This is a genomic window from Streptomyces sp. NPDC058741 (assembly GCF_042746715.1).
Taxonomy (GTDB): domain Bacteria; phylum Actinomycetota; class Actinomycetes; order Streptomycetales; family Streptomycetaceae; genus Streptomyces.
This window is the reverse complement of the sequence record NZ_JBHYQH010000023.1, coordinates 40,074-97,744: the sequence shown is the minus strand read 5'-3', so window position 1 is coordinate 97,744 and position 57,671 is coordinate 40,074. Positions and strand designations below refer to the sequence as shown.

Below are 57,671 nucleotides of genomic sequence, written 5' to 3'. Positions count from 1 at the left end.
AGGTTCACCGGCTTGCCGAGCACGGCGCGGCTGGTCACGGTCGTGAGCAGGGCCGTCGCGATGACCGTGCCGACCAGGGAGATCACGAGGATGACGGTGGAGCTGAGCAGGGCGTCGCCCATGGCGCGACTCAGCTCGGTGACGGTGGCGCTCGGGTCGTTGAGGGCCTCGGTGCTGGAGTCGTCCAGGACGAGGCCCTGGAACAGCACGACGATGATCTGCGTGAGGACCGCGACGGTCAGCGAGATGCCCAGGACCGTGCGCCAGTAGGTGCGCATGGTGGAGACCGCGCCGTCGAGGATCTCGCCCACGCCGAGGGGGCGCAGCGGGATCACCCCGGGCTTGGCGGCGGGCGGGGGGCCGCCCCAGCCGCTTCCCCAGCCGCCGTGGGGACCGGGGCCGCCGGGGTGGCCGTATCCGCCGGGGCCCGCCGGTCCGAATCCGCCGGGGCCGTGGGCACCGGGGGGCTGGTGGCCCCAGCCGGGGCCGGGCGGCGGGGGCGGGGGTGCCTGGCCCGGGGCGGCCGGGCCGCCGGGGGCGGACCACTGGGCCGGCGGTGGCTGTTCCTTGGACCACGGGGAGCCGGGGCCCTGCGGGGCCTGGCCGGGCTGGGCCGGCCCGCCCGCGGGGTGCGCCGGGCCGGGGCGGTCAGCGGGCTCGGCAGGGCCGGAGGTGCCCGGCTGCTGCCCGTCGGACGGGGCGGATCCGGGCGAGGCCCAGCCCGGAGTGTCGTTCATCGTCGCTCCTTCACGGTGCCCGTCCGCGGTCGCGGCGGCAGGTTGGCAGCCATCGTGCCATGGGGTGGTCTTGGTGTGACGGTCCGCGGTAGGGCGTGCGTACCTTCAATTGTCCGCCGGATAACGGGCAGACTGATCGCATGGCTGATCAGTACGCGTACAGCGGCGATGACAAGCGGCCGACCGAGATCCCCGCGATCCGCTGGGAGGAGCCGCCGGAAGGGCCGGTCCTGGTCCTGCTCGACCAGACCAGGCTGCCGGCAGAGGAAGTCGAACTCGTGTGCACGGATGCGCCCGCACTCGTGGAGGCGATCCGCTCGCTGGCCGTGCGCGGGGCACCGCTGCTCGGCATCGCGGGCGCGTACGGTGTCGCGCTCGCCGCCGTGCGAGGGTTCGACGTGAACGACGCCGCGGCTGCGCTCGCGGGCGCCCGGCCGACGGCGGTGAACCTGGCTGTCGGTGTGCGTCGGGCGCAGGCGGCCCATGAGGCGGTGCTCGCCGAGGGCGGTGACGTCCGGCAGGCGGCCGCGGCGGCCCTGGCCGCGGCGCGGCAGCTGCACCGGGAGGACGCCGAGGCCAGTGCGCGGATGGCCGAGCACGGGCTGGCGCTGCTGGACGAGCTGCTGCCCGGAGGCGGGCACCGGATCCTCACCCACTGCAACACCGGTTCGCTGGTGTCGGGCGGGGAGGGCACGGCGTTCGCGGTGGCGCTCGCGGCGCACCGGGTGGGCCGGCTGCGGCGGCTGTGGGTGGACGAGACGCGTCCGCTGCTGCAGGGCGCGCGCCTGACGGCGTACGAGGCGGCGCGCAGCGGGATGGGCTACACGCTGCTCACGGACAACGCGGCGGGGTCGCTGTTCGCCGCCGGTGAGGTGGACGCCGTGCTGATCGGGGCGGACCGGATCACGGCGGACGGCTCGGTGGCGAACAAGGTGGGGAGCTATCCGCTGGCGGTGCTGGCGCGGTACCACCATGTGCCGTTCATCGTGGTGGCGCCGGTGACGACGGTCGATCTGGACACGGCCGACGGCGCGTCCGTCGAGGTCGAGCAGCGGCCCGGGCACGAGGTGACCGAGCTGGTGGCTCCGCAGGCGCCGGTGGCCGGATCCGAGGCGGGGGGCGGCATCCAGGTGGCTCCGCTGGGGACGCAGGCGTACAACCCTGCGTTCGACATCACCCCGCCCGAGCTGGTCACGGCGATCGTGACGGAGGAGGGAGTCGTCTCACCGGTGACCGCCGAGGCGCTCGCGGAGGTGTGTGCGCGCTCGCGCACGGCTTCGGGCGGCTGAGCCCGGGGCGGCGGGGGCCGGGCGGCCGGTCGCCGTCCCGTCCCCGCGCCCCTGGGCGTCAGGCGTCACCAGGGGCTCGTCCACCGTCCATCAGCGGCTTCGTCCCCGCCGTCGGGATCGTCGGCGGGCGGGCGAGGGCAGACAGTAGCGCTTGCTGCGACTATGGTCACTGGCCGGTGACCTACCTCACCACTGCCTTCGCCACCGTTATGAGAATGGGATGATGTCGTTTATGAAGGGACGAGTCCTTGTCGTCGACGACGACACCGCACTGGCCGAGATGCTCGGCATCGTGCTGCGTGGTGAGGGTTTCGAGCCGTCGTTCGTGGCTGACGGCGACAAGGCGCTGGCCGTGTTCCGGGAGGCCAAGCCGGATCTGGTGCTCCTCGACCTGATGCTGCCCGGCCGGGACGGCATCGAGGTGTGCCGCCTGATCAGGGCGGAGTCCGGGGTTCCGATCGTGATGCTGACGGCGAAGAGCGACACGGTCGACGTCGTCGTGGGCCTGGAGTCGGGTGCCGACGACTACATCGTGAAGCCGTTCAAGCCGAAGGAGCTCGTGGCCCGGATCCGGGCGCGGCTGCGGAGGTCGGAGGAGCCCGCTCCGGAGCAGCTCGCCATCGGTGACCTGGTCATCGACGTGGCCGGGCACTCCGTGAAGAGGGACGGGCAGCCGATCGCCCTGACGCCGCTGGAGTTCGACCTGCTGGTGGCGCTCGCGCGCAAGCCGTGGCAGGTGTTCACGCGTGAGGTGCTGCTGGAGCAGGTCTGGGGCTACCGGCACGCGGCGGACACGCGGCTGGTCAACGTGCATGTGCAGCGGCTGCGCTCCAAGGTCGAGAAGGATCCGGAGAAGCCGGAGATCGTGGTGACCGTGCGTGGTGTCGGGTACAAGGCAGGGCCGAGCTGACATGTCCGGCGACAGTGCCGCTCCGGCGCCCGGCCGGTCCGGGGGCCGCCCGGGGCGGCCTGTCGGGCGGAAGAGGCCCGGCTCCCGGTGGGGACGGTTGCTGGAGAGCGGACTGCTCCAGGGCGGTGTCCAGGGCAGCCCGGTCATCCGCCTGTTCATGCGGTGGGTGCGCCGGCCGCTGCTGCCTGTCATGCGGCTGTGGCGGCGCAACATCCAGCTCAAGGTCGTCGTCACGACGCTGCTGATGTCGCTGGGCGTGGTCCTGCTGCTGGGCTTCGTCGTCATCGGGCAGGTGCGCAACGGCCTGCTGGACGCCAAGGTGAGGGCGTCCCAGAGCCAGGCCGCGGGCGGGTTCGCGGTGGCCAAGCAGCGCGCCGACGACGCGCCCAGCGCCACCGGCGACGACGTCGCGACGGCCGACGGCCCTCCCGCGCAGAACGTCATCCAGTGGATGAGCGCCCTGGTCTCCTCGCTGTCCAGCGGCGGCCAGGGCGCCTTCGACGTGGTCACGCTCCCGGCCTCCGACGCGGACGGCGCCGGCGGGCGCGGACCGCGGGCCTCGGGCGAGGTCGACTGGAGCAAGAGCGTGCCCACCGACCTTCGCGAGCGCATCGGCAGCAGTACGACGGCCGCCCAGAGCTACACCCGCATCACGTACAACAACGCCACCAAGGACTCCCAGCCCGGCCTGGTCATCGGCAAGCAGGTCAACGACCCCAACGGCGACCCGTACCAGCTGTACTACCTCTTTCCGCTCACGCAGGAGGAGAAGTCGCTGAGCCTGGTCAAGGGCACGCTGGCGACGGCGGGGCTGTTCGTGGTGGTGCTGCTCGGGGCCATCGCCTGGCTGGTCGTACGGCAGGTCGTCACGCCGGTGCGGATGGCCGCGGGGGTCGCCGAGCGGCTGTCGGCGGGGCGGCTGCAGGAGCGGATGAAGGTCACGGGCGAGGACGACATCGCGCGGCTCGGCGAGGCCTTCAACAAGATGGCGCAGAACCTCCAGCTGAAGATCAGCCAGCTCGAGGAGCTGTCGCGGATGCAGCGCCGGTTCGTGTCGGACGTGTCGCACGAGCTGCGCACGCCGCTGACGACCGTGCGGATGGCCGCCGACGTCATCCACGAGGCGCGCGAGGACTTCGACCCGGTGACCGCGCGGTCGGCGGAGCTGCTCGCCGACCAGCTGGACCGGTTCGAGTCGCTGCTCGCGGACCTGCTGGAGATCAGCCGCTTCGACGCGGGCGCCGCCGCGCTGGAGGCGGAGCCGATCGACCTCCGGGACGTCGTCCGGCGGGTGGTCAGCGGGGCCGAGCCGCTCGCCGAGCGCAAGGGCACGCGGATCCGCGTCCTGGGGGACCAGCAGCCCGTCGTCGCCGAGGCCGACGCCCGGCGCGTGGAGCGGGTGCTGCGCAACCTCGTCGTCAACGCCGTCGAGCACGGCGAGGGCAACGACGTCGTCGTCAAGCTCGCCGCGGCCGGCGGTGCCGTGGCCGTCGCCGTGCGGGACTACGGGGTCGGGCTCAAGCCCGGTGAGGCGACCCGGGTCTTCAGCCGCTTCTGGCGGGCCGACCCGGCACGCGCGCGTACCACCGGTGGTACGGGTCTGGGCCTGTCCATCGCCCTGGAGGACGCGCGGCTGCACGGCGGCTGGCTCCAGGCGTGGGGAGAGCCGGGCGGCGGCTCACAGTTCCGGCTGACGCTGCCGAGGACGGCGGACGAGCCGCTGCGGGGCTCCCCCATACCGCTGGAGCCCAAGGACTCGCGGCGCAACCGGGGGCTCGACGACGCCGGGCTGCCGTGCGACGGCCGGGACGCCGAGAAGCGGGCGACCGTGCCGGCGCGGTCGGCGCACGGGCCGCTGTCCTCGGCGTCGAACCGGGATCCGATACCGCCGCGGGCCTCCGCGGTGGCTCCCACGGCCGATCCGACCGCCCTGCCCGGCAACGGTGCCCGTGTGGTGCCGAGGCCCGCTTCGTCCGTGCGGCGGCCGAACGACCCGGAGGCGGTGGAGCCGGCGCGTGGCGGGGGCGCCGGTGCGCCGCGTGGCGGCGGTCCGATCGCGGGTGGCGGCTCCGGGCGAGTGGAGCGGGAGGCTGCCGCAGTGCCCGGCGGGGAGACCGGGCCGGGAGAGGCGAACAGGCAAGGGGAGGCATCTCGTGGGCGCTGACCGCGAGGGGCGCGGCCGGCGCAGGCCCGCGCGCGTGATGGCGTACGCCGCAGGCGGTGTGCTGGTGCTGGCGGGGTGCGCCTCGATGCCGGACAGCGGCGATCTGCGCGACGTGGAGTCCACGCCGCGCCAGGAGACGCAGGTACGGGTGTTCGCCGTGCCGCCGGGGGAGGACGCGGCGCCCTCGGAGATCGTGCAGGGCTTCCTGGAGGCGCTCACCAGCGACGATCCGCACTACAGGACGGCCCGCCAGTACCTGACCGGCGATGCGGCCAAGACCTGGCGGCCGGAGCTGTCCACCACGGTGCTCACGGACGGGCCGGGCGCCAAGCCGGACGGCACGAGCGGGGGTGAGGACGCCCGCCGGATCACGTTCCGGCTGACCGGCACCAAGGTGGCCACCGTGGACGCGCAGCAGGCGTACGCGCCGGCGTCCGGACCGTACGGCAGGGCCGTGCATCTGACGCAGGACGAGAAGAGCGGGCAGTGGCGGATCGACGCGCTGCCGCAGGGCGTCCTCATGGGCCAGTCGGACTTCCAGCGCAACTACATGTCCGTCAGCAAGTACTACTTCGCGTCGAACTCGGTGGCGGCCGGGACGGACTCGCAGCCCACGGCGGTCGCGGACCCCGTGTACGTGCGCCGGCGCGTGGAGCCGATGACGCAGATGGTGCGGTCCCTGCTGAACGGACCGACGCGGTGGCTCAACCCCGTCGTGCGGTCGAGTTTCCCGACGGGCACGGCGCTGGCGAAGGACGCCGGTGCCCTGACGCCGGACGACCGGAACAGGCTCACGATCCCCCTCAACGACAGGGCCGCGGGCATCGGCTCCAACCGCTGCGACGAGATGGCCGCACAGCTGCTGTTCACGCTGCGCGACCTCAGTCCCGCCGTGGACGAGGTCGAGCTGCGGGCCGACGGGACGGAACTGTGCTCCCTCACGCAGGACGCGGCCGACGCGGCGGCCTTCCACAGCTCCGCGCGCCATCCCGACTACCTGTACTTCATCGACGCCAAGGACCGGCTCGTACGGCTCCCCGCCGGCACCCGCGACAGCGAGGCCGCCCCGGCGCCGGGAGCGCTGGGCGAGGGCGAGACGGCGCTGCGCTCGGTGGCGGTGTCACGCGACGAGCGCAGCGCGGCCGGTGTCGGCCTTGACGGCCGCTCGCTGTACGTGGGGTCGCTGGTCTCGGGCGGGTCGCTCGGCGAGCCGGTGCTGCGCAGCCGGGGCGAGAGCGAGGCGGACCGGCTGACGACCCCGAGCTGGGACGCGGAGGACGGTCTGTGGGTGGCCGACCGCGACCCCGACCGTCCCCGGTTGCTGCTGCTCCAGGAGGGCAAGGGCGATCCGTTGGAGGTCCGGACGACGCAGCTGGACGGCCGGATCCAGTCCGTGCGGGTGGCCGCCGACGGGGTGCGGATCGCGCTCGTCGTGGAGAAGGGCGGCAAGAGGACCCTCTTCGTCGGGTTGATCGAGCGGGACGGGAAGCCGGGGGAGGAGCCGGCCGTCCGGGTCGTCGAACTGCGCTCGGCGACACCCGAGTTGGAGGAGGTCACGGCCATGTCGTGGGCCGGGGACAGCCGGCTCGTGGTGGTCGGGCGCGAGCACGGGGGCGTGCAGCAGATGCGCTACGTGCAGGTCGACGGCTCCACACCGGACGTACCGCCGCCCGCGGCGCTGACCGGCGTCAAGGAGGTCACCGCCGCCGACGACGATGAGCTGCCGCTGGTGGCGTACTCGGTGGACGGGATCGTCCGGCTGCCGTCGGGCGCGCAGTGGCAGAAGGTGACGAAGGGGACGGCTCCGGTCTATCCGGGGTGAGCGGAGGGCGCCCGGCGGGACCGCTCCGCCGTCCGACTCCGTCCACGGGCTGTCGTCCCCGGGCCTCCCGGGCCGGTTGTCCACAGGTGGTTGTCCACAGGGGTGGCAAGGCCGCGTCCCGGGCTGCACAGTGGTCTGCATGCGGGGGTGGTGGCAGGACCTCACCGAGCTGGTGCTGCCGGGCGAGTGCGGCGGCTGCGGGGCGCCTCGTGCGGTGCTCTGCGGGCGGTGCCGCGCGGTGCTGGACCGGGCGGAGGTGCGGCACGTGCGGCCGGTGCCGGAGCCGCCCGGACTGCCCGTGGTGCACGCGGCGGCCTCCTATGCGGACGAGGTCCGGGCGACGCTGCTGGCCCACAAGGAACGGGGAGCGCTGGCACTGGCCGGTCCGCTGGGCGCCGCCCTGGCGGGGGCCGTGCGGGCGGGGCTCCGAGGGGCGTGGCCGGCAGGCGGGCCCCGGGGGTCCGGGTGTTCCGGGGAGCCCGTGCTGCTCGTGCACGTGCCGTCCGGGCGGCGCGCCGTGCGGGCCCGGGGACATGATCCGGCGCGGCGGATCGCGCTCGCGGCGGCGGGTGAGCTGCGGCGGGGCGGGGTTCCGGCCCGGGTGCTGGGTGTGCTGCGGCAGCGGCGGGTGGTGGCCGACCAGTCGGGGCTCAACTCCCGGCAGCGGCGGGACAATCTCGCGGGCGCTCTGTCGGTGGTGCCCGGTGGCGCCGGGTTGCTGGGAGCGGGGCCGGTCGTCCTCGTGGACGACGTGATGACCACGGGGGCGTCCCTGGCGGAGGCCGCGCGGGCTGTGCGGGCGGCCGCACACGGGCGGGTGGTGCGGCACGGGCCGCGGGACGAGCCGGGGGCGGGGCTGAATTCCGACGCCGGGTGGACTGCCGCCGTGTACGGGGAGAGACGTGGGAAAGCGGAGAGGAACAGCGCGTCGGATCAAGGCGGGAGAGGACGGGCCGGTGGCCCCGCCGACAGGGAACGACGGGTGTGGACGGCGCCCGCGGAGTCGTCGATGTGGTGTGCGCGGCAGTGGTCGCGGCGTCACCCGACTCTTTCGAAATGAACCGGAACTGACTGAGATCTTGTGTCGTTGCAGGTAAGGAGAGGGCCTTTTCACCGGAACGGAGGTACGCCGCAGTAGAGGGTGACGACATCCGTCCGGGCGAGATATGTTCGGTCCAGAGGGAAAGCCGCAGGCCACACCTCTTGAATCCGAATGCCGTTCTGCGGGTTTTTCTTCATCACTCGCGACGGTGGAGTGGAGTTCTCGCCCTCGGGGGAGGAGGTGGAAGTCACCGAGTCCGAGGTTCCGGTACACACCGGAACCTGGTGCAAAAGGGAGATGCTCCGCAGCGAAGCGGAGCGATCCGGGAACGGAGTTCTGCGTGGACATCGTCGTCAAGGGCCGCAAGACCGAGGTGCCCGAGCGGTTCCGGAAGCACGTGGCCGAGAAGCTGAAGCTGGAGAAGATCCAGAAGCTCGACGGCAAGGTGATCAGCCTCGACGTCGAGGTGTCCAAGGAGCCCAACCCCCGACAGGCCGACCGTTGTGACCGAGTGGAGATCACGCTCCGCTCCCGCGGTCCGGTGATCCGGGCGGAGGCGGCGGCGAGCGATCCGTACGCGGCGCTCGACCTGGCGGCGGAAAAGCTGGAAGCCCGGCTGCGCAGGCAGCACGACAAGCGGTTCTCGCGCCGTGGAGCGCGCCGGATCTCGGCCGCCGAGGTCGCCGACCACGTCCCGGGCGTGGCCACGCTCAACCCGAACGGCGAGGCGGTCCCCGCTCACGAGGAGGAGCCGGAGGCGGCCGTCCCCACGAAGAAGATCGGCTCGCTGGAAGTGCAGGGTGACGGCCCCATTGTCGTCCGCGAGAAGACCCACGTCGCAGCAGCCATGACCCTCGACCAGGCTCTCTACGAGATGGAGCTGGTCGGGCACGACTTCTATCTGTTCGTCGACTCCGAGACCAAGGAACCGAGTGTCGTCTACCGGCGGCACGCCTACGACTACGGCGTGATCCACCTCCGGACGGACACGATGGTCACACAGGCGCACTCCCCCGAGGCGGGCGGTGCGCTCGGCGGCTGACCGTGCCGGGTGAAAAGCGGAGCAGGTGCCCCTGGAGCGCGTGTGCGTCCCCAGGGGCACCCGTGTGCGACCACGTGGCGCCCGCTCCGGCACCCCGGCGCCGCTCAGGCATGGAATCATGGCGACCGCGGCCCAACCGGTGGGCCGTTGCTCTGGGTTGGCGATGGCTCAGGACCTCAGGCCGCAGCCTTCAGGGGGAGGAACGATGGCGGACAGCTTCGGACCGATGCGTGACGGTGACGCCCACGACGGCGTCGTCGGCACCGGCCCGGACACGGGGACTCCACGCAAGGAACCGATCAGGGTCCTGGTGGTGGACGACCACGCCCTGTTCCGCCGCGGCTTGGAGATCGTGCTCGCCGCCGAGGAGGACATCCAGGTCATCGGTGAGGCGGGCGACGGCGCCGAGGCCGTCGAGAAGGCCGCCGACCTGCTGCCCGACATCGTCCTGATGGACGTGCGGATGCCCAAGCGGGGCGGGATCGAGGCGTGCACCTCCATCAAGGAGGTGGCACCCAGCGCGAAGATCATCATGCTGACGATCAGCGACGAGGAAGCCGATCTCTACGACGCCATCAAGGCGGGGGCGACCGGCTATCTCCTCAAGGAGATCTCCACGGACGAGGTGGCCACCGCCATTCGCGCGGTCGCCGACGGGCAGTCGCAGATCAGCCCGTCCATGGCGTCGAAGCTGCTCACCGAGTTCAAGTCGATGATCCAGCGCACCGACGAGCGCCGGCTGGTGCCCGTACCGCGTCTGACGGACCGCGAGCTGGAGGTCCTCAAGCTCGTGGCGACGGGGATGAACAACCGTGACATCGCCAAGGAGTTGTTCATCTCCGAGAACACCGTGAAGAACCACGTGCGCAACATCCTGGAGAAGCTCCAGCTGCACTCCAGGATGGAGGCCGTGGTGTACGCGATGCGCGAGAAGATCCTCGAGATCCGCTGAGGGCCGGGCCTGCGGCCGTCACGGCGCTCGGGTGCTCCCGCGTCAGGCGGTCGCGCGGGCCAGTTCCCGCACGAGGGGCTCGCGCAGGCCGGGGGCGTCGACCCGTTCCACGCGGACGTCCGTGCAGTCCACCCACGTCGCCGCCTCGGTGAGGGCCTGCGCGACGGCCGGGACCGCCTTGGGGCCGTCGAGCGTGACCTGCCTGGCGACCAGCGTGCGGCCCTCACGGGCCGGATCCACCCGGCCGACGAGCCGGCCGCCGGCCAGGACCGGCATCGCGAAGTAGCCGTGCACGCGCTTCTGTCTGGGGACGTAGGCCTCCAGGCGGTGCGTGAAGCCGAAGATCCGCTCCGTGCGGGCCCGTTCCCAGATGAGGGAGTCGAAGGGCGACAGGAGCGTGGTGCGGTGCCGGCCGCGCGGCGGTGTCTCCAGCGCGGCCGGGTCGGCCCAGGCGGGCTTGCCCCAGCCCTCCACCGTGACCGGCACCAGACCCGAGTCGGCGATCACCGCGTCGACCTGCTCGCCCTTGAGGCGGTGGTAGTCGGCGATGTCCGCACGGGTCCCCACACCGAGGGACCGGCCCGCCAGACGGACCAGACGGCGCAGACACTCCGTGTCGTCCAGCCCGTCGTGCAGCAGCGGGTCCGGGATCGCGCGCTCGGCGAGGTCGTAGAGGCGCTTCCAGCCGCGGCGCTCCACGCACACCACCTCGCCGTACATCAGGGCGCGTTCGACGGCGACCTTGGAGCCGGACCAGTCCCACCAGTCGCTCGTCCTCTTCGCGCCGCCCAACTCCGTCGCCGTGAGCGGGCCTTCGGTGCGGAGCTGCTTGACGACCTGCTCGTAGGCGCCGTCGGGGAGCTCTTGGTTCCAGTGCGGGCGGTTGCGGTAGGCGCGCCTGCGGAAGGCGAAGTGGGGCCACTCCTCGATGGGCAGGATGCAGGCGGCGTGGGACCAGTACTCGAAGGCGTGGGGCCGGGCCTCCGGCGCGCCGGAGACCGAGGGCTTCCAGTAGGCGTCCTCGACCGTTCTCCGGCCCACCGCGCCCAGGCGGGCGTACGGGACGAGCTCGTGGGAGCGGGCCAGGACCGAGATCGTGTCGAGCTGTATCGCGCCCAGGTGGCGCAGGACGCCGCGGACGCCGGAGCGGCGGTCGGGGGCGCCGAGGAAGCCCTGGGCGCGGAGCGCGATTCTGCGGGCCTCGTCGGCGGAGAGGTCTGCGCTGGGACGCGGGGTGGTCATGGTTCCGCACGATAGGCGGTGGGACTGACAGGCGGACGTGACCTGCGGAATCGGCTGTCCGCTACCGCGCGCGGGCGCCGCAGGTGGTGGACCGGCGGGCCGAGCGCCGGGGCCGCGCGACGAGCGGCGAGGCCGAGCAAGCGGGCCGAGTGACCGAGTGGCGAGGACGAGCAAGCAGGCCAGTGACCGAGCCGGGCGGCCGAGCCGGGCGGTCCGGCCGGGCGGTCGGCGCGACCGGTCGGGCCGCTAGGCCGGGGCCGGCAGGTACGGGGCCGTCGAGGGAAGGCCGAGGTCCGACGGGAGCAGCGAGCCCACCCACAGGTCGCGGCGCACTCCCTTGTTGTTCATCGCGGAGCGCAGCGTGCCCTCGATCCTGAAGCCCGCGTGTTCCGCCACCGCGCGCGATCCCCGGTTCCCCACCTCCGCGCGCCATTCGACGCGGTCGACCGCGGCGTGGGCGAAGGCCCAGCGGCAGGCGGCGAGGGCGGCCTCGGTGACGTAGCCGCGGCCGCGGTGCTCCCTGACGGCCCAGAAGCCGATCTCCGCCGTGCCGAGGGCGCGCTCGGTGATGCCGAGCATGCCCGCGAGTTCTCCCGATCGGAGGAAGACGCCGAAGGTGAACGCCGACCCGTCCGCCCAGCCGTCCCGGACCATCTGCTCCGTGAAACCCCGGGCGTGCTCGCGCAGGTAGGGCGACGGGATCGTGGTCCAGCGCTGGATCTCGGGGTCCTGGCAGGCGTCGTACACCGCGTCGGTGTCCTGGGGGCCGACCGTGCGCAGCAGGAGGCGGTCCGTGGTGAGGGTGACGGGGTCCATCGGCCGATTCTGCCCGGCGGGTGTGCCGGAGCGCCGTCGGTTCGGCGCGGGCGACCGGCCCCGGGTGCCCGAGAGTGAGGTCGTGGTCACGCTTTGTGCAATTCGGTGGAGGGGTGCGGCACTATCCGGGGGGCCCGGGCGTTGTCCCCCGTGAAGCAGACGTGCACCAGAATCGAAGCAGCGGACGGTGCCGTCTCGGCAGGCCCTCCCGGCTCGGCGGGGTCCTCGCATACGATGGCCGTTGCTCAGTAAGTCAAGTGGTAACCGACCCCAGGCCCGACCGGCAAGGAGACCAACCCCCGTGTCCGTCCTCTCGAAGATCATGCGTGCAGGCGAAGGCAAGATCCTGCGCAAGCTGCACCGCATCGCGGACCAGGTCAACTCCATCGAAGAGGACTTCGTCGACCTCTCCGACGCCGAGCTGCGGGCCCTCACCGATGAGTACAGGCAGCGCTACACCGACGGCGAGAGTCTCGACGACCTGCTGCCCGAGGCGTTCGCCACCGTCCGCGAGGCCGCCAAGCGCGTCCTCGGCCAGCGTCACTACGACGTGCAGATGATGGGCGGCGCGGCCCTGCACATGGGCTACGTGGCGGAGATGAAGACCGGTGAGGGCAAGACCCTGGTGGGCACGCTGCCGGCGTACCTGAACGCCCTGTCCGGTGAGGGCGTCCACATCATCACGGTGAACGACTACCTGGCCGAGCGCGACTCCGAGATGATGGGCCGCGTCCACCGCTTCCTGGGCCTGACCGTCGGCTGCATCCTGGCGAACATGACGCCGGCTCAGCGTCGCGAGCAGTACGCCTGCGACATCACGTACGGCACGAACAACGAGTTCGGCTTCGACTACCTGCGCGACAACATGGCGTGGTCCAAGGACGAGCTCGTCCAGCGCGGCCACAACTTCGCCATCGTCGACGAGGTCGACTCCATCCTCATCGACGAGGCCCGTACGCCGCTGATCATCTCCGGCCCGGCCGACCAGGCCACCAAGTGGTACGGGGACTTCGCCAAGCTGGTGAAGCGCCTCAAGCGCGGCGAGGCCGGCCAGCCGCTCAAGGGCATCGAGGAGACCGGCGACTACGACGTCGACGAGAAGAAGCGCACGGTCGCGATCCACGAGTCCGGCGTCGCCAAGGTCGAGGACTGGCTGGGCATCGACAACCTCTACGAGTCGGTGAACACCCCGCTGGTGGGCTACCTGAACAACGCCATCAAGGCGAAGGAACTCTTCAAGAAGGACAAGGACTACGTCATCATCGACGACGAGGTCATGATCGTCGACGAGCACACCGGACGTATCCTCGCGGGCCGCCGTTACAACGAAGGCATGCACCAGGCCATCGAGGCGAAGGAAGGGGTGCCGATCAAGGACGAGAACCAGACGCTCGCCACGATCACCCTCCAGAACTTCTTCCGCCTGTACAAGCGCCACGACCACGACGACAAGGAACAGCCGGGTCTGTGCGGCATGACCGGTACGGCCATGACCGAGGCCGCCGAGTTCCACCAGATCTACAAGCTCGGCGTGGTGCCGATCCCGACCAACCGGCCGATGGTCCGCAAGGACCAGTCGGACCTGATCTACCGGACCGAGGTCGCCAAGTTCGAGGCGGTCGTCGACGACATCGAGGAGAAGCACCGCAAGGGCCAGCCGATCCTCGTCGGCACGACCTCGGTCGAGAAGTCCGAGTACCTCTCGCAGCAGCTCAGCAAGCGCGGCATCCAGCACGAGGTGCTGAACGCCAAGCACCATGAGCGCGAGGCGCAGATCGTCGCCCAGGCCGGCCGCAAGGGCAGTGTGACGGTCGCCACCAACATGGCCGGCCGCGGCACGGACATCAAGCTCGGCGGCAACCCAGAGGACCTCGCCGAGGCGGAGCTGCGCCAGCGCGGCCTCGACCCGGAGGAGCACATCGAGGAGTGGGCGCACGCCCTGCCCGAGGCGCTGGAGCGAGCCGAGAAGGCCGTCCGGACGGAGAAGGAGGAGGTCGAGAAGCTCGGCGGCCTCTACGTGCTGGGCACCGAGCGGCACGAGTCGCGGCGCATCGACAACCAGCTGCGCGGTCGTTCCGGCCGTCAGGGCGACCCCGGCGAGTCCCGCTTCTACCTCTCCCTCGGCGACGACCTGATGCGGCTGTTCAAGGCGCAGATGGTCGAGCGCGTGATGTCCATGGCGAACGTGCCGGACGACGTGCCGATCGAGAACAAGATGGTCACCCGCGCGATCGCCTCCGCCCAGTCGCAGGTCGAGCAGCAGAACTTCGAGACCCGCAAGAACGTCCTGAAGTACGACGAGGTCCTCAACCGCCAGCGCGAGGTCATCTACGGCGAGCGCCGCCGCGTCCTGGAGGGCGAGGACCTGCACGAGCAGGTGCAGCACTTCATGGACGACACCATCGAGGCCTACGTCCAGGCCGAGACCGCCGAGGGCTTCCCCGAGGACTGGGACCTCGACCGGCTGTGGGGCGCGTTCAAGCAGCTCTACCCGTGCGACGTCACCATCGAGGAGCTGGAGGAGGCGGCCGGCGACCGGGCCGGTCTGACCGCCGAGTTCATCGGCGATTCCGTCAAGGACGACATCCACGAGCAGTACGAGGCGCGTGAGGCGCAGCTCGGCTCCGAGATCATGCGTGAGCTGGAGCGCCGGGTCGTGCTGTCGGTGCTCGACCGCAAGTGGCGCGAGCACCTCTACGAGATGGACTACCTCCAGGAGGGCATCGGCCTGCGCGCGATGGCCCAGAAGGACCCGCTGGTCGAGTACCAGCGCGAGGGCTTCGACATGTTCACCGCGATGATGGAGGGCATCAAGGAGGAGTCCGTCGGCTACCTGTTCAACCTGGAGGTCCAGGTCGAGCAGCAGGTCGAGGAGGTCCCCGTCGAGGAGGCCAAGCCGGTGGCCGACCTGGAGAAGCACGACGCGGTGCCGGCGCAGGCCACTGCCCGCCCGGAGATCCGCGCCAAGGGGCTCGACGTCCCGCAGCGGCGCAACCTCCACTTCTCCGCGCCGACGGTCGACGGCGAGGGCGGCACGATCGAGGGCGACTTCGCCACCGACGACGAGCCGGTGCGTTCCGAGGCCGACGGCCTCACCCGCGCGGAGCGCCGCAAGCAGGCGCGCAGCCGGGGGCGTCGCAAGAAGTGACGGTGGGCGAAGCACCGTAGCGGTGTGAGGAAGGGCCGGGCACCCTCGGGTGGCCGGCCCTTCGGCTTCGCCGTTTCCGGCCGGTCGCGGGGATCAGTCGTCGTTCGTGTGGGGCGGGCGGGGGCCGCCCAGTTCGACCGCTGTGCAGCGCCAGCGGAGGTCCTGGCCGAGTTCCAGGCGGAACGCCATGGCGCGCAGCCGGTCGCCGGCGCCGACGCGGGCGAAGGCCTCGATGGCGCCGGGCCGTGGTTCGAAGTAGCCGATGTCCCGGACGACGGGGCGGGCGCCGCGGGTGCGCAGGGGACCGCGTTCGGCGAGCCAGGCCAGCTCGTCGTAGGCACGGCCACGGGTGTGGCGGAGCATCGCATGGACGGGGCGGTGGCCGCTCAGGACGGCGACGAGCAGATCGGCGAACCGGTCGGTGGGCAGAGGGTGCCGCAGCGGACGGCGCGGTGTCTGCCGCGGGACGCGGGGGCCGGTCTCGGCGGGCGCCGGGGTGCGGGCGCCGGTGGGAGCCGGGGCGGTGCTCTGCGGCGTCCTGCGAGCCGCTGGGCGCGTGCCGGGGAGGGTCGACGGGCGTGTGTCGGTGGGACGGGTCTGAGAGCGCCTGGTCCGGGCGGCGCCCGGAGGGCGGTCGCCGGCCGCCGGTGTGCGCCGCCCGCCGCCGGGGGTGCGGGGTGGGGCGGTGCTGCCGGGGGTGCGCGAACGCGAGCGGCCCTCGGCCGCGGTGGCGGCCACCGCGGTGGCGGCCGGGGCGGGGTGGGCGGCGGCATACGGGGTGGCCGCGTCCCGAGCGGGCGGCGTGGCGCTGCCCGCTCGGGACGCGATGACGTCGCTCAGGACCGGTGGGGCGGTGCTGTCCGCGGGGCAGTGCGGGACGGACAGGTCCTGGCGGACAGCGACCGCGCGCCGGCTTGCCGTCACGTCCCGGCGGGCCGTGGCCGTGTCCCGAGCGGGTGGTGCGGTGCCGCCCCCGCGGCGTGCGGGGGCGGAGCCCCGGGCAGGCGGTGCTGGGCGGTCCGTCCGGTGTGCCGTGCCGGTGCCCGGCGCAGCCGGTGCCGCGTCGGCCGCCCCACCGGTCGCCGTGGCCGAAGCAGTACCCGCGGCCGAAGGGGTGGCCGCTGCCGTGCCGTGCGTCCCCGGTCCGGCGGGTCGGCCCGGGGCGGTGCCCGTCGGGGGGTGGGTGGTCGGGCGGTGCGTCCTGGTCATGACCTTGTACATGGGGTCCCCGTTTCGTGGGCCGGATGCGGGTCCGGTCGGTACCGATGAGTAACTTCGGGTTGGTGATCTTGTACGGGGCCGACGGGGGGCGGAGCAAGCAAGGCGGCGTCGGGTCGGAGGCGCCGGAGAGTTCACTTATCCGGGTGATGAAGTGGGTCGGAGCCCTGTGGGGGCGCGGGTGCGGAGGGTGAATCCCCGGACTGGAGTGGACGCGTCGGGTGGTACCGGGCGGGACTCGAAAGAGGACGTCCCGCACGTATCCTGAAGGCCTCTCCGGAGCCCTCCGGCCACGAGACGACCACGAAAGCGGCCAGCCCATGCGTGTCTACGTGCCCCTGACCCTCCCCGGTCTCGCCGAGGCGTACAGGACGGGGGAGCTGGGCGCCGGGCCGTTCGTCGCCTACGCCGTGACGCCCGGGCTGCGCGAGTGGTACCTCTCGGACGACATCGAGGAGCTGGAGTACGCGGCGCTGGGCCGGGCCGCCCTCGCCTCGCTGCGGCTGCTCACGGCTGATCCGGGGGCGCCGCGGCGCCGGGTCGTCGTCGCCGCGGACGTGCCCGACCGGGCCGTGAGCGCGGACCCCGACCGCGGGCTCGACCCGGCGGCGCTGGGGGAGGTGCGGGTCTCGGGCCCCGTGGCGCTGTCCAGGGCCGCGTCCGTGCACGTCGACGCGGCGGACGCCCGGAGCGATGTGACGGCGGCGGCCGACGCGCTGCCGGCGGCGGACGGCGGGGACGACGACGCGCAGTTCGTCGTGGACGGGGCCGAGGACCACGAGCTGCTGTGGTTCGCCACACAGGAGATCCCGAACCTGGTGGGACGCGAGGACTGAGCACCCGGCGGGGGCGCATCGAAGCGCCGTCCTCTTGATTGTCAGTGGGGGCGGGTACGTTTTGGTGCATGGGGACGAAGACGGGCGCGCACATTGTCTGGGACTGGAACGGGACGCTGTTCCACGACATCGACGCGATCATCGGGGCGACGAACGCGGCCTTCGCCGAGCTGGGCCTGGAGCCGCTGACGCTGCAGAAGTACCGGGAGCTGTACTGCGTGCCGGTGCCGAAGTTCTACGAGCGCCTCATGGGGCGGCTGCCCACCGAGGCCGAGTGGGAGCGCATGGACGACGTCTTCCACCGGTACTACGCGCAGCACAGGACCGCCTGCGAGCTCACGGTGGGGGCCGCCGAACTGCTCTCCGGCTGGCGGTCGGCGGGGCGCAGCCAGTCGATCCTGAGCATGTACGTGCACGAGGAGCTGGTGCCGCTGGTGCGCGGCTTCGGCATCGAGCCGCACTTCATACGGGTGGACGGGCGCACCGGCCCTTCGGGCGGCAGCAAGGCCGAGCACATGGTGCGGCACCTGGGGTCCCTGAGCGGGGTGGCGCCGGAGCGGACCGTGGTGATCGGCGACGCCGCGGACGACGCGGTGGCCGCGCTGCACGTGGGGGCGCGAGCGGTGCTGTACACCGGCGGGTCGCACAGCCGGGCGAGCCTGGAGGCGGTGGGCGTGCCGGTCGTGGACACGCTGGAGGAGGCCGTCGCCGAGGCGGAGCGGCTCGCGGCGTAGCCCTCTCGCCGGGGGCGCCGCAGGGGACGGAGGACCGTCATCCCACCGTTCCCACGTAGCGGCACTGTGCAGAACGTCAAACTTCCGGGGCTTGTTTTGTACACATACGGCTCATGACGGAGCCCCTGTGGGGAGCGATAGCCTTAGTGGCGTGATCAGCGCGATAGCTCGCGGGGACGCCGTCGTCCCTGCCCTGCGCCCGGAGAGCACGGACGACATCCGTGTCCGGGCGGCAATCGCTGGTCCTCGCGGGCGGGACGGGGCATCGAGGACGCCCGGGACGCCGAGCACCATCCGGACCCAGGCGTCGCAGAGAGCAGCGTCACACCGGTGGAACACCTCAAGAATGGCTCAGACACCCCCGCTCATCTCACCTTGCGGCATAGCGTCGGTACAGACCGGATACCCCGTGACACGACGTGAGGTCGTAAGCGCAGAGGCCGTACTTCCTTCTACGTCACGCAACGGCGCGCGACAGGAGCCAGAGGACAATGCAGACCAAGCTCGACGAAGCCAAGGCCGAGTTGCTCGAGAGGGCCGCCCGGGTTGCTGAGAACGGTCCGGTCGGGGGGCACCTACCGACCGGGTCGACGGGCGAGGAGACCCCGGACGCCCCGGAAGCACCGGACCGCGAGTCCCTGCTCTCGTTCCTCCAGCGTTACTACCTGCACACGGCCCCGGAGGACCTCGCCGACCGCGACCCGGTCGATGTCTTCGGCGCCGCCGTGTCCCACTACCGGCTGGCCGAGAACCGCCCCCAGGGCACGGCCAACGTGCGGGTGCACACCCCGACCGTGGAGGAGAACGGCTGGACCTGCAGCCACTCCGTCGTCGAGGTCGTCACGGACGACATGCCCTTCCTCGTCGACTCCGTCACCAACGAGCTCACGCGCCGGGGGCGCGGCATCCACGTCGTCATCCACCCGCAGTTCGTCGTGCGACGCGATGTCACCGGCGCGCTCATCGAGGTGCTGCCCACGCCGACGACCGGCATCGGCGACCTCCCGCACGACGCCCACGTCGAGTCCTGGATCCACGTCGAGATCGACCGCGAGACCGACCGGGCCGACCTGAAGCAGATCACCGCCGACCTGCTGCGCGTGCTCTCCGACGCCCGTGAGGCCGTCGAGGACTGGAGCAAGATGCGGGACGCGGCGCTCCGCCTCGCGGAGGGCCTGCCGGACGAGTCCGTCCCCGACGACCTGCCCGGGCCGCAGGTCGAGGAGGCCCGCGAGCTGCTGCGCTGGCTGGCCGACGACCACTTCACGTTCCTCGGCTACCGCGAGTACCAGCTGCGCGACGACGACTCGCTGGCCGCCGTGCCCGGCACCGGTCTCGGCATACTGCGCGCCGACCCGCACCACTCGGACCAGGAGAGCCACCCGGTCAGCCCCTCCTTCGAGCGGCTGCCCGCCGACGCCCGGGCCAAGGCGCGCGAGCACAAGCTGCTGGTGCTGACCAAGGCGAACAGCCGCTCGACCGTGCACCGCCCGTCGTACCTGGACTACATCGGGGTCAAGAAGTTCGACGCCGACGGCAACGTCATCGGCGAGCGGCGCTTCCTCGGACTGTTCTCCTCCGCCGCCTACACCGAGTCCGTGCGCCGCGTGCCGGTCATCCGGCGCAAGGTCGAGGAGGTCCTGGCAGAGGCCGGCTTCTCGCCCAACAGCCACGACGGGCGCGACCTGCTGCAGATCCTGGAGACGTACCCGCGCGACGAGCTGTTCCAGACCCCGGTCGGGGAACTGCGCGCCATCGTCACCTCCGTGCTCTACCTCCAGGAGCGCCGGCGGCTCAGGCTCTACCTGCGCCAGGACGAGTACGGGCGCTACTACTCCGCCCTCGTCTACCTCCCTCGCGACCGCTACACCACGGCCGTGCGCCTGCGGATCATCGAGATCCTCAAGGAGGAGCTCGGCGGCATCAGCGTCGACTTCACGGCCTGGAACACCGAGTCGATCCTGTCCCGGCTGCACTTCGTGGTCCGCGTCCCGCAGGGCACCGAGCTGCCGGAGCTGTCCGACTCCGACAAGGAGCGCATCGAGTCCCGGCTGGTCGAGGCCGCCCGCTCCTGGGAGGACGCCTTCGCCGAGGCGCTCAACGCCGAGCTGGGCGAGGAGCACGCGGCGGAGCTGATGCGCCGCTACGCGCAGGCCTTCCCCGAGGGTTACAAGGCCGACCACAACCCGCGCGCCGCGGTCGCCGACCTCGTCCACCTGGAGCAGCTCGACGCCGAGGAGGGCACGGACTTCGCCCTCAGCCTGTACGAGCCGGTGGGCGCCGCCCCCGAGGAGCGCCGCTTCAAGATCTACCGCACGGGCGACGCGATCTCCCTGTCCGCGGTGCTGCCGGTCCTCAACCGGCTCGGCGTCGAGGTCGTCGACGAGCGGCCCTACGAACTGCGCTGCACCGACCGCAGCGTGGCCTGGATCTACGACTTCGGCCTGCGCATCCCCCGCCCGCAGGGCGGCGGCACGGACCACTTCGGCGACGACGCCCGCGAGCGCTTCCAGGACGCCTTCGCGGCCACCTGGACCGGCAAGGCGGAGAACGACGGCTTCAACGCCCTCGTGCTCAGCGCCGGGCTGACCTGGCGGCAGGCGATGGTGCTGCGCGCGTACGCCAAGTACCTGCGCCAGGCCGCGTCGACGTTCAGCCAGGACTACATGGAGGACACCCTCCGCAACAACGTCCACACCACCCGGCTGCTCGTCTCCCTGTTCGAGGCGCGGATGTCGCCGGACCGGCAGCGCGCGGGCCACGAGATCGTGGACGCCCTGCTGGAGGAGGTCGACGCGGCCCTCGACCAGGTGGCCTCGCTCGACGAGGACCGCATCCTCCGGTCCTTCCTCACCGTCATCAAGGCGACCCTGCGGACCAACTTCTTCCAGGAGGCGGACGGCGGCCTGCCGCACGACTACGTCTCCATGAAGTTCGACCCGCAGGCCATCCCGGACCTGCCCGCGCCCCGCCCGGCGTTCGAGATCTGGGTGTACTCGCCGCGCGTCGAGGGCGTTCACCTGCGCTTCGGCAAGGTCGCGCGCGGTGGTCTGCGCTGGTCCGACCGGCGCGAGGACTTCCGCACCGAGATCCTCGGCCTGGTCAAGGCGCAGATGGTGAAGAACACCGTCATCGTGCCGGTCGGCGCCAAGGGCGGCTTCGTCGCCAAGCAGCTCCCGGACCCGTCCGTGGACCGCGACGCCTGGCTCGCCGAGGGCGTGGCGTCGTACAAGACGTTCATCTCGGCGCTGCTCGACATCACCGACAACATGGTCGCGGGCGAGGTCGTGCCCCCGGCGGACGTCGTGCGGCACGACGAGGACGACACCTACCTCGTCGTCGCCGCCGACAAGGGCACGGCGACCTTCTCCGACATCGCCAACGGGGTCGCCGAGCAGTACAACTTCTGGCTCGGTGACGCCTTCGCCTCCGGCGGCTCCGCCGGCTACGACCACAAGGGCATGGGCATCACCGCCCGCGGCGCCTGGGAGTCCGTCAAGCGGCACTTCCGGGAGCTGGGCGTGGACACCCAGACCGAGGACTTCACTGTCGTCGGCATCGGCGACATGTCCGGTGACGTGTTCGGCAACGGCATGCTGCTCTCCGAGCACATCCGGCTGGTGGCCGCCTTCGACCACCGGCACATCTTCATCGACCCGAACCCGGACGCGGCGACCTCCTACGCCGAGCGCCGCCGCCTGTTCGAGCTGCCCCGCTCCAGCTGGGAGGACTACGACAAGGACCTGCTGTCCGCCGGCGGCGGCGTCTTCCCGCGCACGGCCAAGGCGATCCCCGTCAACGCCCAGATCCGCGAGGCCCTCGGCATCGAGGCCAAGGTCAGCAAGCTGACCCCGGCCGACCTGATGAAGGCGATCCTGCACGCCCCGGTGGACCTGCTGTGGAACGGCGGCATCGGCACGTACGTCAAGTCCTCGGCCGAGTCCAACGCGGACGTCGGCGACAAGGCCAACGACGCCATCCGCGTCGACGGCAAGGACCTGCGCGTCAAGGTCGTCGGCGAGGGCGGCAACCTGGGCCTGACCCAGCTCGGCCGGATCGAGTTCGCGCTGCACGGCGGCCGGATCAACACCGACGCCATCGACAACAGCGCGGGCGTGGACACCTCCGACCACGAGGTGAACATCAAGATCCTGCTCAACGGTCTGGTCACCGAGGGCGACATGACCGTCAAGCAGCGCAACAAGCTGCTCGCCGAGATGACCGACGAGGTCGGCCGCCTGGTGCTGCGCAACAACTACGCGCAGAACACGGCGATCGCCAACGCCCTCGCCCAGTCCGGGGCGATGCTCCACGCCCAGCAGCGCTTCATGAAGCACCTGGTCAGGGAGCGCCACCTCGACCGGGCCCTGGAGTTCCTGCCCACCGACCGGCAGATCCGCGAGCGCCTCGCGCAGGGCCAGGGCCTGACCGGCCCCGAGACGGCCGTGCTGCTGGCGTACACGAAGATCACGGTCGCCGAGGAGCTGCTGCACACCACGCTCCCGGACGACCCGTACCTGAGCACGCTGTTGCACGCGTACTTCCCGGCCGAGCTGCGCGAGCAGTTCCCGGAGTACCTCGTCAGCCACCCGCTGCGCCGTGAGATCACCACGACGGTGCTGGTCAACGACACGGTCAACACGGGCGGTACGACGTATCTGCACCGGCTGCGCGAGGAGACCGGGGCCTCGCTGGAGGAGATCGTGCGGGCGCAGACCGCGGCCCGGGCCATCTTCCGCCAGTCGCCGGTGTGGGACGGGGTCGAGGCGCTCGACAACAAGGTCGAGGCCGAGGTCCAGACCCGGATCCGGCTGCACTCCCGCCGCCTGGTGGAGCGCGGCACCCGCTGGCTGCTCAACAACCGGCCGCAACCGCTCCAGCTCGCCGAGACGATCGACTTCTTCGCCGACCGGGTCGAGCAGGTCTGGGGCCAGCTGCCCCATCTGCTGCGCGGCGCCGACCTGGAGTGGTACCAGAAGATCTTCGACGAGCTGTCGGGCGCCGGGGTCCCGGACGACCTGGCCACGCGCGTGGCCGGGTTCTCCTCCGCCTTCCCGACGCTGGACATCGTCTCGATCGCCGACCGCATGGGCCGGGAGCCGATGGACGTCGCCGACGTGTACTACGACCTCGCCGACCGGCTGCGCATCACCCAGCTCATGGACCGCATCATCGAGCTGCCGCGTGCCGACCGCTGGCAGTCCATGGCCCGCGCGGCGATCCGCGAGGACCTGTACGCGGCGCACGCGGCGCTGACCGCCGACGTCCTGGCCGTCGGCAACGGCACCTCGACGCCGGAGCAGCGCTACAAGGCGTGGGAGCAGAAGAACGCCGCGATCCTCGGCCGCGCCCGTTCGACGCTGGAGGAGATCCAGGCCTCCGACACGTTCGACCTCGCCAACCTGTCGGTGGCGATGCGCACGATGAGGACGCTGCTGCGCACGCACTCGTAGCGCGCCCGGCGCCCTGGACGCCCCTGGCCGGCACCGCGCCGACCAGGGGCGTCCGTCATGCGCTCCCGCGGCTCACTTCAGTGCGCTCGCCACCAGGCGTGCCGCCCGTTTCACCCGCGGTCTCGCCACCCGGCGGACCATCGGCCCGATCACTTTCGCCGTGACCCCGACCGGCTCCCAGCGCACCTGCAGACGCCCAGGGCCGTGGCCTTCCGGTTCCAGGGTCAGACGGTGGCGGGGGACGCGGGTGGTCAGGGCGGGGAAGGCCAGGGGTGCCAGCAGCAGACCCGTGTTGACCAGGCCCCGGTGGTGCAGGCGGAGCATGGGGTGGCGGATGCCGGCGAAGCCCGGCAGGGGCAGGGAGGCCGCCGCGAGGTCCAGGTGGGCGAGGCCCTCGAAGAGGCCCGGGCCGACCGGGGAGAGACGGAAGGGGACGTGGAGGCGGCGGCCGCCCGGGGCGATGAGCAGGGCGGCGCGCTGGGGGCCGACCGACAACCGCAGCGCGGGGTCGTACGTGCGGATGGCGAGGCCGACGGAGGCGCCCGGGCCCCGGGTGATCTCCGTGATCTCGTGGCGGAACTGGGCGCACGGGAAGGCGCGGGTCTCCAGCTCCAGATCGGAGATGTCCAGTTCGCGGCGGGACCAGGCGCTCCCGGGCAGCCGGTCCCCCCAGTACGCGCGGCCCTCCTGGTCCGTCGTCAGCTGCCGCGGTGCCACGCCGTGGGCCAGGCCGCGTGCCGCCAGCCGTGCCTCCGGCAGACGGCGGTCGCGGATCAGCTGCAGGACGACGCGCTCGGCTCGGGGGAGGCGGGCGAAGGCGCCCGGGGCGAGTGTGTCGAGGTAGGGGGTGACCAGGTCCGCGAAGGACGTCAGCCACTCCTCGTCCCGGTAGGGCAGGTCACCGGCGTACATGCGGAAGTCGTGCTTGAGGAACTTGTGGTCCTTGTCCTCGCGCAGCGACTCGTGCCCGCTCTCGGCCAGGAACGCGTCGATGAGGTGCTGGACGTGGATCCGGTCGCGGACGTTGGCGAGCTTGTGCCGCTGGTTGGAGATCGAGGCCGCCTCGGAGGCGGCGTAGGGGGCCACGTACCAGCGGTAGACCGGCTCCGGGATGATCGTGAACGCCTTGGCCAGGCAGTACGCCTGCGCCGAGAACAGCTGGTCCTCGTAGTGGATGCCCTCGGGGAAGCGCAGGCCGTGCCGCTCCAGGAAGGACCGGGCGTACATCTTGCTCGTCGACAGGTGCTCGAAGAACAGGCGCGGGTCGGCCTCGATGCCCTCCAGGGTGCGGCGCTCGGCGACCAGGTGCGGCATCCACGTCGAGCGCCGGCCGTTGTCGACCCGGATCCGCTGCACCGCGCCCATCGCGAAGTCGATCTCGCGTGCGCGGTGTGCGGCGAGCAGCAGTTCGACGGCGTTCTCCGGGAGCTCGTCGTCGCTGTCGAGGAACATCAGCAACGGCGCCCGGGCGATCTCCAGGGCGCGGTTGCGCGGGGCGCTGCAGCCGCCGCTGTTCCGCTCCAGGCGCAGATGGCGCACCCGGGGGTCCCGGGCCGCCAGTCGCCGGGCCACCTGCGGGGTCGCGTCCGTGGAGTGGTCGTCGCTGACGATGATCTCGATGTTCGCGTGGGTCTGCCGGCACACCGAGTCGACCGCGCGGGTGAGGCGCTCGGCGTCGTTGTAGACGATGACCGTCACGGTGACGTCGGGGGTGCTCATGCGGTCGCCTCCTGCGGGGTGGGGGCCGGGGTGCGTTCCTCGACCGGCAGCACCGGCGGCAGGTCCCGTCCGTCCTGGCCGAGGAAGACACGGCGGACGACGCGCTCGGCGGCCCGTCCGTCGTCGTACTCGCAGAACCGGCGGCGGAAGACGGCCCGGGTCTTCGCCGCGTTGTCGTCGTGCCAGGCCTCGCCGCCGAGGATCTCCGTCAGTTCCTCCTGGGTGCGGCTCACCGGGCCCGGCGCCTCGGCCGTCAGGTCGAAGTAGACGCCCCGGGTGGTGCGGTAGGTCTCCCAGTCGTCGGCGTGGATCACGATCGGGCGGTCGAGGTTGGCGTAGTCGAACATGATCGAGGAGTAGTCCGTGACCAGGACGTCCGCCGCCAGGCACAGCTCCTCGACCGGGTCGTAGGAGGAGACGTCGATGATCCGGCCCGTGCGGCGCAGGTGGGTCAGGGGGGAGGCCGCGCCGCCGTAGAAGTAGTGGCCCCGCACGAGCAGGACCGTGTCCTCGCCCAGCCGGTCGGCCAGGGTCGCGAGGTCCAGGCGGGGCGTCCAGCCGGCCTCGTAGTCGCGGTGGGTCGGGGCGTAGAGGACGGCCCGGCGGCCCGGGGCGATGCCGAGGCGGTCGCGGACCGCGCGGACGTCGCGGGCGCCGGCCGTGTAGTAGACGTCGTTGCGCGGATAGCCGTAGTCCAGCGAGACGTAGCGTGAGGGGTAGGCGCGTTCCCACATGCGGGTGGTGTGGCTGTTGGCGGAGACGCTGAAGTCCCACTTGTCGACGCGCTCCAGCAGCGCCTGGAAGTCCAGGCCCTGGGCGGCCGCGGGGAACGCCATCTGGTCGAGGCCCATGCGCTTGAGCGGGGTGCCGTGGTGGGTCTGGACGTGGACCGCGTCCGGGCGCTTGACCACCGCGTTGGGGAAGTTGACGTTGTTGACGAGGTACTTGGCGGTGGCCAGCACCTCCCAGTACCGGCGCGTGCCGGGCACGACGTGGTCGGTGCCCGGGGGGAGAAGGGCCGCGTTCTGCTCGGTCACCACCCACACCGCGTGCGTCCACGGGGCGAGTTCGGCGAGCTTCGCGGCGATCGCCGCGGGGTTGCAGGCCACCCCGCGGTTCCAGTACGCCGCGAACACGGCCAGGTGGGGGTCGACCGGGCGGCCCAGCGCCCTGCGGTACTGGTGGTCGCGGAGCTTGGCGCCCGCCTGGCGCCTGCGGGTCCGCAGGGCCGACTTGGCGGTGCGGCGGGTGCGGTTGGCGGCCTGGAACGCCCGGTACCTGCCGTAGGCGCCCTCTTCGAGCAGGGAGCGGCGGACGCCTTCGAGGCCGGCGGGGCGGCGGTAGCCCTCGGGGCGGCGGCGCAGGGCGGCGAGGGAGGCACGGCGGAAGAACTCCCGTGCGACGTCCTCCTCCATGCCGCCGCGGGCGAAGGTGCGCAGGCAGTCGCGGACCATGACCTCGTACAGGACGGTGTGGGCGGCGCGGCGGTCCCGGGTGAGGTCGAGGAGGGACTCGTAGCGCTCGATCAGCCCGTAGCGCTGCTCGGCGGTGAGCGGGGGCCGACTCGCGGGGCGCAGCCTGCGGTCCTCGTAGGCGACGTGCGGCAGGCACGCGACGCGGCCGGCGAGCAGCAGGGCGGCCAGAGCCGCGGACGCCTCGTCGTCGGTGGTGAGCCGCTCCTCGTGCGCCCGCCAGAAGTCCGCCCGCAGGACGCGGGTGCCGAGCAGCGGGGTGAGGCGCAGCAGGGGCGCGCAGTCGTCGAGGGCGACGTCGGAGCGGCCCGCCCGGGCGAGCAGGGAGCCGTCCGGGGAGGGCATGCCCGAGGTGTGCCAGGTGCTGCGCACATGGTCCGTCAGCAGCACGTCCACCGCGGGCGGCAGCGCGGCCACCCGCTCGGCGACCGTGCGCGGGGTGCCCGCGGGCAGTCCGTCCCTGGCGTGGACGAAGTGCAGCCAGCGTCCCCCGGCCCGGGCCACGCCCGCCGCCCGGGCCTCCGCGTCGCCCGTGCCGTCCGGCAACGGCACCACCTGCACGTCCGGGGCGTGTCGCTCGGCCGTCTCCCGGGCCCAGTCGCCGACCGCCGCCACGATCACCTCGGCGTCGGGCAGTGGATGCGCGGCGAGGGAGTCGAGCAGTCCGGTCAGGTGGTCCTGCACGTTCGGCCCGTGGACGATGACGCTGAGCTCGGCCATCACGGGACTCCTTCTCGCCAGACTCGCCGTACGGCTTCACGCCATCGTGCCGTACGACTCGCAATTCTGCGGTCATAGTGGCACCGAAGCGGCGAAAGGACCGTCCGGGTTGCGCCTCACGAGGGAACGGCGGCCTTGGGCTTCGGCTTGGATTTCGCCGCCTTGTCGCCGGTGAACGCCTCGTACTCCTTGAGGACCTCGTCCGTCGGGCCGTCCATGAGCAGTTCGCCACGCTCCAGCCAGAGCACGCGGTCGCAGGTGTCGCGGATCGACTTGTTGTTGTGGCTGACCAGGAAGACCGTGCCCGCGTGCTTGCGCAGCTCCCGGATACGCCGCTCGGAGCGCTTCTGGAAGGAGCGGTCGCCGGTGGCCAGGGCCTCGTCGATGAGCAGGACGTCGTGGTCCTTGGCGGCGGCGATGGAGAACCGCAGCCGCGCGGCCATGCCGGAGGAGTACGTCCGCATCGGCAGGGTGATGAAGTCGCCCTTGTCGTTGATGCCCGAGAAGTCGACGATCTCCTGGTGGCGCTCCCTGATCTGCTCGCGGGACATGCCCATGGCCAGGCCGCCGAGGTGCACGTTGCGCTCACCGGTGAGGTCGTTCATCAGGGCCGCGTTGACGCCGAGCAGGGAGGGCTGGCCGTGGGTGTAGATCCGGCCGTTCTCCACGGGCAGGAGTCCCGCCACGGCCTTGAGCAGGGTCGACTTGCCGGAGCCGTTGGTGCCGATCAGGCCGATCGCCTCGCCCTTGCAGGCGACGAAGGACACGTTCTTCACGGCGTGCACCCGGCGCACGCCCGCCGCCTTCTCGGTCTGCCCGCGGCGCAGCATGCGGTTGAGGGCGGCGGTCGCGGAGCCGCGTCCGGCGCCGGTGCCGTTGACGCGGTAGACGATGTCGACGCCGTCGGCGACGACGGTGGGGGTCTTCTCGCTCGGGTGCTCAGCCACGGCCGTACGTCTCCTCAGCCTTCCAGAAGTAGATGAAGCCGCCGACTCCGGCGACCAGCGCCCATCCCGCGGCGATCGCCCACACGTGGGCCGGCAGCCGGTCCGCGTGGAAGCTGTCGATCAGGGCGAAGCGCATCAGGTCGATGTAGACCGCGGCCGGGTTGGCCTCCAGCAGCAGTGTCACCGCCCGCGGCAGCCGGTCCTTGTCGGCCAGCTGGTCGATGCTCCACATGACGCCCGAGGCGTACATCCAGGTACGCAGCACGAACGGCATCAGCTGGGCGATGTCGGGGGTCCTGGCCCCCGTCCGGGCCATGACCATCGAGACGCCCGCGTTGAACGTGAACTGCAGGAACAGCGCCGGCACCGCCAGCAGCCAGGACACCCCGACCGGCACGCCGAAGCAGAGCAGGATCACGACCAGGGCGGCCATGGAGAACAGCAGCTGCTGGAGCTGCTGGAGGCAGAACGACAGCGGCAGCGCGGCGCGCGGGAAGTGCAGGGCCCGGACGAGGCCCAGGTTGCCGGAGATGGCGCGCGTGCCCGCCATGATCGAGCTCTGCGTGAACGTCCACACGAACACGCCCGTCACCAGGAACGGGACGTAGTCCGGCACGCCGTGCTTGGTGCCGAGCAGCACCCCGAAGATGAAGTAGTAGACCGCCGCGTTGAGCAGCGGGGTCATCACCTGCCAGACCTGGCCGAGCTTCGCCTGGCTGTACTGGGCGGTGAGCTTGGCGGTGGCGAACGCCGTGATGAAGTGCCGACGGGCCCACAGCTGCCGGACGTACGCGGGCAGGGAGGGCCTCGCGCCGCTGACCGAGAGGCCGTGGCGGGCGGCGAGGGCCGCGAGGTCGCGGGCGGCCGGGACCGGGGGCGGTGGGTCGAGGACCTGGCTCACATCCGCTGCTTTCGTTCGGGAGGGGGGAGGGGGAGGGGGCAGGGGGGTGTGGGAACGGGGCCGGGGAGGAGCCGTGCGCGCGACAGGCGGTTCTCACCGGACTCTTGACGATTTCTTACGTCGGAACGGAACCGTATCGTCGTCACGGGAGCGTACGACGGAAGAACGTCGGGACGCAACCGTTTCGTCGTGGCGCCCTATGCTGTCGGCATGACGACGAAGCCCGACGAGCCCCAGCAGCCCCCGCGCCGCCGGGCCCCCGCGGGGGCGGCCGTACTGCGCGAGGACGTCACGGAAGCGATCCGGGCGGCCGTCTTCGAGGAGCTCGCGGCCGTCGGATACGCGCGGATGTCCATCGAGGGGATCGCGCGCCGGGCGGGTGTCGGCAAGACGGCGGTGTACCGCCGCTGGCGCTCCAAGCTGCACCTGGTCCTGGACCTCGTCTCGGCCCTCGCCGTGCAGGGCCTGCCCGTGCCCGACACCGGCTCCCTGGAGGGCGACCTGCGCCTGCTCTACGAGGTGACGTCCCGCGCCCTGCGCCACCCCGTCGCCTCGCAGGTCCTCCCCGACCTCCAGGCCGAGGCGGCCCGCAACCCGGACATCGCCGAGGCCCTCCAGAAGGCCCTGCGGGAGGGGCAGGACGGGGTCGCCACCGGCATCGTGACGGCGGCCGAGCGCCGCGGCGAGCTGCGCGAGGGCCTTGACCACGACCTCGCCCTGGACCTGATCTCCGGGCCGCTGTACTGGCGCTCGGTGGTGATCCGCGCCCCGAAGCTCCCGAAGGGCTACCTGGAAGCGCTGGCCCGGGCCACGGCGGCGGGGTTGCGGGAGCTGTAGGACGGGGCCCGCCGCGCGGAGCGGCGGTGTGCGCCGGTCAGGGGCGGGCCTTTGGGTGGAGCCGCACCCAGCCCTCCCAGGCCGACGTGATCATGTCCTGGACGCCGTGCCGGGCCTTCCAGCCCAGCTCGGTCGCGGCGCGGTCCGCCGAGGCGACGACCCGGGCCGGGTCGCCGGGCCGGCGGGGGGCGACCGCGGGGGGCAGGTCGTGGCCGGTGACCGCGCCGATGCGGTCGATCATCTCCCGGACCGAGACGCCCTCGCCCCGCCCGATGTTGAGCGTGAGATCCCGGCCGGGGCGCGAGCGCAGCACCCGCGCGGCCGCGACATGGGCCTCGGCCAGGTCGACGACGTGGATGTAGTCGCGTACGCAGGTGCCGTCCGGGGTCGGGTAGTCGTCGCCGAAGATCCGCGGCGGTGCCTGCTCCGTCAGCCTCTCGAAGACCATCGGGACGAGGTTGAACACACCGGCGTCCGCGAGCTCGGGGGCCGCCGCGCCCGCCACGTTGAAGTAGCGCAGGGACGCGGTCGCCAGCCCCGTCGCCCGGCCCGTCGCGCGCACCAGCCACTCGCCGGCCAGCTTCGTCTCGCCGTACGGCGACATCGGTACGCAGGGCGTCTCCTCCGTCACCAGATCCACGTCCGGCATGCCGTAGACCGCCGCCGAGGACGAGAAGACGAAGGACGGCACCCGCGCCGCCGTCACCGCGTCCAGCAGGAGCCGCAGGCCCTCGACGTTCTCCCGGTAGTACCGCAGCGGCTGCTCGACCGACTCGCCCACCTGCTTCTTCGCCGCGAGGTGGACGACGCCGGTGACCTCGTGGTCCGCGAGCGTGCGCGTGAGCCGCTCGGTGTCCAGCGTCGAGCCCACCACCAGCGCCACTCCGTCGGGCACGCGGTCGGCGGTGCCGGTGGAGAGGTCGTCGTACACCACCGTCCGTTCCCCCGCCGCGGTCATCGCCCGTACGACGTGGGCGCCGATGTAGCCGGCGCCGCCGGTGATCAACCAGGTCATTCGCGGCCGTCCCCTCGTCCGGTGGCCTGTGGTGGTGCGTGGTGCGTGGTGCGTGGTGCGTGGTGCGTGGTGCGTGGTGCGTGGTGCGCGGTGCGCACAGTGTGCGCGTCCCGTCGGATCTCAGTGAAGCAGGCGGCGCAGCCGGCCGCGTACGACCGACAGGACGCCGCGCACGCCGGGCGCGAGACGCAGCGCCAGGGCGCCGGAGTGCGTGGCGTACGGCTGTACGAGTACCACGCCGTGCCGGGCGCTCGGGACGGCGTGACGGCGCAGCAGCCCGGCGCCCGTGAGCGCGTGCGCGGTGACGTCCCGGCGCGAACCGTCACGGAAGCGGAGCCGCAGCCGCAGGTCCCAGGTGCCGGCCCCTGCCGCGGCCAGGGCCGCCAGATCGACCGCCACCTCGGCCGACCAGACGTCGTGCGGTTCGCCTTCGGTCAGCTCGGTCCTGTCGGTTCGGTTTGTCCTGTCGGTCCTGTCGGTCCCGCCAGACCGGTCGGTCCCGTCGGACCGGTCGGACCCGTCCGTCTCGCCCGCCCCCTGCGGCCCGGCGCCCGGGGTGAGCACCGCGCGCTCGCCCCCCGCCACGACACTCCCGTCGTCCCGGTGCGCCCACCGCACCTCCACCGTCTCCGGTCCGGCCTGCGCCACCCGCCCGTACAGCTCGTGCAGGCGCAGCCGGACAACGGTGGCGCCGTGTGCGCGGGGTCGCAGTGCCGCGTCGACGGCGAGGGGCAGGGCCCGCACCGGGCCGGTCAGCAGGGGCTCCAGGGAGACCTGGGGAAGGCCGGCCGACCAGACGGGCGTGCCGTCGGCGGCGCGGGCGTACGGCGGGCGCAGGCGGGCCGGCCGCGCGGCCAGTTCCCGCAGCCGGGGCAGGTCGCGGGGCTCCGGGGAAGCCAGCACGACCCGTCCGGCCAGCCGGCCCGGGGCGGCGGGGTTGCGGGCCCAGTCGTCCGCGTCGTACTCCGCGAGGTGCGCCCGGGTGAGCTCCCACCACGCCCGCCGGTACGCGCTGTCGCGCAACCCCAGCTCCCGCAGGTACATCCGCAGGTCGTGGTCGAGGAACTTGGCGCGTGCGGCCCGCGCGAGGTCCTTCTGCCCGGCGCCCAGCAGGATCTCGTACGCCTGCCGGCAGGCCTCCGTGCGGGCCTTCCAGTTGGCGACGCCGGCCCGGTCGAGCGAGATCGACAGCCGCTCGGCGGACCGCCGCACGTGCCAGACGTAGACCCGGTCCGGGATCAACGCGATCCGCGGGGCGGCGGCCAGGAGGCGCGCGGTGAAGACGACGTCCTCGTACGGGAAGCGGCCCTCGGGGAAGCGGATGCCGTGTTCGCGCAGGAAGGCGGTGCGGTACAGCTTGTTGACGCAGAGGGTGTCGTGGACGAGGCGGGGCCGCCCCGCGGGGTGCGGTACCGCGGCGTGCAGCGCGTAGAGGCGCGGCTGCCAGGGCACTTCGCGCCCCGAGGGCAGTTCCCGGCGTACGCACAGGCCGCCCGCGACCTCCGCCTGCGCGCCCCGGGCCGCGTCGAGGAGCGCGTCGGCCGCGCCCGGCGGCAGGACGTCGTCGCTGTCGAGGAACATCACGTACGGCGAGGTCACCGCGTCGAGGCCGGTGTTGCGCGGGGTGCCGCAGCCGCCGCTGTTGGCCCGGCGGCGGATCACCCTCAGCCGGGGCTCCGCAGCGGCGAGCCGGCCGAGCACGTCGGCGCTGCCGTCGGCCGAGCAGTCGTCGACGGCCACGACCTCCCGCACGGCCGGGCCCTGGTCGAGCGCGGAGCGCACGGCGTCCGCGACGTGGGCGGCGTCGTCGTAGCCGATGACCACGACGGCGATCCCGGCCAGCGGGCTCGCCCCACGCCTCACGGCGTCCCTCTCAGCGTCCGTCTCGGCATGCATCACGGCGGATCCTAAGCCGGTCGAATGACATGAAAGTGGTAACACACCATTAAACGCATCCATACGGATCCAACGGCGCAGAATCGGCCCGTGACGATCGGACAGTCGAGGGGGAGCGGCCGGTTCGGCGGGGACGTGGTGCCCGTGGCGGTCCCCATGGCGGTGATGCTCGCGGTCGGCCTGTGGGGGCTGGACCGCGGCGGCATGTGGGGCGACGAGAGCGTCACCTACCAGGTCGCGCAGCGCACGGTCCCGCAGATCTGGCGGCTGCTGCACGACGTGGACGCGGTGCACGGCCTGTACTACCTGCTCATGCACGCCGTCCTGGCGGTCCACCAGGACGAGGTCGTCCTGCGCCTGCCGTCGGTGTGCGCGGCGACGCTCACCGCCGGTCTGGTCGCGGCCCTCGGCGTCCGGCTGTCCGGACCCCGGGCCGGCCTGTGGGCCGGTCTCCTCTACGCGATCACCCCGATGACCGGCCACTACGCGCAGGAGGGACGCTCCTACGCGCTCGTCGCGGCCGGGGCGGCGGGGGCGACGCTGCTGCTCGTACGGGCCGTGGAGGGGGCGGGGACGCGGGCCTGGTGGCCGTACGGGACGGTCGTCGCGCTGACCTGTGTGCTGCACGAGCTGGCCGTGCTGGTGCTCTGCGCGCACGCGGCGACACTGGCGCTGATGCGGGTGCCCCGCCGGGTGTGGTTCCGCTGGGGCCGGGCGGCGGCGGCCGCGGTGGTGGCGCTGCTGCCGCTGGTGTGGGTGTCGCGGGGGCAGGCCGGGCAGGTGGCGTGGCTGGTGGAGCCCGGGTGGGACCGGGTCGAGGGGCTGGCGCGGAACGTCGTGCCCGTCCGGACCGGGCCGGTGTTCTGGGCGTCCCTGCTGCTGATGGCGGCCGGGCTCCGGGAACGGCGGCTGGCGGCCGTCGCGGCTCCGCTGCTGCTCGTGCCCCCGGCGCTCCTGCTGACCGTGTCGCAGGTCCGGCCGCTCTACCACGACCGGTACGTGCTGTACGCCCTGGCGGGCGGTTCCCTGCTGGTCGCCGCCGGGGCCGGGCGGGTGGCCGGGGCGCTGGGACGGGTGCGGTGCGAGGGGCGGCGGGTGCGGGTCGGCCGCCGGCAGGTGCACGCAGTGCTGGGCGTCACCGGCGCCCTCGCCCTCGTCGCGGCCTTCCTGCAGCAGCTGCCCGTCCACCGCCAGGACCGGTCCGCCGCGCACCGCCCGGACAACCTCGCCGTGGTCTCCGCGCTCGCCGTCCACCGGATGCGCCCCGGTGACCCGGTGCTGTTCGTGCCGTCGGTCGGGAGGCTCGCCGCGCTGGCCTACCCGAAGGGGTTCCGGCGGGTGCGGGACATCGCGCTGCGGGAGTCGGCGCCCCGCTCCGGGACGCTGTGGGGCCGCGAGGCGACCCCGGGGGAGCTGCGGCGGCGGCTCGCCGCGGTGGACCGCGTCTGGGTCGTCGCCGAGACGTCCGTGCTCGACCCGCGCTGGTCGCCGCCCGACCCGGTCGAACGGGCCAAACTCGCCGTGCTGGCGGCCGACTTCACCGTCCGCGAGGAACACGTCCGGCACGGCGTCGTCCTGCGCCTCCACGTCCGGCGGGGGCCGGCCCACGTGCCCGCCGGCCCCGCAGACGTGCCCCCCGGCCCGGCCGACGTGCCGCCCGGCCCGGCCGATGTGCCGCCCGGCGCCGCTACGACGGCCCGGCAGCCGGGCCGCCCGGCGCGTCCGCGAGGGCGGCGGCGTCCAGCGCGGAGGTGAGTTCGTCCAGGCGGGCGCGCAGGGCGCGGATCTCCGCGGCGTCGAAACCGGTCGAGGAGGCGATCCGGCGCGGCACCTCGACCGCCCGCCCCCGCAGCGCCCGGCCCTCCTGCGTGAGCCGCACCTCCACCGACCGCTCGTCGCGGGCACTGCGCTCCCGGGTCACCAGACCCGCCGCCTCCAGCCGCTTGAGCAGCGGCGACAGCGTGCCGGAGTCCAGGCGCAGATGCTCCCCGAGCTTCTTGACGGGCAGCGCGCCGTGCTCCCACAGCACCAGCATCACCAGGTACTGCGGGTAGGTGAGCCCCAGGTCCTTGAGGACCTGGCGGTAGACGCCGTTGAAGGCGCGGGAGGCCGCTTGCAGGGAGAAGCAGATCTGCTGGTCCAGGCGGAGCCAGTCGTCGTCCGGCGTGTTCATGCGTCCAGGGTAGCTCGGGCACCCAATTTGATTGCACACAACTTAATTGTGTGCTCTAATTGTGGCTGTCGGGCGGCCCGGAAGCGGGCCGCCGCACCGTGACGTGTGAGAGGGAAGGATTTTCATGGACGCGCTCTACACCGCCGTCGCCACCGCCACCCACGGCCGCGAGGGCCGCACCGTCAGCTCCGACGGCGTACTGGACCTGGCGCTGGGGATGCCGCAGGCGCTGGGCGGCAACGGCCAGGGCACCAACCCCGAGCAGCTCTTCGCCGCCGGCTACGCGGCCTGCTTCGGCAGTGCCCTCGGCCTCGTCGGCCGCCAGGCCAAGGTCGACGTCAGCGACGCCGCCGTGACCGCCGAGGTCTCCATCGGCAAGCAGGGCGAGGGCTTCGGCCTCGCCGTCACCCTCCGCGTGGAGCTTCCCGACAGCGTGGACGAGGCGACCGGCCGCAAGCTCGTCGACCAGGCCCACCAGGTCTGCCCGTACTCCAACGCCACCCGCGGCAACATCGACGTCGACCTCGTCATCGAGTAACCGCCCCGCGTCTCACCCCCCGACCCGCGCCAGCACCTCCCCCGTCCGTCTGCTCCACGCCACCACCACCGCCTCCTCGGGCAGCGGGTGCCAGCGCGTCAGCAGCAGCCAGCGCACGTGGTAGCGGCGGACGACGGCGGCACGCTCGGCGCGGGTCGACCCGGGGGCGAGGTAGGCCTTGACGTCGGCCGCCCGGCGCCGACGCTCCCGCTCGTCGAGGGCGGGGTCGGGCCAGATGGGCGCGGCGAGGTTCGGCCCGTACCCGGCGATCGCGTGACTCGCGAGATACCCGTCGGTGATCACCACCTCGCCCCGCCCGATGTGCCGTGCCGCCCAGTCGTACGACGGCCAGCGCGTCGGCTGCGCGAACCCCACCGGATCCACCGACCGCGGCACGACCGCCCCGGCGTGCACGGTGAGGAACCCGGCGCACACCGCGGCCACCGCCGCCCCGCCCAGGACCCGCCGGGCCCGCCCCCAGGGCCGGGGCGCCGCCAGCTCCACCGCCAGGGCGCACTGCAACGGCACCAATCCCGCCCACAGCGCCCGGGCGTAGGTGTAGTGCCCGCTGACCCAGCCGTACGCCAGCAGCAGGCACTCCAGCAGGAACATCAGCACCAGCGGATCACGCACCGACCGGCGCGCCCGCACCCACAGCGCGGGCAGGCCCGCCAGCGCCAGCCAGGAGTTCGCGAGCATCCGCTCGTACAGCTGCCGGTGCATCGCGTCCAGCCCGGTGTCGCCCACCAGGTCCAGCACGTCGTAGTACGGCCACGCCACCGCCACCGCCGCGCACACCGCCCCGGCCAGCGCCCAGCGCGCCGGGACCGCCCGGCTCCGCCCGCGCTGCCGGGCCGCCACCACCGCCACCGCCCCGGTCAGCGCCGAGGCCGCCGTGACCGGGTGGGTGAGCAGGATCAGCGCGTACAGGACGCCGACCCCGGCGTACCCCCACCAGGCGCCGAGGCCGCTCGGGCCGACGAAGCGCACCGCCGGGGCGTCGTCGTGCGCGAGCCTCGCCGTCCAGGCCCACGCCCAGAACGTCAGGCCGATGGCGAGCGCGGACGGATACCCCAGGTTGACGGTCATCGGCATGAGCCCGAGGTAGCCGCTCCACAGGATGCGCGTGGTGCCCCACAGCAGCGTCATGAACAGCACGGCCAGCACCGGCGCCCACGGGCGCGGGCTGAGGGTCCGCACGAAACGCCCGAGCCCCGTCAGCAGCACCAGCAGGTGCACCGGCCCGGCCAGCTTCACGACCTCCCAGCCGGACAGCCCCGTCAGCCGCGCCAGCACGCCCTGCGCCACGGCGTACGGCCCGTAGTACGGGCTGCCCTCACCCGGCAGGTCCGCCATGGTGTGGGCCGGATGGAGCAGATCCGCCTTGAGGCGCTCGACGACCGCCGCGTGCTGCCCGGCGTCGCAGCACAGCGGCACCCGCCAGTACGCCAGGGTCATCACCAGCCAGAACAGCGCGCCGAAGACCTGGTACGGGGTCGGTCGCCCGTACCGGCCGCCGCGCAGCGCCGTCGCGCCGCGCACCGTCCGCCGGACGAGGTTCGGGGCGCTCACAGGACGGGGGGAAGTGCGAGGTTGTGGGGCATGCGCCGAATGTTCCCGCCCGCCCGCGCCCCCTGACCCGGCGTCACTTCATCGGGTGAGGCCGCTTCGCCCACCTGCCGACCGGCCGTCGCACAGCGCACGCTCCGCCGCCGCGGGCCAGCGCACGAACCGGAACCGCGTCCGCTCGTAGGCCCCGGTGAGGTTGTGCCAGAACCGCTCGGCGGTCAGCGGCGCGCGCACCGACTCCCGCAGCTCGGCGAGCCGCCCGCAGTCCAGCGCGGCCCGGGCCGCCGCCACCGTCTCCCGGGAGGCCCCGGCGCGCAGCAGGTCGCGCTCCGGCGGACGGTCGGCCGCCCACTCCGCGAAGACCCAGTGGTTGCGCAGGAACTTCTCGTGCCCGGGCCAGCTCCACCGCTCCAGCGCGAGATGCGCGCCGACGGGGCTGGCCAGGCCCCAGGCGTCGTTGACATAGGCGCCGAGCGGCGCTGCGGCCCCGGTGACGCCGAGATGACGCCCCACGATCACCACGTGGTACGGGGAGTCCGCGCGCATCGGCGTCGCGTGCAGCCGCCGCTCCCCGTCGAAGTACAGCAGCGTCGGCCGGGGCGAGCGGACCGCCTCCGCCAGCATGCGCCGGCCCTCCGGCAGCGCCGGCCAGTTGTCCACCCAGGTCGCGGTGCGCACCGGGTTGTGGTCGCCGAGGCCCTCCACGTCGGAACTGCGCACGTTGAAGGAGCCGGGCGTGCTGCGCACGTCGAACGGTGTGCGCAGGGGGCTGAGGGCCGCGCACAGCCACACCACCAGCAGCGCGCCCGCCGCACCGGTGACCCGGTTCGCGGGGACCACCAGCACCGGCAGGAGCAGCAGCAGGAGCGCGGGCAGGATCATGCGCGCGTGCATGTAGTCGCCGCCGACACGGACCACGTACCCGGCGAGCAGCAGGCCCGCGGCGAAGGGCGCCAGCAGCACCGCGAGGGACGCGCGGCCCGGGACGCGGTCCCCGCGCTGCCCGCTCGTGCGCCGCACCAGCAGCACGGCCAGCGCGCCCAGCACCGGGACGACGGGCCACAGCCAGTAGGGCCCGAGCGTCTCCTGCACGTACCCGGCGCCCCGGCTCCAGTCGCTGGCGCTCGCCTCCTTGGCGATCGCGGGCAGCGGCACCAGGATCCCGTAGTACCCGGCGCGGAAGACCTCGTAGGCGAGGGGCACCGTCCCCGCGGAGGCCAGCATCGCCGCGGCGGCCCGCCCGGGCGGCCGCAGCACCCACCACTGCGCCGCCAGGAAGCAGACCGTGACCACCGCCAGATCGGGCCGGACCAGCGGCCCCAGCCCGAACACGAAGGCCGCCGCGTACGTCACCCGTGCGTCCTGACCGTGCCGGGTACGCGTCAGCAGCCACCACGACAGGCCGGTCCAGAACGCGCCGAGACCGCTCTCCAGACCGGAGGTCATGTACGACCAGAAGGGCGGCACGGCCGGCAGCACGCACACGCCCGCGGGCAGCAGCAGCCCCGCGCTCCGGTGCAGCCGGCAGGTGGCGGTCAGGGCGAGCCCGAACCCGGCGGTGCTCAGCACCAGCCCGAGCCCCACCGCCAGGAACGCCGGGTCCTCGCCGGTCACCCAGGTGGCCAGCGCCAGCAGCCACTGCCACAGGGTGCCGGTCGAGCTCTCGGCCCGCTCCCCGACGTTGAACACGGGTCCGTTGCCCGCCAGGATCTGCCGGACCGGACGCAGGTAGATGAGCCCGTCGTCGCAGATCCAGCGGCGCCGGTAGCCCAGCACGAACAGGGCCGCGGTGGGCACGGCGACCAGGGCCGCGTGCCACCAGTGCGCCGGACGCAGCCGTTCGGCGGGGGCCGGGGGACGGGCCGAGGGGGCCCGCTGACCGGGCAGGGAGGGGGCGGCCTCGGGGCCGGCGGGAGTCCTCATCGCGCGGCCAGCGCCCGGGTCCGGGCGTCGGCGCCGTCGGCCCGGCGGGGCGCGGGCAGCAGCGCTCCGCTCCGCTCGCCCAGCATCAGCAGGCGCACGACCCGCTCGGCGGCCCCCCCGTCCTCGAACTCGCAGTACCGCTCCCGGAAGCCCCTCCGCAGCCGGGCCGCCTCCGCGTCCCGCCAGGTGCCGGACGCGAACAGCCAGGCCAGCTCCCGATAGGAGCGCGACACGTGCCCGGGCGCATCGGCGGTGATGTCGACGTAGGCGCCCCGGCTGGCGGCGAACGCGCCCCAGTCGTCGGCGTGCACCACGACCGGCCGGTCCAGCAGCACGTAGTCGAACATCAGGGCTGAGTAGTCGGTGACCAGCACGTCGGAGGCGAGCATCACCTCCTCGACGTGCGGCGCGTCCGTGACGTCCACGACCACACCCCGCCGGTGCAGGTCGGACAGCCCCAGGCCGCGCGCCACACCTCCGGCGAGCGAGGGGTGCAGCCGGACGAGCAAGGTGTGCCCGGGGCCGAGGTCGGCGGCGAACCGGGCCAGGTCGATCCGGTCGACGTGGCCCCCGCGCCGGTAGTCGCGGCGGGTCGGCGCGTACAGCACGACCGTGTCGCCGGCGGGGACGCCCAGCCGCTCGCGCGCCTCGCGGCCCTGCTCGGGACCGGCGCCCACCAGGACGTCGTTGCGCGGGCTGCCGGTGCGCAGCGAGGTGAAGTGGCACGGGTACGCCCGCTCCCAGACCCGCTCCGCGTGCCGCCCGGCGGCCAGGCTGTAGTCCCAGCGGTCGGCCCGGCGCAGCATCTGCGGCACGTCGAAGCCGTATCGGGCGCCCGGCTTGGTCAGCAGGTCCGCGCCCATGTACTTCAGCGGGGTGCCCTGATGGGTGTGGACGTGGACGCTGCCGGGCCGCTTGGCCAGGGTGCCCGGCCAGTTGACGTTGTTCACCCAGTACGTGGCCCGCGCCATGACCTCGTGGTAGCGCCGCGAGCCCGGCGTCACGTGCGCGACCCCGGGCGGCAGCGCGTCCACCGCGTCCTCCCGCACCACCCACACGCCCCGGATGTGGGGGGCGATCTCGCGCGCCTTCTCGTAGATCGCGGCCGGATCCCCGCTCACGCCCCGGTGGTGGGTCGCCGAGTACACGGCGAGGTGCGGATCGAGGGGGCGCTTCGCATGGCCCCGGTACCAGGTGCGCAGGGCGGTGTCCGAGGCCTTGCGCGCCACCTTACGCTGCCCGGCCAGGGCGGACGCCCGCAGGTCGCGCAGCCCGCGCACCGCCGCGTACGAGGCGTAGGGCGCCGACGCCAGCAGCCGCATCTCCACCCCGCGCCAGCCGTCCGGCGCCGCGAAGCCGGCCTCGGGCAGGTGCCGCCGGTGGAAGGCGCGGATCTCGCGGTAGAAGTCGCCCCGGTCGGCCGGCCGCACCCGGTCCTCGCGGGCCAGCACGAACAGCATGTGGTCCAGCGCCCGCTCCAGCAGCAGTGGACGCGCCCAGTCCAGGTCGGGGCGCTCCTCCAGGAACGCGAACAGCCCTTCGTACTGCCGGAAGATCTCGAAGTGCCGGCGCCCCGGCGTCCTGGTGATGGCGCCCTGCCGCCGCTGCCGGTACTCCACGCCGATCCGGTCCAGGCAGGCGATCCGGTCGGCCAGCACCATCGACCGGTAGGTGACCGGCGCGTCCTCGTACAGCCCCGGCGCGTAACCCAGGTCGTGGGCCTGGAGGAAGGACCGCCGGTAGGCCTTGTTCCAGGCCACCAGGAACAGGTTCAGGTACTGCGGGCGCTCCCGGACGGAGAAGGTGTCCGGGCCCGCCGCGGCCAGCAGGTCCGCCGCCTCGCTGCGCCCGCCCCGGCCCCACCAGTGGGTGCGCACGTGGTCGAACACCAGGATGTCCGGGTCGCCGGTCGTCTCCAGCCGCGCGGCGACCGCCGCCAGCAGGCCCGGGGTGTAGTGGTCGTCGCTGTCCAGGAACAGGACGTAGTCGCCGGCCGCGTGCTCCAGGCCGGCGTTGCGGGCCCGGCCCAGGCCGACGTTCTCCGGCAGGTGCAGCACCCGCACCCGGGCGTCGCGGGCGGCGTACTCGTCGAGGATCGCGCCGCTGCCGTCGGGCGAGCGGTCGTCCACGGCGATCACCTCGAAGTCGCCGAAGGACTGGCCGAGCACCGAGTCGAGACACTCGTGCAGGAAGCCCTGCACGTTGTAGACGGGGACGATGATGCTGAAGCGGGGCACGTCTTCGGTCAGCTCCTCAGGAGGGTGGCGGCCGCGGGGGCCGGGACCCGCTCCGCGAGCGGGGTCACGGGCGGGATCGACTCGGGCGGCTCGCCCAGCAGCACCCGGCGCACCACGCGCTCGGCGGCGCGCCCGTCGTCGAACTGGCAGAAGCGCTCCCGGAACGCGGCACGCAGCGCGGCGGCGGACCTGTCGGCCCAGCCGCCGTCGCGGAACACGGCCGCCAGCTCCCCGGGCGTACGGGCGACCCGGCCCGGCGGGCACTCCATCAGGTCGAAGTAGACGCCCCGGGTCTCGCGGTACACGTCCCAGTCGTCGGCGTACACGACGATCGGGCGGTCCAGGTTGGCGTAGTCGAACATGATCGACGAGTAGTCGGTGATCAGCGCGTCGGCCGCCAGGCACACGTCCTCCGACGAGCGGTGCCCGGTGACGTCGATGATCCGGCCCCCGCCTGCGCCGCGGCCCGGCCCCCGGTCGTAGAAGTAGTGGGCGCGCAGCAGGAGCACGTACTCGTCGCCGATCGCCTCGCAGAACTCCGCCAGGTCCAGGCCCGTCTCGAAGCCGGTGGCGTGGTCGCGGTGGGTGGGGGCGTACAGCAGGGCCTTCCTGCCGTCGGGGACGCCCAGTTCCCTGCGGACGCGGGCGACGTCCGCGGCGGACGCGGTGCAGTACACGTCGTTGCGCGGATAGCCGTACTCCAGGGTCTCGTGGGCGCTGGGGAACGCCCGCTCCCACATCTGCGTGGAGTGCCGGTTGGAGGTGAGGTTGTAGTCCCAGCGGTCGACGCGGGCCAGCAGCTTCGCCATGCTCCCCGTCGCCGCGGCCACCACGGGGTGTTCCGCCTGGTCGGCGCCCATCTTCTTCAGGGGCGTGCCGTGCTGCGTCTGCAGGTGCACGCTGCCGGGGCGCTTGACGACGGCGTCCGCGAAGTTGGCGTTGTTCACCAGGTACTTGGCGCGGGCCAGCACCTCCCAGTACGCCCGGCTGCCGATCACCGCGTACTCCACGTCCTTCGGCATGCTGCCCACCGCGTCCGGCTCCACCAGGAACACCGCGCGCAGATGCGGGGCGAGTTCGCGGGCCTTGGCGTGGATCGCGGCCGGGTTGCAGGCGTAGCCGCGGCCCCAGTAGGCGCAGTACACGACGAGGTTCTCGTCGAGCGGGAGCCGCAGCGCCGCCGCGTACCGCAGCCGGGTGCGCAGGCCCCGGGGGCGGGGCAGCAGCGCGGAGGCCCGCGCGGTCCGCCGGTTCGCGGCGCGCAGGGCGCGGAACGCCGCGTACGAACCGGACGCCAGCAGCCGGTGCTGGACGCCGAGGCTGCCGCCGGGCGGCCGGTGGCCGGCCGGGCGGTGCCGCCGGTACAGCGCGCTCGCCCGGCGGAAGAAGGCACGGCGCCCGGACGGCAGCCGCCGGGGATGCGCGGCCGTCTTCAGCACGGCGGCGAAGAGCTGCTCGAACAGCGGCTCCAGCCGCGCGGCCGGCACCCCCTCCCGCGCGGCCCGGGTCAGCACCAGCTCGATCTGGTCGAGCAACTCGGTGTGGTGGCCGCCCGGGAGGTTGAGCCGGTTGCCCTGCCGGCGCAGCAGGTGCCGGACGACGACCGCGCGCAGGACCGCCACCCGCTCCGCCCGCAGTGCGGCCAGCCCGCCGAACCCGACGTCGGTGAAGTGGTTCCCGGGGAACGTGATGTCCTGCTCCACGAGGAACGCCCGGCGGTAGACCGCGCTCCACGCCGGGAGCGCCACGCCCGTGAGCCGCGGGGCCCGGTCGGGGGAGAAGGCCCCGTCCGGTGCCCCGGCCAGCAGGGCGGCGGCCGGGTTGGTGGGCGCGCCCGCCCACCAGGGGGTGCGCTCGTGCTCGGTGTACAGGACGTCCACGTCGCCCACCGCGTCCAGCCGGGCGTCCAGCGCCGCCAGCGCCCCGGGGACCAGGACGTCGTCGCCGTCGAGGAACAGCACATGGCCGCCGACCGCCGCCCGCAGCCCGGTGTTGCGCGCCCCGGCCAGCCCGGCCGACGGCGGTGAGTGCACCGGCGCCACCCGGGAGTCCCGCCCGGCGTACTCGGCGGCGACGTCCGCGGCCGGTACGTCGGGGGCGTCGCACACGGGGATCAGCTCGAAGTCGCCGAACGACTGGGCGAGGACGGAGTCCAGCGCCTGGGACAGCCGGCCCGCGACCCCATGGGACGGGACGACGATGCTGAAGCGGGGCATTCTGCTCTTTCTGTCGAGAACTCTCGGGGCCTGGTGGTGCGGGGCCGGGTCTGCGGTGGGCGGAGCGTCAGACGGCGTCCCGGCGTCCCGGCCGCCCCGACGGGCGGCAGGGGGCCGGCCGGCTGGGCGTCGGCCGCGACGGGCTGGAGGGCATGGGGTCTCCGAAAGTTGTTGGGTGGCCCGGGGTGGCGACCGTGGTCAGAAGCGGTCGGTGACGGCGTGTGATGCGGCCGGCACCGGTACGGACGTGAGCGGCTCGCGCGCCGACGAGGCCGCCGCCGACGGCACCGGACGGCGTTCGCCCAGCGGCACGACCGGCGGCAGGTCCGTCTCGCCGAGCACGACCCGGCGGACCACCCGCTCGGCCGCCCGGCCGTCGTCGTAGGCGCAGAACCGCTCGCGGAACGCCGCCCGCAGCCGGGCCGAGCGGGAGCCGCGCCAGTGGCCGGTGGCGAAGACGTCGACCAGTTCGTCCTCGCCGCGCGCGACGGCGCCCGGGGGGAAGGCGCGCAGGTCGAAGTAGGTGCCGCGGGCCGCCTCGTAGGCCTCCCAGTCGTCGGCGTGGACGACGATGGGCCGGTCCAGGTTGGCGTAGTCGAACATCAGCGACGAGTAGTCCGTGACCAGGGCGTCCGAGGCCAGGCAGAGCGACTCCAGGCTCGGGTGGCCGCTGACGTCGACGACCCGGCCGTCGGTGGTGGCCAGCGGGGCGCCGTAGGCGGGGTGGGCGCGGGCCAGGACCATGAAGCGCGGGCCCAGGCGGTGCACGATCCGCCGCAGGTCGAGGGTGTGCCGCTGGGAGCGGCGGTAGTCGCGGTGGGTCGGCGCGTAGAGGATCGCCACCGTGCCCTCGGGGATGCCGAGCGAGGCGCGCAGCCGGGTCACGTCCGCGGGGGTCGCGGTGCGGAACCGGTCGTTGCGCGGGTAGCCGTACTCCAGCGTGGTGTACCGGCCGGGGTGGACGCGCTCCTGGGTCAGCGTGGTGTGGCGGTTGGCCGACAGCACGTAGTCCCACTGGTCGACGCCCCTGAGCAGCTGGGCGAAGTCCCGGCCCCGGGCGGCGGCCGGGCGTTCCTGGAGGTCCAGGCCGATGTGCCCCAGCGGGGTGCCCTGCCCGGTCTGCAGCAGGATCTGGCCCCGGCGCTTGGCCAGGCGGGGGTCGAAGTCGGTGTTGCTGACCAGGTAGCGGGAGCGGGCCAGCGCCGTCCAGTACGCGGCCGTGCCGGGGACGATGCGGCGCGGGCCGGGCGGGACGGTGTGGTGGTGCTCGGGACGGGCGATCCAGGCCGTGCGGATGTGCGGCGCCAGCTCGCGGAACGCGCTCTCCAGCGCGCCTGGGTTGCAGCTGTGCCCGAGGCCGTCGTACGCGGTGAACACGGCCCGGTCGGCGCGCAGCGGAAGGCAGCGCTGGAGGCGGTAGTGGACCCGCAGGACGGCGGTGCGCAGGGCTCGGCCGCACCGCAGGGTGAGCCCGGCGAGGCCGCGTTGCAGGACCGAGGCCAGCCGCAGCGCGCGGTAGGTGCGGTGCAGGCCGAAGCGGATCAGGGTGTGGTGCACCCGCGCGCGCAGGGGGACGGGGGCGCCCGGGGTGCGGTAGCGGCGGTAGTGGGCGCGTGCCCGGCGCAGGAACGCGGCGTGCGAGCCCCGGGGCAGCCGGTCCCGCCGGGAGTACACGATCGCCAGGTGGTGCACCATGCGGCGGAACAGCACCGGCCGCCACCGCGCCAGCCCGGGGTGCTCCTGAAGGAACGCGAAGACCCGGTCGTACTGGTCGAAGACGTCGAAGTGCCGTTCGCTGGTGGTGCGCAGGATGCTGCCCTGCCGCCGCTGCCGGTAGTGCACGCAGACCCGGTCGAGGGTGGCGATCGACTCCGCGGTCATCAGCACCGGGTACGTCCACGGCGTGTCCTCGTACCAGCCCGGCGGGAAGGCGAATCCCCGGGCCTCGACGAACTCCCGCCGGTAGGCCTTGTTCCAGGCGACCATCAGCAGCCGCAGCAGGCCCGGCCGGTCCTCCAGTGTGAAGGGGGCCGGGCCCTCCTCGGTGAGCTGCGGGGCCCCCTGGTTGCGGACCGCCTCGCCCGTCCAGTAGGTGCGCGCGTAGTCGAAGACCAGGACGTCAGGATCGCCCGCCTCCTTCAGCCGGTCCGCGATCGAGCGCAGGGCGTCCGGGGTGAGGGTGTCGTCGCTGTCGAGGAACAGCAGGTAGTCGCCGCTCGCGTGGGCCACTCCGGCGTTCCTGGCGCGGCCCAGCCCGACGTTCTCCGCCAGGTGCACCGCGCGTACGCGCGCGTCGCTGGCGGCGAACTCGTCGATGATCGCCCCGCACGCGTCCGGCGAGGCGTCGTCGACGACGATCAGTTCCAGATCGGGACAGGACTGGGAGAGCACCGATTCGAGGCACTCGTGCAGGTACGCCTGAACCTGGTACGCGGGGACAATGACACTGAACCTGGGCAAGAGGCCATCCATCGGTCGGCGCGGGCGTTCGGCCCGGGAACGGCCCGTGAGGCCACTTGGTTACGGTGGCTACGGCATCCGGATGAATGTCGAAGGGGCGGATCGCATTCGGCCCGCCCCTTCAACTAACCTGCGTTGATTCCTACTTGACGGCACCGGCCATCACGCCGGACACGAACTGCCGCTGGAACGCGAAGAAGACGGCCAGCGGGACCACCATCGAGATGAACGCGCCGGGTGCCAGCACGTCGATGTTGTTGCCGAACTGCCGTACCTGCGTCTGGAGCGCGACCGTGATCGGCTGGCTCCCGGAGTCCGAGAAGAGCAGCGCGACCAGCATGTCGTTCCACACCCACAGGAACTGGAAGATGCCGAGCGAGGCGATCGCCGGAGCGCCCAGCGGCATCACGACGCGGAAGAACAGGCGCAGTTCGCCCGCCCCGTCCAGCCGCGCCGCCTCCAGCAGCTCCCGCGGGATCTCCGCGAAGAAGTTGCGCAGCAGGAACACGGCGAACGGCAGGCCGAAGCCCACGTGGAACAGCACCACGCCGAGGACCGAGCCGAAGATGCCGATGGCGCCGAAGAGTTCGGCGATCGGGATCAGCGCGACCTGCACGGGCACGACCAGCAGGCCGACCACGCCCAGGAACCACCAGTCGCGCCCCGGGAACTCCATCCAGGCGAAGGCGTAGCCCGCCAGCGACCCGATGATCACGACCAGCAGGGTCGCCGGGACCGTGATCCACACGGTGTTCAGCAGGCTGCCGGTGATGTCCTCGTTCTCCAGCAGTTTCGCGTAGCTGTCGAAGGTGATCTGCGACGGCTCGGTGAACACGTTCCACCAGCCGCCGGCCGCGATGTCCTCCGGCGAACGGAGACCGGCCAGCAGCAGGCCGATCGTCGGGACCAGCCAGAACACGCCGACCACGACGAGGAACACCCGCACCAGCCCGCCGCCGACCCCCTCGACCAGCCGCGAGCCCAGCGCGTGCTTCGCCTTCACCGCAGCGGAGGGCCGGGGCGCCGCCTCGCCGGGCAGCCGGCCCGCGTCCGTGGTCATCGCCGCACCTCCCGCCGCAGCCGCCGTACGTTGAACCACATCACCGGGATGACGAGCAGCAGCAGGAACACCGAGATGGCGCTGGCGATGCCCGGCTGGTCCTCGGAGAAGCCCTTGCGGTACAGCTCCAGGGCGAGCACGTTCGCGTCGTCCTGGGCGGAGCCGGGGGCGATGATGAAGACCAGGTCGAAGATCTTCAGCACGTTGATCATCAGGGTGACGGTGACGACCGCGAGCACCGGAGCCAGCAGCGGCACCGTGACCCGTCTGAACAGCTGCCACTCGCTCGCGCCGTCTACCCTGGCCGCCTCCAGCAGTTCCCGGGGCACGCCCGCGAGCCCGGCCGCGATCAGCACCATCGCGAAGCCCGCCCACATCCAGATGTACGCGCCGATGATGGACGGGGTCACCAGGGACGGGCCGAGCCAGTCCAGGCCGTTGTAGGGCTCCTCGAAGTTGCTCGCGGGCAGCCGGAGTCGGGCGCCGTCGGCTGCGGCGGGCAGCGTGAAGGCGCCGTCGTCGCCGGCCGTGGTGGAGGCCACGACCCTGCCGTCCTTCACGGCCTCGATCCTCATGCCCGCGTAGCCGAGTTCGGCGGGGTCGATCCCGTTGAGCTTGCCGACGCCCCGGCCGCGGGTGAAGTCCTGCCAGGTCGTGCCCGTGACCACGTCGGGCGCGGGTTCGGCCGGAGCGGCCGGTTCTGCGTGGTCGGGCATCAGATCGGGCGCGACGCCCACCAGGGGCAGGGAGACGGGCCGGCCGGTCCTGACCGGCGACTCGGTGATGAACGCGCCGCCCCCGGCCTGTTCCAGCGGCGACCGACGGCCCGGGTGGGCCTTCGGGAACGCCGACGACTGGGCGAAGGTGTCGTGCACGCCCACCCACACCGCGTTCGCCACGCCCTTGTCCGGGTCCTGGTCGTACACCAGGCGGAAGATGATCCCCGCCGCCAGCATGGAGATCGCCATCGGCATGAAGACGACCAGCTTGAACGCCGTTCCCCAGCGCACCCGTTCGGTCAGCACCGCGAAGACCAGGCCGAGTGCCGTCGCGATCGTCGGCGCGAACACCACCCAAAAGACGTTGTTCCTCAGCGCGGTGCGGATGCCCTCGTCGGTGAAGAGCGCCTGGTAGTTGTCGATGCCGGCGAAGCCGTCGCCGGACTGGTCGTAGAAGCTGCGGACCACCGAGTACCCGATCGGGTACACCACGAGCGCGCCGAGCAGGACGAGCGCGGGCAGCAGGAACAGCGCCGCCACGGTCCTGCGGGTGCCGGTCACACTCTTGCGCGACTTCGGAGCGGCAGGGGGCTGGGCGCCCCCTGCCGCCGTGGCCGACGTCATCCCGTCAGTCCCCGTACGCCGCGGCCGCCTCGGCCTCCAGCTTCGCTTGCGTCCCGGCGATGTCCTTCGGGTTCTTCAGGAAGTCCTGGAGGATCTTCCACTCACCCTTGCCGGGGGTGCCGCCGAAGGCCTGCGGGGCCTGGTCGGACATGTCGAAGCGGAAGTCGTCACCGGCGTCGATGAGCGCCTTGGCGATCTTCTGCTGCACCGCGTTCGGGTAGGCGGAGTTCGGCACGTTCTTGTTGGGCGACAGGTAGCCGCCGAGCTTCGCCTGGATCTCCGCCGCGTCCGGCGAGGCCAGCCAGGTGGCCAGCGCCTGCGACCCCTTCGAGTCCTGAAGGATCACGGCCGCGTCGCCGCCCGAGACCACCGGCCCGCTGTCCCCGACCGCGGGGAACGGGAACACCTTCGCGTCCGTGCCGATCTTCATGCTCTCGGGGATGTTGACCTGCGCGAAGTCACCCGCGGCGACCATGGCCGCCTTGGGCTGGTCCCCACCGGTGAAGACCTGCGTCACGGAGGCCGGGAAGTCGGTCTGCAGCGCCCCGCCGGCGATGTAGTCCGACTTGCCCCAGATCTGCGCGAGGGTGGTCAGCGCGTCCTTCACGGACGGGTCCGTCCACTTGATCTCGTGCCGGGCCAGCTGGTCGTACTTCTCCGGGCCGGCCTGCGAGAGGTAGACGTTCTCGAACCAGTCGGTCAGCGTCCAGCCCTCGGCGGCGCCCACGGAGAACGGCGTGACGCCGGAGTCGTAGACCGTCTGCGCGGTCTTGAGCAGGTCGGGCCAGGTCTCCGGCTCGCCCGCCCCCGCGTTCTCGAAGACCTGGTGGTTGTACCAGATCAGGGACTTGTTGGCCGCCTTGTAGTAGACGCCGTACTGCTCGCCGTTCACCTTGCCGATGTCCTGCCAGCCCTGCGAGTAGTTCTCGCCCAGCTCCTTCAGGGCCTCGGAGCCCAGGGGCCTGGCCCAGCCCTTGTCGACGGCCTGTTTGACGGCGCCGGGCTGCGGCAGCATCGCGATGTCCGGCGGCTGCCCGCCGGCCACCTTCGAACCGATGAAGTTGATGATCGGGTCCTGGGCCGGCACGAAGGTGACCTCGGCGCCGGTGCGGTCCTCGAACTCCGCGAGGACCTTCTTGAAGTTGGCCTGTTCCTCGCCGGTCCACACCGCGGCGATCTCCAGACTCACCCCGTCCAGCTTCGGAAGGGTCACGTCGCCGGTGGCGCCCTCGTCGGTGCCCGGGCTTCCACCGCTGTCCTTGTCGTCGCCTCCGCAGGCGGTCAGCGAGAGCGCGAGCGCTCCCGCGGCGACGGCTGCCGCGATCCTGGTGACTCTGCGGCTGCCGCGGGTCGCCGTGTCCCGCTCGGGCGACCAGCGTGTCCGGATGGTGCTGCTCGTCATGCGCATGACTGCCCCGTTCTTCGACCTCGTCGAACGTCGAGCGCGCTCCCGTGCGATCTGGTCTACGCCCGGGTGTGCGGGGGCGGCAAGATGGCGTCGGCTGTCAAGCGGGGGATGCGACTCCTCCGTGACCGACAGTCAGGATCCCACGCCAAGACGGGACCTGAGGCTCCGTCACAGCAGCGACGGCACCCGTGCCGCCGCGACCTCCCTCGCCGCCCTCTCCAGCGCGCTGGCCAACAGTGCCAGGTCGGTCGGGCCGTTTCCGAGCTCCCGCACCGGACGCCGGGCCGGAGGGTCACCCATGCGGTGCCATTCCAGGGGGACGACCGTGGGCCGCTGGGTCGCCGTCCGGGGGATCCGCCCGGTCACCCGTCCGCCCTGGAACGGGACGCTCCGCCCGTCCGCCGCGGTCAGTCTGCCCCGGCCGGGTGCCGGCTCGCCGCCCGGTTCGCGGCCGCGCTCGAACGGGGAGGCGCCGCCGTGGCCGGAGGCCGGGGCGTCGAGTGTCACGCGCAGCGTGGCGCGGCGGGCCGGTTCCGTCTCCGCCGTACGGGGGCACGGGCCGGTGGCCGCCACCAGGTGCACGCCGAGCCGCTCGCCCTCCCGGGCCACGGCCTCCAGCGCGCGCATCACCGACCCGGCGGCCGGCCGCCCGGTCGAGCCGAGGGCGGGGGAGACCAGGGCGTCCAGATCGTCGACGACCACGACGAGCCGGGGCAGCGGGGGCGCGGCGGCCTCCGCCTGCCGCTTGGCCGCACCGGGCCGCAGGCGCAGGGTGGAACTGGGCGCGCTGTCGAGGTCGCCCGCACCGGCCTCGGCCGGGTGTGCGCCCCGGGCCGACGCCGTGCGCTGGGCGACCATACGGCCCGACAGCGCGCGTCCCGTGTGCCACTCGGCGAAGTCCGACCGCCCCAGCAGCTCGGCGCGCCGCTTCAGCTCGGCGCTGAGCGACTGCGCGAACTCCCGCATCAGGACCGGGTCGTGCGCCGTGAGATACGTGCCGACATGCGGTACGTCCGTACAGATCCGCAGGCCCTCGCCCGGCCCGCCGCGGCCGTCGACGAGCACGATGCCCAGGCGGTCCGGCCGCTCCGCGGCGCCCAGGGAGGCGACGACCGCCCGCAGCAACTCCGTACGGCCGCTGCCCGGCGGGCCCTCGATCAGCAGGTGCGGGCCCTGGGCAGCGAGGTCCGCGGTGACCGGGCCCCGCGGCCCGGCGCCCAGCACCGCGCGCACGCGCCCGCCCAGGGCCTCGTCGTCAGCGGCGTCCGCCCAGCGCGCCATGAGCGAGGCCGGGGTGGCGCGGGCCAGGCCCAGCTCGTCCAGCAGCCGGGCGGACTGGGGCAGCGGGGCGGAGACACGCGGCTGCCGGTCGCCCGCCGTGCCCTCCGTCCGCAGCGGCGCCAGCGCCCGGGCGAACCGCTCGGCCCAGGCGGGGGAGACGGCGTCTACGGTGGCGACCGTGCCGTGCCCGACGGGTCCGGCCGGTGAACCGTCCCCGCCGACCCGGGCCACGCGCACCAGCCGCAGGGCCGTCGCCACGTCCCCGCTCAGCAGCGCGACCGCACCGCAGTGCCGGAACGTCGGCGTCGCCGAGCAGGCGGCCTCGTAGGTCTCCGTCACGGGCGAGGCGGGGGAGGCGGCGGCGGTCTCGGCCAGGCAGAGGACATGGATCCCGGCCCGGGGGCCTTCCAGCGCCAGCCGGGCCACGGACGTGCGCAGGTCGGCGCCGCCGGGGTCGCCGTCGACGACCACGACCGTGGAGGGGCCGGAGTGGACGGCCGGGACGTCGGGGACGTCGTCACGGGCCCACGAGGGCCGCCGGGGGCCGTTGCCGGCGCGCGGGGCGGTGGCCTGCGGGTCGGCGCGGTCGGAGGTGCCGGCCGGGGGGCCGCCGCCTGCGGGAGTGCCGGCCGGGCGGCCGGGGCCCCGGTGGGCGCCGGGGAGTCCGCTGCCGGAGGGCGAGCCGGCCGCGGCGGCGTCCGCGAGGTGGTCGTCCAGGCGCCGCAGCAGCTCGTCCGTACGGGCGGCGGCCTGTTCGCGGTCGTGGGCGAGCAGCAGACGGCAGTCCTGCCCGTGACCGGGGCGGACGTGGGGCAGCCAGCCCAGCCAGGACCACTCGGCCGTGCGCTCCTCCAGCGACCGGGAGCGGTCGGCGGCGATCAGGACGATCTCCAGCGAGTCGGGGGAGTGCAGTGCGGCGAGCTGTGCCAGCACGGCACGCGCCAGCCCGGACAGCCGCGCCCGCGGCCCGGCCAGCCCGAGCGCGCCGACCTCGCGCAGCCCGGCCGTCACCGGTACGGCGGGCAGCAGCCCCGAGCCGTCCGGCGCCGCACGGTCCGCCGTACCCAGCCGCACGGCCAGCGCCTCCGGGTGGCCCGGACCGCGCTCCCACAGCCGGGGGCCCGGCCCCAGCGCCGTCAGCAGCAGCGCGGCCGGGTCCGGCCAGGTCTCCGGCGCCGCCGGGCCCGGGACCGGCGGCTCGACCGCCGTACCGGCCGGCTCGCCTTCGTACGTCCCGGCCCCGGTGGCCGCCGGCTCCCCGCGCCCTCCCGCCAGCCGCCGGGCCCAGGCACCGAGGCCGCCCCGCTTGCGTGCCCCGGGCGGTACGTCCGTGCCGCGGAGGGGGGTGCCCTTGCGGCCGTGGCCGGCCGGTTCGCCGGGGGACACGGCTGCGGGGGCCCGGCCGTCGCGGTCGTCGTCACCGGTGCGGCCGTCCCGGGAGGGAACGGGATCGGCGGAACGGGGGGCCGGGGCGGAGGAAGGGAAGGGACCGGAGCCGGGCTCCGGGACGGAGGAGGCGGAGGGTCCGGGGCCGGTCGAGCCGTGTGCGGCGGCACGGGGGGCGGCGGGAGCCGCCGCCCCGCGGCCGGTCGAGCCCACCGTGGCCCGCGTGCCCGGCGCCCGGCCGTCGCCGGGCGCCCCGCCCTGGCCCAAGGCCCCTGACCGCCCCGCACGGGAGTCCCCGTCGCCGGGCCCCGCCGGGGCCGCACCCCGCTGCCGGGGAGCCCGCACCACGCCCTCGGCCGCGCGCTCGCCGGACGCCGCGCGGGGCGGGCCCTGGGAGAGGCCGGAGCCTATGCCCGCCGAGTCGCCCGGAGCCGGGAGGACGGGCGAGCCGTCACCCCGCGGCCCCTCCGCGACGCCGCCCACCGCACCGCTCTCGAACCGCGGCGCCCCGCCCTGCCCGGGCACCGCCGGAGGCTCCGCGGGCCCGGCGTCCGGCAGGCCCCGGGCCGCCGACCCGTGCGCGTGACGCGTGGGGCCGGAAGGGCCCGCCGGCGCCGGACCGGGTACGCGTGCCTGCTCCGCGTCGTCGGCCGGGCCGGGCACGCGTGCCTGCTCCGCGTCGTCGGCCGGGCCGGGCACGCGCACATGGCCCTCCCCGTCCGGGGCCGTCTCCATCCGTCCACCCCCCGGTCCCCCGGCCGGAGCGAGCCGCAGCGCCGACTCGCCGATGCGCAGCAGCGCCCCCGGCGCGAGACGGACCGGCCGGGAGCCCACCCGGGCCCCGTCCAGCGTCGTGCCGTTCGTGGAGTCCAGGTCGGCGACCGCGACGCGGCCGTCCGCGCTCACCGTCACCGCGCAGTGCAGCCGGGAGACGTCCGGGTCGTCCAGGGACACGTCGGCGTCGGCGGAGCGGCCGATGCGGATCTCGCCGCCGTGCAGGAGGTGGACACCGCCCGCGTCGGGCCCGGCGACCACCTGGAGCTGGGCCGGGGCGTCCTCCAGCTCGGGGTGCGGCTCCGGCTCGCCCGGCGCGCCGACGGACAGCACGGCACCGTCGGTCAGCGGGGGCTCGCCGAGCGTGCAGCGCTGGGCGTCGAGCCGCTGCTCCCCGGCGTACAGCACCGGCGTGCCCGAGCCGTCGCCGCCGGAGACCACCTGGGCGAGCGCCGAGGCCACCGCCGCGAGCGCCGTACCGGCGGGGGCCGTGACCAGCACGTCGCTGCGCGGGGCATGGTCCCGCGCCGGTGCCGACGGGGCCTGTGGGTCTATGACGGTCAACCGGATCTGCATCGCCGTCAGCGGTCCCTTCTGCCCGGGCGCGGAGCCCCCCGCCCCGCCCCGGCACGTCGGCCAGTACTGCACGCATCCTCGCACCTGTCACTGACAGCGCGCTGCTCGCTCGGGAACAAGTGATCTTGATTGGTCGGCTCTGCCCGTAAAAGTGCCTGAGAAACGACCCGCCGGTGTCCCGTTGAGATCGGTCAAGTCCGCTTCCGGCAACCAGGAGACCGAGGTGAGCGTCTTTCTGTCGAACGGGTGGCGGATCGGATACGTAGGACCCACAGAAGAACGACACTGCCGCCCGGGACGCCCGGCACTACAGTGGGGCGGACAGGCCAGCAGGCAAGGCACAGCACCAGGGAGCGCATGACGTGCGGCCGGTAGGCAGCAAGTACCTGCTCGAGGAGCCGCTCGGACGCGGCGCCACGGGCACCGTCTGGCGAGCCCGCCAGCGCGAGACCGCGGGCGCCGAGGCGGCCGTGCCCGGACAGCCCGGTGAGACCGTCGCGATCAAGGTCCTCAAGGAGGAGCTGGCCGGCGACCCGGACGTCGTGATGCGGTTCCTGCGGGAACGCTCCGTCCTCCTCCGGCTCACCCACCCGAACATCGTCCGGGTCCGTGACCTGGTGGTCGAGGGCGATCTGCTGGCGCTGGTCATGGACCTGGTCGAGGGCCCCGACCTGCACCGCCACCTCCGGGAGAACGGCCCCTTCACCCCGGTCGCCGCGGCGCTGCTCACCGCCCAGATCGCCGACGCGCTCGCGGCCAGCCACGCCGACGGCGTCGTCCACCGCGACCTCAAGCCGGCGAACGTGCTGCTGCAGCAGTACGACGGGCAGATGCACCCGCTGCTGACCGACTTCGGCATCGCCCGACTGGCCGACTCCCCGGGGCTGACCCGCACCCAGGAGTTCGTCGGCACGCCCGCCTACGTCGCACCCGAGTCCGCCGAGGGCCGCCCGCAGACCTCCGCCGTCGACATCTACGGCGCCGGCATCCTGCTGTACGAGCTGGTCACCGGCCGTCCGCCGTTCGCCGGCGGCTCCGCCCTCGAGGTGCTGCACCAGCATCTGAGCGCCGAGCCGCGCCGCCCCTCCACGGTCCCCGACCCGCTGTGGACGGTCATCGAGCGCTGCCTGCGCAAGAACCCCGACGAGCGGCCCAGCGCCGTGAACCTCGCCCGGGGCCTGCGCGTCGTCGCCGACGGCATCGGCGTGCACGCCAACTCCACGCAGATCGCCGCCGCCGAGGGCGTCGGCGCGCTCCTGGTGCCCGACCCGGCGCCCGCGCCCGTCCCGGACACGCCCGGCGCGGCCGACCCGACCCAGGTCCTGCCGCAGGGCGCGGGGGCGTACGACCCGAACGCCGCGACGAGCGTGCTGCCGCACACCGGCGGCCCGGCCGGCGCCGCCGACCCCACCGCCGTCATGCCCCACCGGGGCGCCGCCGACCCGACGGCCGTCATGCCGCCGGTGCCACCGGGCTCGCCCGGCCACCCGGGCCACCCCGGGCAGCACAACCAGCAGGCCGGCCCCGAGGACCCGCACCCCTGGCAGAACCAGCTGCGCGCGGCCCGCGACCGCAACGAGCAGACGCAGGTGCAGTACCTCGACCCGAACGAGGACCCGCTGCGCCGCCGCCCCCAGCGCCAGGTCGCCCGGCCGCAGCAGCAGCCCCCGCGCCGCCAGGCGCCCCCGCCCGGCTACGGCTACCCGCAGCAGCAGCCCCGGCATCACACCCCGCAGCCGCAGCAGCCCCAGCCGCCGCAGCGCTACGCGCCGCCCGCGCCTCCGCCGGCCCAGCCGCAGCGGCCCCAGCGCGAGCCCCGGCAGCCGCGGCAGCGCAGCGCCAACCCGATGCGGATCCCTGGTCTCGGCTGCCTGAAGGGCTGCCTGTTCACGATCGTCATCCTCTTCGTGGCCGGATGGCTGATCTGGGAACTGAGCCCGCTCCAGGAGTGGATCGGCACGGGCAAGGGCTACTGGGAACAGCTCACCGACTGGTTCGGCACCGTGACCGGCTGGTTCGAGGAGCTCGGCGGGAGCGGTTCCGGCACGAACTGACCGGAACCGCCCGGCGGGGTTGGTGACTTGTCGACACCCGGGGGGTGATTTCCGCCTCCCCGGTGAAGGTTGGCTCCTCGGACGCGTAGTTTTAGCGACAACACGCGTCGGTAGGAGCAGCCTTGGCACGGAAGATCGGCAGCCGGTACACCGCCCACCAGATCCTGGGCAGAGGCAGCGCCGGCACGGTGTGGCTGGGCGAGGGACCGGATGGTCCCGTCGCCGTCAAGCTGCTGCGCGAGGACCTCGCGTCCGACGAGGAACTCGTCGGACGCTTCGTCCAGGAGCGCACGGCCCTGCTCGGCCTGGAGCACCCGCACGTGGTCTCGGTGCGCGACCTCGTCGTCGACGGCAACGACCTGGCCCTCGTCATGGACCTCGTCCGCGGCACGGACCTGCGCACCCGGCTGGAGCGCGACCGGCGGCTGGCCCCCGAGGCGGCCGTCGCGATCGCCGCCGACGTCGCCGACGGCCTGGCGGCCGCGCACGCCGCGGGCGTCGTGCACCGCGACGTCAAGCCGGAGAACGTCCTGCTGGACATGCAGGGCCCGCTCGGCCCCGGCGGCTCCCACCGCGCGCTGCTCACCGACTTCGGCGTGGCCAAGCTCATCGACACCCCGCGCCGCACCAGGGCCACGAAGATCATCGGTACGCCGGACTACCTCGCCCCGGAGATCGTCGAGGGCCTGCCCCCGCGCGCGTCCGTGGACATCTACGCGCTGGCCACGGTCCTCTACGAGATGCTGGCGGGCTTCACGCCGTTCGGCGGCGGCCACCCCGGCGCGGTCCTGCGCCGGCACGTCACGGAGACGGTCGTCCCGCTGCCCGGCATCCCCGACGAACTGTGGCAGCTGCTCGTGCAGTGCCTCGCCAAGGCCCCGGCCTCCCGGCTGCGCGCCTCCGAGCTCGGGGCGCGGCTGCGCGAGCTGCTGCCGATGCTGGCGGGCATGCCGCCGCTGGAGGTGGAGGAGCCGGACACCGAGTCCGCGGACGAGACCGTCCGCGAGGAGCAGCCCGCCGGACCGGCACCGGTGGGGGAGCGGGTGCGGCGCCGGGGCGCGGTCCCCCTGGTGCCGGGCGCGAAACCGGCCGACTCCAACCGGGACACCCACACCTCGATGCGCGTCCCGGCCCCCGACGAACTGGCCGGCGGCGCCCACGGCACGGCCCGGGCCCCACGCGCCAGCGGCGCCCCCCGCCCCGGCTCCGCCCGCAACCGCGCCGCCACCCGCCGCCGCAGGCTCGCCCTGGGTGCGGGCGCGGTCGCCCTGGCGGCGGCGGTCGGCGTCGGAGCCTGGCTGACCACCTCGGGCGACGACCCGGCCACCCCACCCCGGGACTCCCGGAACTCGGCACCGCAGTCACCCTGACGGTCCCCGGTCCCCGGATCCCGGCCTCCGGTCCCAGGTGACCGGTGCCAGGTCCCCCGTCCTGCCGCGGTCCCCGGCCCCGACGCGGTCACTGGTCGCCGCCGCGGGGCGGCGCTCGGAGGGAGCGCCTGCCCCTGACGTCGGCGATCGCGTCGCCGGCGGCTGGGGTGGTGGCCCGAGGCGCTGCTCCGGGGCAGGTGGGGCTGGGCATCGCAGTCGCTCTGACGGTCCCCGGATCCCGGCCTCCGGTCCCAGGTGACCGGTTCCAGGTGACCGGTTCCAGGTCCCCCGTCCCGCCGCGGTCCCCGGCCCCGACGCGGTCACTGGTCGCCGCCGCGGGGCGGCGCTCGGAGGGAGCGCCTGCCCCTGACGTCGGCGATCGCGTCGCCGG

The 57,671-nt window shown here is 73.5% G+C and carries 36 protein-coding genes (1 of these 36 only partly in view); 16 read left to right on the top strand and 20 right to left on the bottom strand.

Going from position 1 to position 57,671, the window contains the following annotated elements; translation table 11 throughout:
* On the bottom strand, positions 1–737 hold the 5' portion of the coding sequence (locus ACFW6P_RS19890) for a glycerophosphoryl diester phosphodiesterase membrane domain-containing protein (RefSeq protein ID WP_386424292.1). Its footprint begins 640 nt before the window's first position; only the first 737 of its 1,377 coding nucleotides appear in the window; it begins with the start codon at positions 735–737; its stop codon lies beyond the left edge, outside the window.
* Positions 738–877: 140 nt separating this feature from the next.
* On the opposite strand from ACFW6P_RS19890, the gene mtnA reads away from it, so the two are divergent.
* The 7 genes from mtnA to ACFW6P_RS19855 all read left to right on the top strand — a co-directional run bounded on the left by mtnA (position 878) and on the right by ACFW6P_RS19855 (position 9,958).
* On the top strand, positions 878–2,026 hold the full coding sequence (mtnA, locus tag ACFW6P_RS19885) for an S-methyl-5-thioribose-1-phosphate isomerase (RefSeq protein WP_386348715.1): 1,149 nt from the start codon (positions 878–880) through the stop codon (positions 2,024–2,026).
* A 220-nt stretch (positions 2,027–2,246) separates the two neighbouring features.
* A complete protein-coding gene (gene mtrA / locus ACFW6P_RS19880; protein WP_386424291.1) occupies positions 2,247–2,936 on the top strand; it encodes a two-component system response regulator MtrA in 690 nt (229 codons plus the stop codon).
* Position 2,937: 1 nt separating this feature from the next.
* Complete coding sequence (mtrB, locus tag ACFW6P_RS19875; RefSeq protein ID WP_386424289.1) at positions 2,938–5,100, top strand: MtrAB system histidine kinase MtrB; 2,163 nt, start codon at positions 2,938–2,940, stop codon at positions 5,098–5,100.
* Entirely contained in the window at positions 5,090–6,922 is a 1,833-nt protein-coding gene (locus tag ACFW6P_RS19870; protein WP_386424288.1) for an LpqB family beta-propeller domain-containing protein, read from the top strand. The genes mtrB and ACFW6P_RS19870 overlap by 11 nt, the downstream gene beginning before the upstream one ends.
* Before the next feature lie 139 nt (positions 6,923–7,061).
* Positions 7,062–7,982, top strand: a complete 921-nt coding sequence (locus ACFW6P_RS19865) for a ComF family protein (protein ID WP_386424286.1) — start codon at positions 7,062–7,064, stop codon at positions 7,980–7,982.
* A 322-nt stretch (positions 7,983–8,304) separates the two neighbouring features.
* On the top strand, positions 8,305–9,006 hold the full coding sequence (gene hpf / locus ACFW6P_RS19860; protein WP_386348701.1) for a ribosome hibernation-promoting factor, HPF/YfiA family: 702 nt from the start codon (positions 8,305–8,307) through the stop codon (positions 9,004–9,006).
* Positions 9,007–9,211: 205 nt separating this feature from the next.
* The gene (locus ACFW6P_RS19855; protein ID WP_386348699.1) at positions 9,212–9,958 is read left to right on the top strand and encodes a response regulator; all 747 of its coding nucleotides are present in this window, start codon (positions 9,212–9,214) and stop codon (positions 9,956–9,958) included.
* Between the two features lie 42 nt (positions 9,959–10,000).
* Here the strand turns inward: ACFW6P_RS19855 and ACFW6P_RS19850 are convergent, their stop codons facing one another.
* Together ACFW6P_RS19850 and ACFW6P_RS19845 are read right to left on the bottom strand one after the other, a co-directional pair.
* On the bottom strand, positions 10,001–11,200 hold the full coding sequence (locus ACFW6P_RS19850) for a winged helix-turn-helix domain-containing protein (RefSeq protein ID WP_386424284.1): 1,200 nt from the start codon (positions 11,198–11,200) through the stop codon (positions 10,001–10,003).
* A 246-nt stretch (positions 11,201–11,446) separates the two neighbouring features.
* Complete coding sequence (locus ACFW6P_RS19845; RefSeq protein ID WP_386424283.1) at positions 11,447–12,016, bottom strand: GNAT family N-acetyltransferase; 570 nt, start codon at positions 12,014–12,016, stop codon at positions 11,447–11,449.
* A 301-nt stretch (positions 12,017–12,317) separates the two neighbouring features.
* On the opposite strand from ACFW6P_RS19845, the gene secA reads away from it, so the two are divergent.
* The gene (gene secA / locus ACFW6P_RS19840) at positions 12,318–15,164 is read left to right on the top strand and encodes a preprotein translocase subunit SecA (protein ID WP_386424281.1); all 2,847 of its coding nucleotides are present in this window, start codon (positions 12,318–12,320) and stop codon (positions 15,162–15,164) included.
* 93 nt (positions 15,165–15,257) lie between these two features.
* On the opposite strand, the gene ACFW6P_RS19835 is transcribed toward secA, so the two are convergent.
* On the bottom strand, positions 15,258–15,902 hold the full coding sequence (locus tag ACFW6P_RS19835; protein WP_386348688.1) for an Rv3235 family protein: 645 nt from the start codon (positions 15,900–15,902) through the stop codon (positions 15,258–15,260).
* Positions 15,903–16,702: 800 nt separating this feature from the next.
* Here ACFW6P_RS19835 and ACFW6P_RS19830 point away from each other — a divergent pair.
* From ACFW6P_RS19830 to ACFW6P_RS19820, 3 genes are all read left to right on the top strand, one after another.
* A complete protein-coding gene (locus tag ACFW6P_RS19830) occupies positions 16,703–17,218 on the top strand; it encodes a DUF6912 family protein (RefSeq protein WP_386424279.1) in 516 nt (171 codons plus the stop codon).
* Between the two features lie 68 nt (positions 17,219–17,286).
* Positions 17,287–17,952: an HAD family hydrolase gene (locus tag ACFW6P_RS19825; protein WP_386348682.1), complete on the top strand. Its 666-nt coding sequence runs from the start codon at positions 17,287–17,289 to the stop codon at positions 17,950–17,952.
* A gap of 491 nt (positions 17,953–18,443) precedes the next feature.
* On the top strand, positions 18,444–23,405 hold the full coding sequence (locus ACFW6P_RS19820) for an NAD-glutamate dehydrogenase (protein WP_386424277.1): 4,962 nt from the start codon (positions 18,444–18,446) through the stop codon (positions 23,403–23,405).
* 72 nt (positions 23,406–23,477) lie between these two features.
* Here the strand turns inward: ACFW6P_RS19820 and ACFW6P_RS19815 are convergent, their stop codons facing one another.
* From ACFW6P_RS19815 to ACFW6P_RS19800, 4 genes are all read right to left on the bottom strand, one after another.
* Positions 23,478–25,124 carry a glycosyltransferase family 2 protein gene (locus ACFW6P_RS19815; RefSeq protein ID WP_386348676.1) on the bottom strand — a complete coding sequence of 549 codons (1,647 nt, stop codon included), beginning with the start codon at positions 25,122–25,124 and terminating at the stop codon, positions 23,478–23,480.
* Positions 25,121–27,316, bottom strand: a complete 2,196-nt coding sequence (locus ACFW6P_RS19810; RefSeq protein ID WP_386424275.1) for a CDP-glycerol glycerophosphotransferase family protein — start codon at positions 27,314–27,316, stop codon at positions 25,121–25,123. Before ACFW6P_RS19810 ends, ACFW6P_RS19815 begins: the two co-directional genes overlap by 4 nt.
* A 116-nt stretch (positions 27,317–27,432) precedes the next feature.
* The gene (locus tag ACFW6P_RS19805) at positions 27,433–28,263 is read right to left on the bottom strand and encodes an ABC transporter ATP-binding protein (RefSeq protein WP_386348670.1); all 831 of its coding nucleotides are present in this window, start codon (positions 28,261–28,263) and stop codon (positions 27,433–27,435) included.
* The gene (locus ACFW6P_RS19800) at positions 28,256–29,164 is read right to left on the bottom strand and encodes an ABC transporter permease (protein ID WP_386348667.1); all 909 of its coding nucleotides are present in this window, start codon (positions 29,162–29,164) and stop codon (positions 28,256–28,258) included. Before ACFW6P_RS19800 ends, ACFW6P_RS19805 begins: the two co-directional genes overlap by 8 nt.
* A gap of 210 nt (positions 29,165–29,374) precedes the next feature.
* Between ACFW6P_RS19800 and ACFW6P_RS19795 the strand changes: the two genes are divergently transcribed.
* Positions 29,375–30,001, top strand: coding sequence for a TetR/AcrR family transcriptional regulator (locus tag ACFW6P_RS19795; RefSeq protein ID WP_386348664.1), 627 nt, complete (start codon positions 29,375–29,377; stop codon positions 29,999–30,001).
* Positions 30,002–30,038: 37 nt separating this feature from the next.
* On the opposite strand, the gene galE is transcribed toward ACFW6P_RS19795, so the two are convergent.
* Entirely contained in the window at positions 30,039–31,016 is a 978-nt protein-coding gene (gene galE / locus ACFW6P_RS19790; RefSeq protein WP_386348661.1) for a UDP-glucose 4-epimerase GalE, read from the bottom strand.
* 120 nt (positions 31,017–31,136) lie between these two features.
* Positions 31,137–32,912 (bottom strand): glycosyltransferase, encoded by a 1,776-nt coding sequence (locus ACFW6P_RS19785; RefSeq protein ID WP_386424274.1) that lies wholly within the window; start codon positions 32,910–32,912, stop codon positions 31,137–31,139.
* Positions 32,913–33,068: 156 nt separating this feature from the next.
* On the opposite strand from ACFW6P_RS19785, the gene ACFW6P_RS19780 reads away from it, so the two are divergent.
* Positions 33,069–34,667, top strand: coding sequence for a glycosyltransferase family 39 protein (locus ACFW6P_RS19780; RefSeq protein ID WP_386424297.1), 1,599 nt, complete (start codon positions 33,069–33,071; stop codon positions 34,665–34,667).
* On the opposite strand, the gene ACFW6P_RS19775 is transcribed toward ACFW6P_RS19780, so the two are convergent.
* On the bottom strand, positions 34,600–35,085 hold the full coding sequence (locus tag ACFW6P_RS19775) for a MarR family winged helix-turn-helix transcriptional regulator (RefSeq protein ID WP_386424272.1): 486 nt from the start codon (positions 35,083–35,085) through the stop codon (positions 34,600–34,602). The two genes, ACFW6P_RS19780 and ACFW6P_RS19775, sit on opposite strands and share 68 nt — an antisense overlap.
* 124 nt (positions 35,086–35,209) lie before the next feature.
* Here ACFW6P_RS19775 and ACFW6P_RS19770 point away from each other — a divergent pair, with 124 nt between their 5' ends.
* The gene (locus ACFW6P_RS19770; protein ID WP_356445712.1) at positions 35,210–35,623 is read left to right on the top strand and encodes an organic hydroperoxide resistance protein; all 414 of its coding nucleotides are present in this window, start codon (positions 35,210–35,212) and stop codon (positions 35,621–35,623) included.
* Positions 35,624–35,635: 12 nt separating this feature from the next.
* Here ACFW6P_RS19770 and ACFW6P_RS19765 read toward each other — a convergent pair whose 3' ends face one another.
* From ACFW6P_RS19765 to ACFW6P_RS19725, 9 genes are all read right to left on the bottom strand, one after another.
* Positions 35,636–37,195: a hypothetical protein gene (locus tag ACFW6P_RS19765; protein WP_386424271.1), complete on the bottom strand. Its 1,560-nt coding sequence runs from the start codon at positions 37,193–37,195 to the stop codon at positions 35,636–35,638.
* Positions 37,196–37,273: 78 nt separating this feature from the next.
* Positions 37,274–39,115 (bottom strand): hypothetical protein, encoded by a 1,842-nt coding sequence (locus ACFW6P_RS19760; protein WP_386348650.1) that lies wholly within the window; start codon positions 39,113–39,115, stop codon positions 37,274–37,276.
* A complete protein-coding gene (locus tag ACFW6P_RS19755) occupies positions 39,112–41,352 on the bottom strand; it encodes a CDP-glycerol glycerophosphotransferase family protein (RefSeq protein ID WP_386424269.1) in 2,241 nt (746 codons plus the stop codon). Before ACFW6P_RS19755 ends, ACFW6P_RS19760 begins: the two co-directional genes overlap by 4 nt.
* An 8-nt stretch (positions 41,353–41,360) precedes the next feature.
* Positions 41,361–43,568 carry a CDP-glycerol glycerophosphotransferase family protein gene (locus ACFW6P_RS19750; RefSeq protein WP_386424268.1) on the bottom strand — a complete coding sequence of 736 codons (2,208 nt, stop codon included), beginning with the start codon at positions 43,566–43,568 and terminating at the stop codon, positions 41,361–41,363.
* 198 nt (positions 43,569–43,766) lie between these two features.
* On the bottom strand, positions 43,767–46,028 hold the full coding sequence (locus ACFW6P_RS19745) for a CDP-glycerol glycerophosphotransferase family protein (RefSeq protein ID WP_386424266.1): 2,262 nt from the start codon (positions 46,026–46,028) through the stop codon (positions 43,767–43,769).
* A 142-nt stretch (positions 46,029–46,170) separates the two neighbouring features.
* Complete coding sequence (locus ACFW6P_RS19740; RefSeq protein WP_386348637.1) at positions 46,171–47,088, bottom strand: carbohydrate ABC transporter permease; 918 nt, start codon at positions 47,086–47,088, stop codon at positions 46,171–46,173.
* Positions 47,085–48,431, bottom strand: a complete 1,347-nt coding sequence (locus tag ACFW6P_RS19735; protein WP_386348635.1) for a carbohydrate ABC transporter permease — start codon at positions 48,429–48,431, stop codon at positions 47,085–47,087. Before ACFW6P_RS19735 ends, ACFW6P_RS19740 begins: the two co-directional genes overlap by 4 nt.
* A 4-nt stretch (positions 48,432–48,435) precedes the next feature.
* A complete protein-coding gene (locus ACFW6P_RS19730) occupies positions 48,436–49,839 on the bottom strand; it encodes an ABC transporter substrate-binding protein (protein ID WP_386348632.1) in 1,404 nt (467 codons plus the stop codon).
* 168 nt (positions 49,840–50,007) lie between these two features.
* Positions 50,008–53,856, bottom strand: a complete 3,849-nt coding sequence (locus ACFW6P_RS19725; RefSeq protein WP_386424264.1) for an FHA domain-containing protein — start codon at positions 53,854–53,856, stop codon at positions 50,008–50,010.
* Positions 53,857–54,218: 362 nt separating this feature from the next.
* Between ACFW6P_RS19725 and ACFW6P_RS19720 the strand changes: the two genes are divergently transcribed.
* Positions 54,219–55,910 carry a serine/threonine-protein kinase gene (locus ACFW6P_RS19720; RefSeq protein ID WP_386424262.1) on the top strand — a complete coding sequence of 564 codons (1,692 nt, stop codon included), beginning with the start codon at positions 54,219–54,221 and terminating at the stop codon, positions 55,908–55,910.
* 122 nt (positions 55,911–56,032) lie between these two features.
* Entirely contained in the window at positions 56,033–57,280 is a 1,248-nt protein-coding gene (locus ACFW6P_RS19715) for a serine/threonine-protein kinase (RefSeq protein ID WP_386348623.1), read from the top strand.
* Positions 57,281–57,671: the final 391 nt, after the last annotated feature.

Coding starts and splice junctions, on each gene's coding strand:
- mtnA (WP_386348715.1), top strand. CDS start 878: ATGGCTGATCAGTACGCGTACAGCGGCGATGACAAGCGGCCGACCGAG.
- mtrA (WP_386424291.1), top strand. CDS start 2,247: ATGATGTCGTTTATGAAGGGACGAGTCCTTGTCGTCGACGACGACACC.
- mtrB (WP_386424289.1), top strand. CDS start 2,938: ATGTCCGGCGACAGTGCCGCTCCGGCGCCCGGCCGGTCCGGGGGCCGC.
- ACFW6P_RS19865 (WP_386424286.1), top strand. CDS start 7,062: ATGCGGGGGTGGTGGCAGGACCTCACCGAGCTGGTGCTGCCGGGCGAG.
- ACFW6P_RS19855 (WP_386348699.1), top strand. CDS start 9,212: ATGGCGGACAGCTTCGGACCGATGCGTGACGGTGACGCCCACGACGGC.
- ACFW6P_RS19850 (WP_386424284.1), bottom strand. CDS start 11,200: ATGACCACCCCGCGTCCCAGCGCAGACCTCTCCGCCGACGAGGCCCGC.
- ACFW6P_RS19845 (WP_386424283.1), bottom strand. CDS start 12,016: ATGGACCCCGTCACCCTCACCACGGACCGCCTCCTGCTGCGCACGGTC.
- ACFW6P_RS19830 (WP_386424279.1), top strand. CDS start 16,703: ATGCGTGTCTACGTGCCCCTGACCCTCCCCGGTCTCGCCGAGGCGTAC.
- ACFW6P_RS19825 (WP_386348682.1), top strand. CDS start 17,287: ATGGGGACGAAGACGGGCGCGCACATTGTCTGGGACTGGAACGGGACG.
- ACFW6P_RS19820 (WP_386424277.1), top strand. CDS start 18,444: ATGCAGACCAAGCTCGACGAAGCCAAGGCCGAGTTGCTCGAGAGGGCC.
- ACFW6P_RS19815 (WP_386348676.1), bottom strand. CDS start 25,124: ATGAGCACCCCCGACGTCACCGTGACGGTCATCGTCTACAACGACGCC.
- ACFW6P_RS19810 (WP_386424275.1), bottom strand. CDS start 27,316: ATGGCCGAGCTCAGCGTCATCGTCCACGGGCCGAACGTGCAGGACCAC.
- ACFW6P_RS19795 (WP_386348664.1), top strand. CDS start 29,375: ATGACGACGAAGCCCGACGAGCCCCAGCAGCCCCCGCGCCGCCGGGCC.
- galE (WP_386348661.1), bottom strand. CDS start 31,016: ATGACCTGGTTGATCACCGGCGGCGCCGGCTACATCGGCGCCCACGTC.
- ACFW6P_RS19785 (WP_386424274.1), bottom strand. CDS start 32,912: ATGCATGCCGAGACGGACGCTGAGAGGGACGCCGTGAGGCGTGGGGCG.
- ACFW6P_RS19780 (WP_386424297.1), top strand. CDS start 33,069: ATGGCGGTGATGCTCGCGGTCGGCCTGTGGGGGCTGGACCGCGGCGGC.
- ACFW6P_RS19775 (WP_386424272.1), bottom strand. CDS start 35,085: ATGAACACGCCGGACGACGACTGGCTCCGCCTGGACCAGCAGATCTGC.
- ACFW6P_RS19770 (WP_356445712.1), top strand. CDS start 35,210: ATGGACGCGCTCTACACCGCCGTCGCCACCGCCACCCACGGCCGCGAG.
- ACFW6P_RS19760 (WP_386348650.1), bottom strand. CDS start 39,115: ATGAGGACTCCCGCCGGCCCCGAGGCCGCCCCCTCCCTGCCCGGTCAG.
- ACFW6P_RS19750 (WP_386424268.1), bottom strand. CDS start 43,568: ATGCCCCGCTTCAGCATCGTCGTCCCGTCCCATGGGGTCGCGGGCCGG.
- ACFW6P_RS19740 (WP_386348637.1), bottom strand. CDS start 47,088: ATGACCACGGACGCGGGCCGGCTGCCCGGCGAGGCGGCGCCCCGGCCC.
- ACFW6P_RS19735 (WP_386348635.1), bottom strand. CDS start 48,431: ATGACGTCGGCCACGGCGGCAGGGGGCGCCCAGCCCCCTGCCGCTCCG.
- ACFW6P_RS19730 (WP_386348632.1), bottom strand. CDS start 49,839: ATGCGCATGACGAGCAGCACCATCCGGACACGCTGGTCGCCCGAGCGG.
- ACFW6P_RS19725 (WP_386424264.1), bottom strand. CDS start 53,856: ATGCAGATCCGGTTGACCGTCATAGACCCACAGGCCCCGTCGGCACCG.